The sequence below is a fragment of the Pontixanthobacter rizhaonensis genome, assembly GCF_012972675.1.
In the GTDB taxonomy this organism is placed as follows: Bacteria; Pseudomonadota; Alphaproteobacteria; order Sphingomonadales; family Sphingomonadaceae; genus Pontixanthobacter; species Pontixanthobacter rizhaonensis.
Window position 1 is genome coordinate 1,553,496 of sequence record NZ_JABCRE010000002.1, and the last position, 55,832, is coordinate 1,609,327.

Annotated in this window: 60 protein-coding genes, 1 other RNA gene and 1 pseudogene (2 of these 62 cut by a window edge); 33 read left to right on the forward strand and 29 right to left on the reverse strand. The window is 55.6% G+C overall.

What is annotated here, in order from left to right; genetic code table 11:
• On the forward strand, positions 1-608 hold the 3' portion of the coding sequence (locus HKD42_RS07375) for a glutathione S-transferase family protein (RefSeq protein WP_170011785.1). Its footprint begins 25 nt before the window's first position; the window shows 608 of its 633 coding nt (coding positions 26-633); its start codon lies beyond the left edge, outside the window; its stop codon occupies positions 606-608.
• Between the two features lie 49 nt (positions 609-657).
• Positions 658-2,223, forward strand: coding sequence for a cryptochrome/photolyase family protein (locus HKD42_RS07380; RefSeq protein WP_170011787.1), 1,566 nt, complete (start codon positions 658-660; stop codon positions 2,221-2,223).
• A 4-nt stretch (positions 2,224-2,227) separates the two neighbouring features.
• Here HKD42_RS07380 and HKD42_RS07385 read toward each other — a convergent pair whose 3' ends face one another.
• The 3 genes from HKD42_RS07385 to ada form a co-directional block, all read right to left on the reverse strand.
• Entirely contained in the window at positions 2,228-3,109 is an 882-nt protein-coding gene (locus HKD42_RS07385) for a CPBP family intramembrane glutamic endopeptidase (RefSeq protein WP_170011789.1), read from the reverse strand.
• 69 nt (positions 3,110-3,178) lie between these two features.
• Entirely contained in the window at positions 3,179-3,937 is a 759-nt protein-coding gene (locus HKD42_RS07390; protein WP_170011791.1) for an isocitrate lyase/PEP mutase family protein, read from the reverse strand.
• On the reverse strand, positions 3,930-4,967 hold the full coding sequence (ada, locus tag HKD42_RS07395) for a bifunctional DNA-binding transcriptional regulator/O6-methylguanine-DNA methyltransferase Ada (RefSeq protein ID WP_170011793.1): 1,038 nt from the start codon (positions 4,965-4,967) through the stop codon (positions 3,930-3,932). Before ada ends, HKD42_RS07390 begins: the two co-directional genes overlap by 8 nt.
• Before the next feature lie 109 nt (positions 4,968-5,076).
• Here ada and HKD42_RS07400 point away from each other — a divergent pair, with 109 nt between their 5' ends.
• Positions 5,077-6,660: a trypsin-like peptidase domain-containing protein gene (locus HKD42_RS07400; RefSeq protein ID WP_170011795.1), complete on the forward strand. Its 1,584-nt coding sequence runs from the start codon at positions 5,077-5,079 to the stop codon at positions 6,658-6,660.
• A gap of 39 nt (positions 6,661-6,699) precedes the next feature.
• Positions 6,700-6,822, forward strand: coding sequence for a DUF1304 family protein (locus HKD42_RS13475; protein WP_170011797.1), 123 nt, complete (start codon positions 6,700-6,702; stop codon positions 6,820-6,822).
• A 20-nt stretch (positions 6,823-6,842) separates the two neighbouring features.
• On the opposite strand, the gene HKD42_RS07410 is transcribed toward HKD42_RS13475, so the two are convergent.
• On the reverse strand, positions 6,843-7,670 hold the full coding sequence (locus HKD42_RS07410) for a TauD/TfdA dioxygenase family protein (protein ID WP_170011799.1): 828 nt from the start codon (positions 7,668-7,670) through the stop codon (positions 6,843-6,845).
• Positions 7,671-7,743: 73 nt separating this feature from the next.
• Positions 7,744-8,295, reverse strand: coding sequence for a GNAT family N-acetyltransferase (locus tag HKD42_RS07415; protein ID WP_170011801.1), 552 nt, complete (start codon positions 8,293-8,295; stop codon positions 7,744-7,746).
• Positions 8,296-8,608: 313 nt separating this feature from the next.
• Between HKD42_RS07415 and HKD42_RS07420 the strand changes: the two genes are divergently transcribed.
• The 5 genes from HKD42_RS07420 to HKD42_RS07440 are packed head-to-tail and all read left to right on the forward strand — an operon-like array spanning position 8,609 to position 13,383.
• Positions 8,609-9,175: a F0F1 ATP synthase subunit delta gene (locus tag HKD42_RS07420; RefSeq protein WP_170011803.1), complete on the forward strand. Its 567-nt coding sequence runs from the start codon at positions 8,609-8,611 to the stop codon at positions 9,173-9,175.
• Positions 9,176-9,179: 4 nt separating this feature from the next.
• On the forward strand, positions 9,180-10,706 hold the full coding sequence (atpA, locus tag HKD42_RS07425) for a F0F1 ATP synthase subunit alpha (protein ID WP_170011805.1): 1,527 nt from the start codon (positions 9,180-9,182) through the stop codon (positions 10,704-10,706).
• Between the two features lie 28 nt (positions 10,707-10,734).
• A complete protein-coding gene (locus HKD42_RS07430) occupies positions 10,735-11,604 on the forward strand; it encodes a F0F1 ATP synthase subunit gamma (protein ID WP_170011807.1) in 870 nt (289 codons plus the stop codon).
• A 58-nt stretch (positions 11,605-11,662) separates the two neighbouring features.
• Complete coding sequence (gene atpD, locus HKD42_RS07435) at positions 11,663-13,120, forward strand: F0F1 ATP synthase subunit beta (protein ID WP_170011809.1); 1,458 nt, start codon at positions 11,663-11,665, stop codon at positions 13,118-13,120.
• Between the two features lie 5 nt (positions 13,121-13,125).
• Positions 13,126-13,383: an ATP synthase F1 subunit epsilon gene (locus tag HKD42_RS07440; protein WP_170011812.1), complete on the forward strand. Its 258-nt coding sequence runs from the start codon at positions 13,126-13,128 to the stop codon at positions 13,381-13,383.
• A 59-nt stretch (positions 13,384-13,442) separates the two neighbouring features.
• Here the strand turns inward: HKD42_RS07440 and HKD42_RS07445 are convergent, their stop codons facing one another.
• The 3 genes from HKD42_RS07445 to HKD42_RS07455 all read right to left on the reverse strand — a co-directional run bounded on the left by HKD42_RS07445 (position 13,443) and on the right by HKD42_RS07455 (position 15,361).
• Positions 13,443-14,411, reverse strand: coding sequence for an esterase-like activity of phytase family protein (locus HKD42_RS07445; protein WP_170011814.1), 969 nt, complete (start codon positions 14,409-14,411; stop codon positions 13,443-13,445).
• Between the two features lie 140 nt (positions 14,412-14,551).
• The gene (locus HKD42_RS07450; protein ID WP_170011816.1) at positions 14,552-14,836 is read right to left on the reverse strand and encodes an HNH endonuclease; all 285 of its coding nucleotides are present in this window, start codon (positions 14,834-14,836) and stop codon (positions 14,552-14,554) included.
• A gap of 33 nt (positions 14,837-14,869) precedes the next feature.
• Complete coding sequence (locus HKD42_RS07455; RefSeq protein WP_211483505.1) at positions 14,870-15,361, reverse strand: RrF2 family transcriptional regulator; 492 nt, start codon at positions 15,359-15,361, stop codon at positions 14,870-14,872.
• A 60-nt stretch (positions 15,362-15,421) separates the two neighbouring features.
• Here HKD42_RS07455 and HKD42_RS07460 point away from each other — a divergent pair, with 60 nt between their 5' ends.
• Positions 15,422-16,033, forward strand: coding sequence for a hypothetical protein (locus HKD42_RS07460; RefSeq protein WP_170011818.1), 612 nt, complete (start codon positions 15,422-15,424; stop codon positions 16,031-16,033).
• A gap of 24 nt (positions 16,034-16,057) precedes the next feature.
• Here the strand turns inward: HKD42_RS07460 and HKD42_RS07465 are convergent, their stop codons facing one another.
• Positions 16,058-16,729, reverse strand: coding sequence for a hypothetical protein (locus HKD42_RS07465; RefSeq protein WP_170011820.1), 672 nt, complete (start codon positions 16,727-16,729; stop codon positions 16,058-16,060).
• On the reverse strand, positions 16,729-18,084 hold the full coding sequence (gene glmU / locus HKD42_RS07470) for a bifunctional UDP-N-acetylglucosamine diphosphorylase/glucosamine-1-phosphate N-acetyltransferase GlmU (protein ID WP_170011822.1): 1,356 nt from the start codon (positions 18,082-18,084) through the stop codon (positions 16,729-16,731). The genes HKD42_RS07465 and glmU overlap by 1 nt, the downstream gene beginning before the upstream one ends.
• Before the next feature lie 61 nt (positions 18,085-18,145).
• On the opposite strand from glmU, the gene HKD42_RS07475 reads away from it, so the two are divergent.
• The 3 genes and pseudogenes from HKD42_RS07475 to HKD42_RS07485 all read left to right on the forward strand — a co-directional run bounded on the left by HKD42_RS07475 (position 18,146) and on the right by HKD42_RS07485 (position 21,130).
• Positions 18,146-18,823, forward strand: coding sequence for an HAD-IA family hydrolase (locus tag HKD42_RS07475; protein WP_170011824.1), 678 nt, complete (start codon positions 18,146-18,148; stop codon positions 18,821-18,823).
• 139 nt (positions 18,824-18,962) lie between these two features.
• Positions 18,963-19,898, forward strand: a complete 936-nt coding sequence (locus tag HKD42_RS07480) for an SDR family NAD(P)-dependent oxidoreductase (protein WP_170011826.1) — start codon at positions 18,963-18,965, stop codon at positions 19,896-19,898.
• An 85-nt stretch (positions 19,899-19,983) separates the two neighbouring features.
• Positions 19,984-21,130 (forward strand): annotated as a pseudogene (locus HKD42_RS07485) (hypothetical protein).
• On the opposite strand, the gene HKD42_RS07490 reads toward HKD42_RS07485, so the two are convergent.
• From HKD42_RS07490 to HKD42_RS07505, 4 genes are all read right to left on the reverse strand, one after another.
• Positions 21,131-21,505, reverse strand: coding sequence for a DUF2794 domain-containing protein (locus HKD42_RS07490; protein WP_170011828.1), 375 nt, complete (start codon positions 21,503-21,505; stop codon positions 21,131-21,133).
• Positions 21,505-22,209 carry a serine O-acetyltransferase EpsC gene (gene epsC / locus HKD42_RS07495; protein WP_170011830.1) on the reverse strand — a complete coding sequence of 235 codons (705 nt, stop codon included), beginning with the start codon at positions 22,207-22,209 and terminating at the stop codon, positions 21,505-21,507. Before epsC ends, HKD42_RS07490 begins: the two co-directional genes overlap by 1 nt.
• An 86-nt stretch (positions 22,210-22,295) precedes the next feature.
• Positions 22,296-22,907, reverse strand: coding sequence for a P-loop NTPase family protein (locus tag HKD42_RS07500; protein ID WP_170011832.1), 612 nt, complete (start codon positions 22,905-22,907; stop codon positions 22,296-22,298).
• 18 nt (positions 22,908-22,925) lie between these two features.
• A complete protein-coding gene (locus HKD42_RS07505) occupies positions 22,926-24,215 on the reverse strand; it encodes a heavy-metal-associated domain-containing protein (protein ID WP_170011834.1) in 1,290 nt (429 codons plus the stop codon).
• Between the two features lie 71 nt (positions 24,216-24,286).
• On the opposite strand from HKD42_RS07505, the gene purM reads away from it, so the two are divergent.
• Genes purM through HKD42_RS07520 form a run of 3 tightly spaced genes read left to right on the forward strand, consistent with a single transcriptional unit; the run spans position 24,287 to position 27,607 of the window.
• Positions 24,287-25,429 (forward strand): phosphoribosylformylglycinamidine cyclo-ligase, encoded by a 1,143-nt coding sequence (purM, locus tag HKD42_RS07510; RefSeq protein ID WP_170011836.1) that lies wholly within the window; start codon positions 24,287-24,289, stop codon positions 25,427-25,429.
• Entirely contained in the window at positions 25,419-26,396 is a 978-nt protein-coding gene (gene purN / locus HKD42_RS07515) for a phosphoribosylglycinamide formyltransferase (RefSeq protein WP_425500378.1), read from the forward strand. Before purM ends, purN begins: the two co-directional genes overlap by 11 nt.
• Before the next feature lie 8 nt (positions 26,397-26,404).
• Positions 26,405-27,607 (forward strand): sulfotransferase family protein, encoded by a 1,203-nt coding sequence (locus tag HKD42_RS07520; RefSeq protein WP_170011838.1) that lies wholly within the window; start codon positions 26,405-26,407, stop codon positions 27,605-27,607.
• 82 nt (positions 27,608-27,689) lie between these two features.
• Here HKD42_RS07520 and ndk read toward each other — a convergent pair whose 3' ends face one another.
• The 4 genes from ndk to HKD42_RS07540 all read right to left on the reverse strand — a co-directional run bounded on the left by ndk (position 27,690) and on the right by HKD42_RS07540 (position 30,286).
• Positions 27,690-28,112: a nucleoside-diphosphate kinase gene (gene ndk, locus HKD42_RS07525; protein WP_170011840.1), complete on the reverse strand. Its 423-nt coding sequence runs from the start codon at positions 28,110-28,112 to the stop codon at positions 27,690-27,692.
• Between the two features lie 102 nt (positions 28,113-28,214).
• Positions 28,215-28,652 (reverse strand): DNA polymerase III subunit chi, encoded by a 438-nt coding sequence (locus HKD42_RS07530; protein ID WP_170011842.1) that lies wholly within the window; start codon positions 28,650-28,652, stop codon positions 28,215-28,217.
• Positions 28,649-28,810 carry a DUF2256 domain-containing protein gene (locus HKD42_RS07535; RefSeq protein WP_170011844.1) on the reverse strand — a complete coding sequence of 54 codons (162 nt, stop codon included), beginning with the start codon at positions 28,808-28,810 and terminating at the stop codon, positions 28,649-28,651. The genes HKD42_RS07530 and HKD42_RS07535 overlap by 4 nt, the downstream gene beginning before the upstream one ends.
• A 15-nt stretch (positions 28,811-28,825) precedes the next feature.
• A complete protein-coding gene (locus HKD42_RS07540; protein WP_170011846.1) occupies positions 28,826-30,286 on the reverse strand; it encodes a leucyl aminopeptidase in 1,461 nt (486 codons plus the stop codon).
• Positions 30,287-30,399: 113 nt separating this feature from the next.
• On the opposite strand from HKD42_RS07540, the gene HKD42_RS07545 reads away from it, so the two are divergent.
• From HKD42_RS07545 to HKD42_RS07565, 5 genes are all read left to right on the forward strand, one after another.
• A complete protein-coding gene (locus tag HKD42_RS07545) occupies positions 30,400-32,715 on the forward strand; it encodes an LPS-assembly protein LptD (RefSeq protein WP_246236788.1) in 2,316 nt (771 codons plus the stop codon).
• 227 nt (positions 32,716-32,942) lie between these two features.
• Entirely contained in the window at positions 32,943-34,265 is a 1,323-nt protein-coding gene (locus HKD42_RS07550) for a peptidylprolyl isomerase (RefSeq protein ID WP_246236790.1), read from the forward strand.
• Positions 34,265-35,272, forward strand: coding sequence for a 4-hydroxythreonine-4-phosphate dehydrogenase PdxA (gene pdxA / locus HKD42_RS07555; protein ID WP_170012201.1), 1,008 nt, complete (start codon positions 34,265-34,267; stop codon positions 35,270-35,272). Before HKD42_RS07550 ends, pdxA begins: the two co-directional genes overlap by 1 nt.
• Positions 35,265-36,083 carry a 16S rRNA (adenine(1518)-N(6)/adenine(1519)-N(6))-dimethyltransferase RsmA gene (rsmA, locus tag HKD42_RS07560; RefSeq protein WP_170011850.1) on the forward strand — a complete coding sequence of 273 codons (819 nt, stop codon included), beginning with the start codon at positions 35,265-35,267 and terminating at the stop codon, positions 36,081-36,083. Before pdxA ends, rsmA begins: the two co-directional genes overlap by 8 nt.
• Positions 36,084-36,210: 127 nt before the next feature.
• Positions 36,211-36,579, forward strand: coding sequence for a DUF6481 family protein (locus tag HKD42_RS07565; RefSeq protein WP_170011852.1), 369 nt, complete (start codon positions 36,211-36,213; stop codon positions 36,577-36,579).
• Between the two features lie 58 nt (positions 36,580-36,637).
• On the opposite strand, the gene HKD42_RS07570 is transcribed toward HKD42_RS07565, so the two are convergent.
• A complete protein-coding gene (locus HKD42_RS07570) occupies positions 36,638-38,752 on the reverse strand; it encodes a malate synthase G (RefSeq protein WP_170011854.1) in 2,115 nt (704 codons plus the stop codon).
• Positions 38,753-38,940: 188 nt separating this feature from the next.
• Here HKD42_RS07570 and HKD42_RS07575 point away from each other — a divergent pair, with 188 nt between their 5' ends.
• The 4 genes from HKD42_RS07575 to HKD42_RS07590 all read left to right on the forward strand — a co-directional run bounded on the left by HKD42_RS07575 (position 38,941) and on the right by HKD42_RS07590 (position 42,769).
• Positions 38,941-40,152, forward strand: a complete 1,212-nt coding sequence (locus HKD42_RS07575; RefSeq protein ID WP_170012203.1) for a hydrolase — start codon at positions 38,941-38,943, stop codon at positions 40,150-40,152.
• Entirely contained in the window at positions 40,149-41,165 is a 1,017-nt protein-coding gene (locus HKD42_RS07580; RefSeq protein WP_170011856.1) for an arginine N-succinyltransferase, read from the forward strand. Before HKD42_RS07575 ends, HKD42_RS07580 begins: the two co-directional genes overlap by 4 nt.
• Positions 41,162-42,409 carry an N-succinylarginine dihydrolase gene (locus HKD42_RS07585; protein WP_170011858.1) on the forward strand — a complete coding sequence of 416 codons (1,248 nt, stop codon included), beginning with the start codon at positions 41,162-41,164 and terminating at the stop codon, positions 42,407-42,409. The genes HKD42_RS07580 and HKD42_RS07585 overlap by 4 nt, the downstream gene beginning before the upstream one ends.
• A 117-nt stretch (positions 42,410-42,526) precedes the next feature.
• Positions 42,527-42,769, forward strand: a complete 243-nt coding sequence (locus HKD42_RS07590; protein ID WP_170011860.1) for a hypothetical protein — start codon at positions 42,527-42,529, stop codon at positions 42,767-42,769.
• 253 nt (positions 42,770-43,022) lie between these two features.
• Here the strand turns inward: HKD42_RS07590 and ssrA are convergent.
• Both ssrA and mscL read right to left on the reverse strand, forming a co-directional pair.
• Positions 43,023-43,386, reverse strand: a transfer-messenger RNA (tmRNA) gene (gene ssrA / locus HKD42_RS07595).
• Between the two features lie 53 nt (positions 43,387-43,439).
• Positions 43,440-43,862 (reverse strand): large conductance mechanosensitive channel protein MscL, encoded by a 423-nt coding sequence (gene mscL, locus HKD42_RS07600; protein ID WP_170011862.1) that lies wholly within the window; start codon positions 43,860-43,862, stop codon positions 43,440-43,442.
• A gap of 169 nt (positions 43,863-44,031) precedes the next feature.
• On the opposite strand from mscL, the gene HKD42_RS07605 reads away from it, so the two are divergent.
• The 5 genes from HKD42_RS07605 to HKD42_RS07625 are packed head-to-tail and all read left to right on the forward strand — an operon-like array spanning position 44,032 to position 47,538.
• Entirely contained in the window at positions 44,032-44,637 is a 606-nt protein-coding gene (locus tag HKD42_RS07605; RefSeq protein WP_170011864.1) for a LemA family protein, read from the forward strand.
• 8 nt (positions 44,638-44,645) lie between these two features.
• Positions 44,646-45,500: a TPM domain-containing protein gene (locus tag HKD42_RS07610; protein WP_170011866.1), complete on the forward strand. Its 855-nt coding sequence runs from the start codon at positions 44,646-44,648 to the stop codon at positions 45,498-45,500.
• A 10-nt stretch (positions 45,501-45,510) separates the two neighbouring features.
• Positions 45,511-46,194 (forward strand): TPM domain-containing protein, encoded by a 684-nt coding sequence (locus tag HKD42_RS07615; RefSeq protein WP_170011868.1) that lies wholly within the window; start codon positions 45,511-45,513, stop codon positions 46,192-46,194.
• Between the two features lie 11 nt (positions 46,195-46,205).
• Complete coding sequence (locus tag HKD42_RS07620) at positions 46,206-46,763, forward strand: NUDIX hydrolase (RefSeq protein ID WP_170011870.1); 558 nt, start codon at positions 46,206-46,208, stop codon at positions 46,761-46,763.
• Entirely contained in the window at positions 46,756-47,538 is a 783-nt protein-coding gene (locus tag HKD42_RS07625; RefSeq protein WP_170011872.1) for an SDR family oxidoreductase, read from the forward strand. Before HKD42_RS07620 ends, HKD42_RS07625 begins: the two co-directional genes overlap by 8 nt.
• Positions 47,539-47,666: 128 nt before the next feature.
• On the opposite strand, the gene HKD42_RS07630 is transcribed toward HKD42_RS07625, so the two are convergent.
• From HKD42_RS07630 to HKD42_RS13405, 4 genes are read right to left on the reverse strand one after another with little or no spacing between them, the layout of a single operon-like run.
• On the reverse strand, positions 47,667-47,882 hold the full coding sequence (locus HKD42_RS07630; RefSeq protein WP_170011874.1) for a PspC domain-containing protein: 216 nt from the start codon (positions 47,880-47,882) through the stop codon (positions 47,667-47,669).
• The gene (locus HKD42_RS13395; protein WP_281356492.1) at positions 47,879-48,004 is read right to left on the reverse strand and encodes a hypothetical protein; all 126 of its coding nucleotides are present in this window, start codon (positions 48,002-48,004) and stop codon (positions 47,879-47,881) included. Before HKD42_RS13395 ends, HKD42_RS07630 begins: the two co-directional genes overlap by 4 nt.
• Positions 48,005-48,042: 38 nt before the next feature.
• Positions 48,043-48,171 carry a hypothetical protein gene (locus HKD42_RS13400; RefSeq protein ID WP_281356493.1) on the reverse strand — a complete coding sequence of 43 codons (129 nt, stop codon included), beginning with the start codon at positions 48,169-48,171 and terminating at the stop codon, positions 48,043-48,045.
• Between the two features lie 46 nt (positions 48,172-48,217).
• Positions 48,218-48,346: a hypothetical protein gene (locus HKD42_RS13405; protein ID WP_281356494.1), complete on the reverse strand. Its 129-nt coding sequence runs from the start codon at positions 48,344-48,346 to the stop codon at positions 48,218-48,220.
• A gap of 227 nt (positions 48,347-48,573) precedes the next feature.
• Between HKD42_RS13405 and recF the strand changes: the two genes are divergently transcribed.
• On the forward strand, positions 48,574-49,659 hold the full coding sequence (recF, locus tag HKD42_RS07635) for a DNA replication/repair protein RecF (protein WP_170011876.1): 1,086 nt from the start codon (positions 48,574-48,576) through the stop codon (positions 49,657-49,659).
• Here recF and HKD42_RS07640 read toward each other — a convergent pair.
• Positions 49,656-50,360, reverse strand: coding sequence for an arylesterase (locus HKD42_RS07640; RefSeq protein ID WP_170011878.1), 705 nt, complete (start codon positions 50,358-50,360; stop codon positions 49,656-49,658). The two genes, recF and HKD42_RS07640, sit on opposite strands and share 4 nt — an antisense overlap.
• 47 nt (positions 50,361-50,407) lie before the next feature.
• Here HKD42_RS07640 and HKD42_RS07645 point away from each other — a divergent pair, with 47 nt between their 5' ends.
• Together HKD42_RS07645 and HKD42_RS07650 are read left to right on the forward strand one after the other, a co-directional pair.
• On the forward strand, positions 50,408-51,097 hold the full coding sequence (locus tag HKD42_RS07645) for an ABC transporter ATP-binding protein (protein ID WP_425500372.1): 690 nt from the start codon (positions 50,408-50,410) through the stop codon (positions 51,095-51,097).
• Positions 51,094-53,616 carry an FtsX-like permease family protein gene (locus HKD42_RS07650; protein WP_170011882.1) on the forward strand — a complete coding sequence of 841 codons (2,523 nt, stop codon included), beginning with the start codon at positions 51,094-51,096 and terminating at the stop codon, positions 53,614-53,616. The genes HKD42_RS07645 and HKD42_RS07650 overlap by 4 nt, the downstream gene beginning before the upstream one ends.
• Here HKD42_RS07650 and HKD42_RS07655 read toward each other — a convergent pair.
• The 3 genes from HKD42_RS07655 to HKD42_RS07665 all read right to left on the reverse strand — a co-directional run.
• Complete coding sequence (locus HKD42_RS07655; RefSeq protein ID WP_170011884.1) at positions 53,613-54,092, reverse strand: DUF805 domain-containing protein; 480 nt, start codon at positions 54,090-54,092, stop codon at positions 53,613-53,615. The genes HKD42_RS07650 and HKD42_RS07655 overlap by 4 nt on opposite strands.
• A 48-nt stretch (positions 54,093-54,140) precedes the next feature.
• Positions 54,141-54,530, reverse strand: coding sequence for a DUF805 domain-containing protein (locus HKD42_RS07660; protein ID WP_170011886.1), 390 nt, complete (start codon positions 54,528-54,530; stop codon positions 54,141-54,143).
• A 111-nt stretch (positions 54,531-54,641) separates the two neighbouring features.
• Positions 54,642-55,832: the end of a TonB-dependent receptor gene (locus HKD42_RS07665; protein WP_170011888.1), read on the reverse strand. Its footprint extends 1,407 nt past the window's final position; only the last 1,191 of its 2,598 coding nucleotides appear in the window; the start codon falls outside the window, past its right edge — the gene reads right to left on this strand; the stop codon is at positions 54,642-54,644.

Consider the following 55,832-nt stretch of genomic DNA (forward strand, 5'->3'; position numbering starts at 1 on the left):
TTTCGCAATCTGAGCGTATTGTTTGGCTGTGTGAGGAATTGGGGCTCGATTATGATTTGAAGCTCTATAATCGCGATGCAGAGACCCGGTTGGCACCGCCAGAGCTGAAGGCTCTTCACCCGATGGAAGTGGCGCCGCTGATCCAAGATGGCGAAGTTTTGCTGGGCGAAAGCGGCGCGATTGTTGAATATATCATCGGTAAATATGCGCCTGATACAGATTTGGTGCCCGGCGCAGATCACCCTGATTTTGCCGATCACCTCTATTGGTTCCATTTTGCCAATGCGACTTTCATGACCAATGGAATGATGCAAATTGCAGTGGGCGCGGTGGGTGCAGAAATGCCCGCCTCTCTCGGCAAACGGGTCACCAACGCATGGGCGCAAGTGGAAGCCCGCTTGGGCGAAGCAGACTATTTCGGCGGGTCGCAGCTGACCACGGCAGACATCATGATGATCTTCCAATTGACGACCAGCCGCGCGTTCAGCGACATGGCGATTGACCATCTGCCCAATTTAAAAGCCTATTTGCAGCGCATCGGGTCGCGCGACGCCTATCAGCGGGCAATGGCCAAGGCAGAGCCGGGTTTTCCGCCTAAACTGGACTAAGCCGGATCGATTGGCTGGCACGTTTTCCCGCTTGAGGCATTGAGCGGGCATGGCCGATAAAAACCGTGTTCTTGTTCCGATACTTGGCGATCAATTGACGCCGGGTTTGGCGTCGCTGTGTGATTGTTCGCCCGACGATACGATCATCCTGATGATGGAAGTTTGGGACGAGGCGACCTACGTCAAACACCACAAACAGAAGATCGCGTTGATCTTTTCCGCAATGCGCCATTTTGCCGCCGAGCTCCGTGCCGCCGGGTGGTCAGTCGATTATACCAAGCTGACCGACACCGAAAACGCGGGTAGCTTCACCGGCGAAGTCGCCCGCGCGGTCGAGCGGCATAATCCCCGCGCCATCCATGTTACGCAGGCCAGCGAATGGCGGGTCCAGCAAAGCATTGATGAATGGGCAGATAAATTTCCGTGTGACGTCACTATTCTGCCCGATGACCGGTTCATTGCATCAATCCCCGAATTTCACGATTGGGCAGAGGGCCGCAAGACCTTGCGGATGGAAAATTTCTATCAGGAAATGCGCAAGAAAACTGGCTTGCTGATGGACGATGGCAAGCCCGCTGGCGGCAAATGGAATTATGATGCGGAAAACCGCGCACCACCTAAAAAGGGACTGACTGCACCTGAACGGTTCAAGCCGCAACCGGATGATATCACACGCGAAGTTCTGGATCTGGTGGCTGATAAGTTCGCTGACCATTTTGGCGATTTGGAACCGTTTGAATGGCCGGTAACCCGCGAAGAAGCGGAAAAAGCGGCAGACTGGTTCTTCGCGGAACGGCTAGCCGATTTCGGCACCTACCAGGATGCCATGATCCATGGCGAGGATGACCTGTTCCATTCCATGCTGAGCACGTCGATCAATATCGGACTGCTCGATCCGATGGAGTTATGCCACCGGGCAGAAGCCGCCTATCATGACGGCAATGCACCGCTCAACGCGGTCGAAGGGTTCATCCGGCAAATCATCGGTTGGCGCGAATATGTGCGCGGGTTTTACTGGTACCATATGCCCGAACTTCAAACCGTGAATGAAATGGACGCGCACCGCCCGCTGCCTGAATTCTACTGGACTGGTGAGACAGACATGCGCTGCATGGCGGACAGCGTCCGATCAACGAAGGAAAACGCCCACGCGCACCATATCCAGCGGTTAATGGTGCTGGGCAACTTTGCCTTGCTGGCAGGGATTACACCCGGCGAAGTGGAGGCTTGGTTCCTCGCGGTTTATGCTGATGCGTTTGAGTGGGTTGAGCTGCCCAATGTGGCAGCGATGGCCCTGTATGCAGATGGCGGGAAACTCGCCTCCAAACCCTATGCCGCCAGCGGCAATTACATCAATAAGATGTCTGATTATTGCAAGAAATGCCGTTACTCCCCGACTGTGAAATCAGGGGAGGACGCCTGCCCGTTTGGGCCGCTCTACTGGCATTTCATGGATCGTCACCGCGACCGGCTGCGCGCCAACCACCGGATTGGCCGGATCTATGCCAATTGGGACCGGATGGATGCCGAAAAACGGCAGGACTATCTCGATAGCGCCGAGAATTTTCTTGGCAGCCTCATTCCCGCAAAAGCAGGTTGGGCACGAGCAGACTAGGCGACTAGCGCTCCCAAGACGGTGGAACGACGTGCCCTTCCTTCTTCGCTTGCCAGATCAACCAAAGACCCGCCGAGGATGCGATCACAAGCGCGAGAACCGATGCTTCCAATCCGAAGGCGCCGCCAGTCAATATTTCCGGTCCGGTCAATGTGGAATCCAGGAACCCCTGGTAATCATTGCCTGATACCGGAATGCCCCAAATCAGCCCTTGGGTCAGGTTCCACCCGGCATGAAGACCGATAGCCAGCCACAAATTGCGTGTGAGCATATAGGCCCCGCCGAGCAATAAGCCCGCTTCGACCGTGATAAACAGGGACGACATAATGGTGGCATTGTCATTGCTGGCATGACCAAAGCCAAACAGCAGTGAACTGATAATCAGCGCTGCCCAGCTACCTGCAAATTCTTCGACGAAGCGGAACAGGATACCGCGGAAGATAATCTCTTCCAATACCGATGCGACCAGACCCGCTTGTACCAAAAGTGGCACGATATCTTCGCTCATACCGTAGGCTGCCGCGCGGTAAATACCCAGCGCCGCCGCAACGCCAACGATGGCGGAGAAAATTGCGAACCCAACGAACAAGCCCAATGCGGTGTCGCCAACGGCACCCTTCATCGGCAGGTCGTCACGGCGTTCACGCCCCAAGCGCGGGATAATCAACTTATATACGGCAATGATCACAATCGTTGCACCAATACCCGTGATCAACGTGGCTACATCGGGGCTCAAGCTATCAGGCAGAAAGCTCATAACCCCGCCGACGGCTGAGACTGCCGCAACCATAGCTGCAAGCCCTATCACCATCGCGACCAGCGGGAATTCCCACACTTTGCGCCATAGAGGCATATCGGCAGATGACTGGATATCGGAATTCGGCATTACTTCCCCCTCAATTACGGCTTCCCGAGCCGAATTGTCAGATCAAGTCAATCCTTTGCCATTGATGGGCTAATTTGCGGTAAAAATCTCGCGCGCATCTTGCTCCAATTGCGCCATCATCATCCGCCACGGACCGGGGCCCCAACTGACCCGCCCCACGCCCAGCTCACCAAGCTTCGCCGGTTGCGGCATTCCGGGCAACATCATGACGTTCACTGGCAAGTTTACAGCGTTACAAAGGGTGGCGATCAATTCTGGATCGCTCAATCCGGGGACAAACAGGCTGCCAGCACCGGCATCGGCAAATACCGTAGCCCGCTCTATAGCTTGATCCACCAAAGCAGATTGATTGGGGTCCTCACTCCGTTTCATCGCGCCCAAAAACAGGTCGGTGCGCGCATTGACGAATAATCCGCTGGAGGCGACGGCGGCAATCCGGTCTGCCTGAACGGCTGGTGCAAAAACACCGTCACCGCCGATGATCTGATCTTCAAAATTGCATCCGACCGCGCCGGTTTCTGCCAATAATGCAGCATTCTTGGTCAACGTACCGGGATCAGCGGCGTATCCACCCTCAAAATCAATCGAAACGGGCACTTCAACTGCGTTCACAATAGATCGTGCAGTACCCAGCAGATCTGCCAGCGGGATCACTTGACCATCATCATGCCCTTGAGCGCCCGCGACACCCAAGCTGCCCGTCGCCACCGCCTTTGCGCCAGCAGCGGCAATCGCGACCGCGCTGCCCGCATCCCATGCGTTGTAAATCAACAACGGTGCAGTATCGCTGTGCAAACTCGCAAATCTAACCCGCTTGGCGTTATCCATCAGGTTGTTCCCGTTTCAGCAGTTCTTGTTTGATTTCAGTTCCATATGCATATCCGCCGAGCGACCCGTCCGAACGTACCACCCTGTGGCACGGAATCAGAACTGCAACGCTGTTGGCACCATTGGCGCTGCCAGCCGCACGCACAGCTTTGGGATTGCCCGCCGCTGCGGCAATTTCTGCGTAGGATCGCGTTTCGCCGGGCGGTATCTGGCGCAATTGCTCCCACACCGCCTCCTGAAAAGCAGTGCCTTTCACATCGAGAGGAATATGCGGCGCATGGCCCGGTTGCTCCACCGCCGCGACAACATCGGCCAGCATTTTGGAGAACTCTGCCCCGCCCTCAATCAGTTCCGCATTGGGAAACCGTTTTTCCAACTCATTGCGATCTTCGGCAAATGACAACCGGCACACGCCCTTGTCAGTCGCCGCAACCAACATTGGCCCCAGGCTCGTATCAGCTACCTTATAGCGGATCACCGCACCGCGGCCTCCATTACTCCATGCAGAGGCAGTCATTCCCAATCGGTCCTTATTCTCATCGTAAAAACGGGACGGGCCGGAATAGCCCGCGGAATATAGAGCATCCGTCACGTTCAAACCGCTAGACAAGGCCTCGCTTGCGCGTTCGCGCCGCAAAGCCCGGTGATATGCTGCGGGCGACAAGCCGACCGCACGCTTGAACACGCGCTGCAAGTGTGTGGGTGAATACCCTGTGATAACACCCAGCTTGCCAAGAGATACCAGGGTTTCGCTCCGCCGCAGCACATCCAGACAGCGCAAAACCGCTTGTTCATCCGGTGCAATCGTCTCTGGTGTGCAGCGCTTGCATGGACGCAGGCCAGCGGCTTCGGCAGCCGCGCATGTCAGGTAGAAAACAACATTTTTGCGAAGCGGTTTGCGCGCCGGACAACTTGGCCGACAATAAATACCGGTCGAATGGACACCGGTCACGAACACGCCATCGAAATTACGATCTTTGGCGAGTGCAATTTGCCAGCGCTGATTATCAGAGAGGTGCTGCGGTTCCATCAATTACCTCCTATGCCAGTTACTGCTTACGCGAACCAGCTAAGGAGAAAATTTGCGCACCGCATCCCGAAGCTTGCGGTCAATCGAAACTGGCGTCACAACGGCAAGCATGAACCGTCTTTGCACTGCCATAGCCGCCCTTGCCGCCTGTGTTGCCATCATGATTGCACCGCAATCTGCCAGTGCCGACCCAGCCGATATCGATGCAGCGGCACGCGGCGTAGTGCGGGTAGTAATTATCGATACTGACGGGACCGATGATCTGCTGCTGAGCCATGGCAGCGGCTTTGCCGTTTCTTCTACCCGCATTGTCACCAATGCCCATGTCGTACGCGCGGTGCTGCGCGACCGGACATTGCGCATCGGCGTGGTTCCATCCGAAGGCGATGATGCCTCTTTCGCAAAGCTGATCGACTACAGCCCCAAAAACGATCTCGCCTTGATCGAAATTACAGAGGGTCTTCGCCTGCCACCGCTGGTTGTCGCCGGTACAATTGACGAAGAGAACAGCGCTGTTGTGGCCGTAGGTTACCCCGGCAATGTCGATATGGCGCAGGGGCTGAGAATGCGGGATTATTTCGACTCGCAGCCGCCGGTAAAAAGCCGTGGTTTCTTATCCGGTATCCGCCCTTCGCGGCAGTTTGACACAGTGCTGCACACCGCACCAATTGCGGGGGGCAATTCAGGCGGGCCGCTGCTCGATGCGTGCGGGAAAGTGATTGGCGTGAATTCCTTTGGCGCGATGACTGGCGCATCCGATGCAGAATTCTTCTTCGCGATTTCAACCAAAGAATTGCTACCTTTTCTGCGTCAAAACGATGTGACACCGCGTGTAAATGCGCTGCCTTGCCGGTCGCTCGCGGATATTGAGGAAGAGGAAGAGCGCCGCACGCAGCTCGCCCAGGAACAAAGCCGTAATGAACTGGCTGCCAAGGCAGAAGCCGAACGGGAGAAACGTGCCCGCGTCCGTCAAGAAGCGTCGCTCGCCGTCCAAACCGAGCGGGAAAACGCGATGGCAATCGCGGCGATTTTGCTGCTGGTCGGGGCCGCCGCGGCCTTTATCGCTTTCCAAGCCAAACAGGCAGAGGATGGCGAAAAGAAGATGATGATTGCCGGGACCGTCGCGGCTGTGGCAGTTGTTGCCGCGCTGGCCCTATGGTTCACGCGGCCGGGCCTCGATGCCATTGACCGGCGCGTAAACGCAGCGATGGCCGATGATGCCGGTGATGCCGGTGATGATGGCAATGGTTCGGGTGGAAGCACGATCTCCGTCGCATCAGGCCCTCTCATTTGCACATTGGAAGTAGATCGCAGCAGGATCACCGGCACACCAGAGCGCGAATTGGAATTTGGCTGGGACGAGCAAGGCTGCGTGAATGATCGCACACAATACGGCTTCGCCAGCGGGTCATGGTCACGGGTGTTCGTGCCGAACGAAGAAGATGCCGTTTCGGTAAACAGCTTCGATCCCGGCTCGCAGACCTTTACCGTCGACAGGTACCTATTGCGGCGCAGCGCGATGGAGAAAGCCCGCGCTGAACGCGGTACCTATTCCCCGCCAAGCTGCAATGCTGATGATGCCGCCAATAAGTTGGGTGATATGCAGGGTGCCGTTCTGGATCTATTGCCGGACCGTCCGAACGAACGGTTGGTATATAGTTGCCGGGCCAAGACAACCGGCGGGGAACCCTAATTGCGCTCACGCTAATGCGTCCGAAAGGTCGGCGGAGATGTGGAGATTGCAGGTATTTTTGGTGCCGCAACCGCCTCACCAACCATTCTATATGTTCAGACGGTACCGGCCGTCATCGCCATGATCTTTACATTCATGGCGAGACTACACGGTCAATATTGATAGGGCGGAAACAGAGTGCTCTAAGCCGCCAGTGCCTCACCGCTAAGCGTAATCCGGTGCATTTCGCGGGCGTGGCCCTGATAATCATTGATCGCATTGTGCCACGATGTCCGGTTGTCCCAGATGGCGACCGTACCTGGCTTCCATTGCAGGCGGCACTGGTTGTCATCTGTAAGAGCGCGATCGAGCAGATCTTGCAACAATGGCAGGCTTTCTTCGCGGGTCTGGCCTACGAAATTTATCGTGAAGCCTGAATTCACATACAGCAGTTTGCGGCCAGTATGCGGGTGACGGATCACCACTGGATGGACAGCACCTGTTTTCAAATCCTGCCCGCGCAATTTATCGCCCATATCGGTTTGCGCATAAAGACCGCCTTCTTCATATACGTGATCCGCTGTGTGATAGGCCTCCAGCCCCTCGATCCGTTGTTTCAGATCATCCGGAAGCGCATCATAGGCTGCGCCCATATGGGCCCACATCGTATCCCCGCCTGATGGTGGCAATTGGCGTGCAACCAAAACCGATCCCATTGCCGGGATTTGATCGTAGGAGTGGTCGGTGTGCCAAGCCCCGCCAATATTGGTTTGCTGGTCCGCTTCCTTCTTCACTACGGCGATTTCATTGAAATCTTCCTGCAGCGGAAAATAATTGTTCACGTCAATACCGCCCCAGCGACGGCCAAATTTGATATGGTCTTCAGGAGAGAATTCCTGATCGCGGAATACAGCAACGCCGTGTTCGTAAATTGTGCTCCGGATGGCGTCCATCACCTCGCCTTCGGCCTCAGCAAGCTGGATACCGGAAACTTCTACGCCGCATTTAGGCGCCATCGGGGTCAATTGCATTTGTCTCTCCTCGTGCGGATCGTTCAGTGTCCACTTGCAACCTATCATGCAGAATTTCGCGATTCGGCTCAAGTCACCTCGGATCACGCCACATTGGCTCCAATGGTGGACCGCCCTCGCCGCAGGCAAAGCTTCCTCGCGTCTCAAAACCATGCATGGCGTAATAGGAATGATTGACGGGGTTGGAGTTTTCTAAATAGCAGGCCGTTCCATCACGGTCACAGGCTTCCAAAACTGGGGCCAGCAGGGCTTTACCCAAACCGCTGCCTCTGGCTGATGGCCTTGTGCCGATCGTAAACAGATAAAGATGTGGTTCGGCGGGATGATGCTGCGCCATAAGCTCGCCCGCCCGTATCGCCCGCCCCAATGATCCCGCAGTCCCGTGGCGAAATTGGCCGATTGCCAGATGCAGTTGCGCCAACGCGGTTAAGTCATCATTTGCCCCGGCGACACGATGATCGAACCACATCGTCGCCCCTTCAGTCCCGGCCATGTGGCAAAAACCGCGCTTGCTGTAGATATCGCGGGCCAGCACGCGAAAGGCTGAGGCAATCGACCGGGAATTGCCAAACAGCCAGCGATTCACCGGATCATCGCGAAACGCATCAGCTGTGATATCTGCCAATTCACGCCAGTCGGCCGGTCCGCAGCGGCGGATCCCATTTGGTAGAACAATCTTTATCGCCTCGCCCCTTTTCACTGGCACGCACCCTAAGCCTGTGCGGTGTTTCTAAGCAATCCCCACGCAATCCCATCATACAAATCCCGTGATTCCCGGCCTTGTCCTCCGCTTTGAATAAAGAATCCTCATTCCTTATCTTGCATCGCAGCATAACGGGTGATATGGGCGCGCCAACCTTGCAGGAGACGTCTTTTAGGCCCCCCGTAAGACAGGGTTGATGCATCGTAATTTTTCGAACCCAAGAGGACGAAAGCGCGTGGAGAATTCCGCCGGTATACAGGCTAGTCTAGCAGGCCGTTATGCGTCTGCCCTGTTCGATCTCGCTGCAGAAGCGGGCGCGAAAAAAGATGGCGTGAGCAAAGTCGAAACCGATCTTGATAAGCTGCAAGCCGCACTTACCGATTCGGCAGACCTGACAAACCTTATTTCCAACCCGCAAGTCAGCCGCGATCAGGCAGCGCTGGCGATTGCAGCGGTTGGCAAGAAGTTGAAAGTGTCCAGCCTCACTCAAAATTTCCTCGGCGTTCTTGCCGCAAACCGCCGTCTTGGTGATTTGCCCGGCATGATCCGCGCCTTTGGCACTATCGCAGCGGCACAACGCGGCGAAGTAACAGCCACTGTCACCAGCGCACACGCTTTGTCGGAAAGCCAACTTTCAACCTTGAAAGACAAGCTGACCGCCCGCGAAGGCCGCACTGTCAAACTTTCAGCCGATGTTGACCCGGACCTTCTGGGCGGCCTCGTCGTTACAATTGGATCGAAGCGCATAGATGGCTCGATCCGCACCCGTTTGAATTCCCTCGCGCAAGCGATGAAAGGCTAATTTGATGGAAATCCGCGCCGCAGAAATCTCCAAGGTCATCAAGGACCAAATCGCCAATTTTGGTACCGAAGCTGAAGTCAGCGAAGTCGGTTCTGTTTTGTCGGTTGGTGATGGTATCGCCCGTATTCACGGTCTCGACAATGTTCAGGCTGGTGAGATGGTTGAATTCTCCAACGGTGTTCAGGGCATGGCCTTGAACCTGGAAGCCGACAATGTCGGTGTCGTGATCTTCGGGTCTGATGCCGAGATTAAAGAAGGCGACGTTGTTAAGCGGACCGGAACCATTGTGGACGTTCCAGTTGGCAAAGGCTTGCTGGGCCGCGTTGTTGACGCGCTGGGTAATCCGATTGACGGCAAAGGCCCGATCAAGGCCGATAAGCGTAGCCGCGTCGAAGTTAAGGCGCCGGGCATTATCCCGCGGAAATCGGTTGATGAGCCAGTGCAGTCAGGCCTTAAGGCGATTGACGCTCTCGTTCCCGTTGGCCGTGGTCAGCGCGAATTGATCATTGGTGACCGTCAAACCGGTAAATCAGCCGTTGCGATTGACACCTTCATCAATCAAAAAGACGGTCACGCCGGCGACGACGAAAGCAAGAAACTTTACTGCATCTATGTCGCCGTTGGGCAAAAGCGCTCAACAGTGGCCCAGATCGTGAAGAGCCTCGAAGAAAACGGCGCGATGGAATATTCCATCGTTGTTGCCGCTACTGCTTCCGAGCCTGCGCCGCTACAATTCCTCGCACCATACACTGGTTGCGCGATGGGCGAATTCTTCCGCGATAACGGCATGCACGCTGTGATCGTGTATGACGATCTTTCCAAGCAAGCTGTGGCTTACCGTCAAATGTCGCTTCTGCTTCGTCGTCCTCCGGGTCGTGAAGCGTACCCAGGTGACGTATTCTATCTTCACAGCCGCCTTCTTGAGCGCGCCGCGAAAATGAATGACGACAATGGCGGCGGTTCTTTGACTGCTTTGCCGATCATTGAAACACAGGCTGGTGACGTTTCAGCGTATATTCCAACCAACGTGATTTCGATTACTGACGGTCAGATCTTCCTTGAAACAGACTTGTTCTACCAAGGTATTCGCCCTGCGATTAACGTGGGTCTCTCGGTTAGCCGGGTTGGTGGTGCCGCGCAGACAAAAGCGATGAAGAAGGTTTCGGGTTCTATTAAGCTGGAGCTCGCTCAGTACCGTGAAATGGCTGCGTTTGCGCAGTTCGGTTCTGACCTTGATGCGTCGACGCAAAAACTGCTTAATCGCGGTGCACGCCTGACTGAACTGCTTAAGCAAGCCCAGTTCAGCCCGATGCCGTTTGAAGAGCAAACAGTGTCCATCTTTGCGGGTACCAATGGCTACCTCGATGATATCGCGGTTGACCGTGTGAATGAATATGAAGCGGCCATGCTCAGCTTCATGCGCAGCGAACACGCAGATGTGTTGGCGACTATCCGCACCAGCGGTAAGTTCGACGATGCGAAAGACGCAACAGTCAAAGCGCTCGACACTTTCGCTAAGCAATTCGCTTAAGAGCCTGAGGAACGAATAGGGAGCCGACATGGCAAGCCTAAAAGAACTCAAGGATCGGATCGGGTCGGTTAAATCCACCCAGAAGATCACCAAGGCCAAGCAAATGGTCGCCGCTGCCAAGCTCCGCAAGGCGCAAGCAGCAGCAGAAGAAGCACGCCCTTATGCAGAGCGTCTTTCTGCCGTCATGGCTGCTCTCGCCTCCAAGGTTTCAGGGGACGATGCACCCAAGCTGCTGGCAGGTACCGGTTCAGACAAACGCCATCTTTTGGTTGTTGTGAACACTGACAAAGGCCTGTGCGGTGGTTTGAACTCGAACCTCGTTCGTGCAGCCGGTGCTAAGGCGCGCGAATTGACCGCTGCGGGCAAGGACGTTGAGTTCTACCTCGTCGGTAAGAAAGGCCGTGCGCCATTGAAGCGTGCGTTCCCGAACCAGATCGGGCATCACTTCGACACCAGCGAAGTCCGCACTCCGGGCTTTGAAGAAGCTGCCAGCATCGCTGACGAATTGGTCGAACTGTATGACGCGGGCAAATTTGATATTGCTCACCTCGTCTATCCGACATTCAAATCCGCGCTCGCGCAGGATCCGACAATCGACCAGATCATTCCGGTCCCCTCGCCAACAACCGCCGAAGATAGCGACGCGGTTGTTGAATATGAGCCGGGCGAAGAAGAAATCCTCGAAGAACTGCTGCCGCGCTATGTGAAGACGCAGATCTTTGGTGCGCTGCTGGAAATCATGGCATCCGAACAAGGTGCCTCGATGACTGCGATGGACAACGCAACGCGTAATGCGGGCGATCTGATCAACAAGCTCACCGTACAATATAACCGCAGCCGTCAGGCCGCGATTACCACTGAACTGATTGAAATTATTGCTGGTGCGGAAGCACTGTAGCAACCACTTAAACGCTGGCGCGGAAGCGCTGTAAGTATCGAAGGCTAAGGAAAACACGATGGCTACCGCCCCAGTCCTAAACCAATCAACCAACGGCAGCATTGCCCAGATCATCGGCGCTGTTGTCGACGTGGCGTTCCCTGGCGAACTGCCAGCGATTCTCTCGGCTCTGGAAACCAAGAATGGCGACAGCACGCTCGTTCTGGAAGTTGCCCAGCATCTGGGTGAGAACACTGTTCGTACCATCGCGATGGATGCAACAGAGGGTCTCACACGCGGTCAGGAAGTCATCAGCACTGGCCGTCAAATCTCTGTTCCGGTTGGTCCGAAAACACTCGGCCGCATCATGAACGTGGTTGGCGAAGCCATTGACGAGCTAGGCCCTGTTGGCGCGGAGCAAACCATGCCAATCCACGCAGAGGCACCTGCGTTCGTGGACCAGTCCACTGAGAGCGCCATTCTGGTCACCGGTATTAAAGTTATCGACCTTCTCGCCCCTTATGCAAAAGGTGGTAAGATTGGTCTGTTCGGCGGTGCCGGTGTTGGTAAGACAGTTCTTATTCAAGAGCTGATCAACAACATCGCGAAGGGTCACGGCGGCGTGTCCGTATTCGCCGGTGTCGGTGAGCGTACCCGCGAAGGTAACGATCTTTATCACGAATTTCTCGACGCAGGCGTTATCGCCAAGGATGCCAATGGTGTTGCAACATCAGAAGGTTCCAAGGTTGCGCTCGTCTTCGGTCAGATGAACGAGCCGCCAGGTGCGCGTGCCCGTGTTGCTCTGTCCGGTCTGACAATGGCGGAATATTTCCGTGACCAGGAAGGTCAGGACGTTCTGTTCTTCGTCGATAACATTTTCCGCTTCACGCAAGCTGGTTCCGAAGTGTCCGCGCTGCTTGGCCGTATTCCTTCTGCGGTGGGCTATCAGCCAACTCTGTCGACCGACATGGGTAACCTGCAAGAGCGTATTACATCGACAACCAAAGGGTCTATTACGTCGGTTCAGGCCATTTACGTTCCTGCCGATGACCTTACCGACCCTGCGCCAGCAACATCGTTCGCTCACTTGGACGCGACGACTACGCTGAACCGTGCAATTTCGGAGCTGGGCATTTACCCGGCGGTTGACCCGCTCGATTCCACATCACGGGTTCTCGAACCGCGCGTTGTTGGTAACGAGCACTATGAAACAGCGCGTAAAGTCCAAGAGACTTTGCAGAAATACAAATCGCTGCAAGACATCATCGCCATTCTGGGCATGGACGAGCTTTCTGAAGAAGATAAGCTGACTGTTGCCCGTGCGCGTAAAATCCAGAAGTTCCTGTCGCAGCCATTCCACGTTGCGGAAGTCTTCACCGGCATCAGCGGTGTGTTCGTCCAATTGGAAGACACAGTCGCATCCTTCAAAGCGGTTGTGGACGGTGAGTATGATCACCTGCCAGAGCAAGCCTTCTACATGGTTGGCGGCATCGACGGCGTGCTTGAGAAAGCCAAGCAAATGGCTGAGGACGCCTAAGCACTATGGCACTTCACTTTGAACTCGTAACGCCGGCCAAGCTGGTCCGCTCCGAAGACGTCCACATGGTCGTAGTTCCCGGTGCGGAAGGCGAGTTCGGTGTGCTGGAAGGCCATGCGCCTTTCATGAGCACGATCCGCGACGGTGCGGTTCAAGTCTTCAAGACAGAGGGCGCTGCGCCTGAAACAATCGAAGTGCGCGGCGGCTTTGCTGAAGTGGGCGATAACGGCCTGACAGTTCTGGCAGAACACGTCGAAGCCTAAGCGTTCAAACCGATACACTATTCAAAAGGGCGGCCTGATGGTCGCCCTTTTCTATTCGGTCATCCAGTGATTTCAAATTTCAGCAACAGCGTATCCTGCGGCCCCCAATAGTCGAAATTATCGTCTGAAATCACATAGAGGAAAGTACGGCCCTCCTCTTCCCTGATCGCCAAACCTTCAAAATTATCACTGGGAAGCGCAGCGGTATCGCCCCACATAGCGATTGTCTCAGCTGTGTTGGCAAAATCATCAGCGCGCATGTTCAACCGAACAATAGCAGACCCGTTTTTGGGCGAGCTGTCATTACTGAACCCGCGAAACAAAACATACAGATGACCGGCGCTGTCCGTATCCGCATCGGTCGGCACACCGTCTGACGCAATATGCATATTGGCTGGAGGAGCCACGCTGAAACCCTGTGAGCCGCCAGAACTTTCCACTTCGCAATTGGGCAAACCGGCCTGCGGCTGTCTTTCGCCGCACATGATCAGCATTGCCGGGCTGTCTTGATCCGCGGGCAAGGACGCAAGCGTTTCAAGCCCCCGGTTATTGGTAAACTTACGTCCGGCCAATCCTTCATAAGGACGCATTTGATCCGTTTTCAGATCGCCTGAACCAGCCTTTATCGACGGGTATCGGTGAATTTGGCTGCAATCATATGCCCCGCATCCGTCTTCAAAACCCACGATCCAGCCGCTGCCGAACGGGTTGCGAGTAAGCGCCTCAGGCTCCAAGCCGCCTTCAAACGCGCCCTCTTCGGTGACTGAAATACCGCTGAGGATTCCCGCATCATTCTCGCTCAGCGCCATCCGGTAGAAACGTCCACGATCGGTTAGTGCGATCAGTTCTTTGGCTGCTGCATCCAATCTCAACGCAGACACTCCGCCGAATAACGGTTTTCCGCCTTCGATTTTGGTCCCGCCAACATAGGTCAGCTCACCAACCTGCGTGCCCACATCCCAAACAGCGTCGCTAGGGATGGGTTGAGAGTGAATGGCCTGTCCATAGTTGATGGCAGGGGCAGCCAACACTAAACCGGCAGCTAAGAACAGACTTGCCCGCAAGATCATAAGTAAGCGTCCTACCCGTTAAGAGAAAACCATACCGCAGGCGTACTATGGCCGCCATTGCGGAGCAATCACCGCGCCCATCGCCAAGATACGCAGCTTCACTTCCTACGTTTAACGCGGACATGGAAATCCGGCGGTTTATTCTTCACCCATTGGACAAATTTTCCGATATCTGGCTGAGCCAGCACCATCTCTCGATCATCGCCAAACCGCGCAAGCTCAGCGTTGGAAAAATGCAGATGAATGGTCTTATGGCAAATCGGATGAACCGGAACGGTCGCCCTGCCCTTCTTGGATTTCGGCACAGTATGATGCCACTGAATTTTCGTTCCAAACGGGCGGCAGCACAGCCAGCATTTCAAACCGCCTTCGTCATCTGTCATAGGCCCGATTTCCCGATCATCTGACGACACGTATCACCCTGACTTTTCCCTTATCCATCCAGCCATATCCATCAAATGTGCCGGGCTCGCGTTGCCGACAAATTCCGATATCAGACTATCCAGCGTTTGCGCGGCCAGCGCGTTCCGGAAAACCTGTTCCGCTTTGCCAAATGCCGCGGCAATTTCGCATGGGCGCTTGCAGTCCGCCTTCTTCAAAGCACAAGGGCCGTTCTGGCGGATTTCGGAGCATCGGAACGCAGGCTCGGGCCCCTCTATCGCGCGGACAATGTCAAGCAAGCTGATCATATTAGCCGGTCGTCCCAAACGATAACCACCACCTTTGCCCCGACTGGATTGGACTATACCTGCCCGCCGCAGTGCCTGCAGCTGCTTGGCCAGATAGGCGGAAGGCAGCTCATAAAATTCAGCCAGCGCCTCTGCGCTCAGTTCGCGTTCCTCCGGCAGTGCCGCAAGGACGGTGCAGGAATGCGTAGCCCATTCGACACCTCGAGACAGTTTCACCATTGACTCCTTAATTGGACATATTTTATCCGGATATAAATTATCCGATTAAGGAGCCTTGCCATGTCCCGCACAGCCAAACAAGCACATCGCACTCTCGCTATGTTCCTCGGCATCTTTGTGGCCATTCATTTCACGGCCCATTTGGCAGCGCTGGATAGTATTGCGGCCCACAAAAGCGTGTTGGACTTTGGAAGAGCGATCTACCGCATCCTCCCGATAGAGATCGCATTGCTCGCGGCGTTTGCGGTACAGATTGTCCTTGGGATACAATTACTGCGCATTATCACAAAAAGAGTGCGCAAGGGGTTTTGGCACTACGCCCAATTCACCAGCGGCGTGATCCTTGCCGTTTTTATCACCGTCCATAGCAGCGCAGCCATCATAGCCCGTTGGCAATTCGATCTTGATACCAATTTCTACTGGGCAGCCGGGTCGCTGACGGTATCGCCCCTGAAATACGGATTTTTTCCATATTATTTTCTGGCAGTGACCGCGTTCTTTACCCACCTTCTTGCCGCCCTGCATTTTCGCAAAGCACGGCCATGGCAACCCTATGCCTTGGCGCTGGGCCCGGCGGCTGCCATCCTTATGATGCTTGGGTATAGCGGCTTTCTACACACGGTTGTGTTACCTGAACCGCATCAGGATTATTTCGCATATTATTTGCCGTAGAGATCGGCTGTGCGAAACCAATGTTTATTCAGCGTAAATCATTTCCGGGGCAGGATCTGAATATTGCTCTGCCAAAGCATATTGGATCGGCATTTCAACATCGCCTCCGCATCCCAATTCGCCCAGTACTGTGCCGCCCCGGCGAATTAGAATGCCGTCCTCGATGGCTGGGTAGTTGGGTTCGCCCGGCTCAAAGTTGGTCCGGACCATCCGGCTAAACACGACATATTCGGTGTCGCCATTAACGAAGCTGATCTGCGCTTCTCCGCCGCCCGAATAGGGCACCGATTTGAAGGCCAATTTGCCATCGCTTGGTGCCATCGGCCACACAAGTTCAGCGGGCGCGTCTGCAGGGCCGAAGCGATATTGCGCAAATTTCTTGTCGTTTTGCCCAGTATTTCCTGAACCAGTGACGCAGATCGAGGCTTTCTTGCCGCTTTTCATCGTACAAGCGAAGATTATATCTTCACCTTCTTGGCAGGTTGATGGCGGTTGATCTGGCCGGGCACTTGCCATCCGAGAGGCAACGCCGCCCGATCCAAGCAATGCGTTCTCCAGTTCCTCAGGGCTCGCGTCAGCAGTATCGGGTTCGGCAGTATCTGGCTGAACCTCGGCCGCATTATCGGCGACCGGGTCAGTTGCAGGACCATTGCAGGCGGCCAACAACAAGACGCCGAATGTTCCGAGCAACCGCATCACTTTTTGCCTTTCAAAGCAGCCTTTTTCTTTTTCATAGTATCATGGAAACGGTCCGCCCATCCCGGCTTCACCATTTGCTCTGCTCGGACCATGCGCAGCTCGCCATCGGCAACGTCGCGGCTGACCGCACTACCTGCTGCAACAATAGCATCCGCCCCGATATTCACCGGCGCAATCAGAGCCGAATTGCTGCCGATAAAGGCGCGTTCGCCAATCTTGGTCTGATGCTTGAAGTAACCGTCATAATTACAGGTAATCGTACCCGCCCCGATATTGGCATTTGCCCCGACAGTCGCATCGCCGAGATAGGTCAGGTGGCTGGCTTTTGCCCCCTTGCCCAAAGTCGCCTTTTTCATCTCGACAAAATTACCGACAAAGGCGCCTTCCTTCAGAACAGCGCCCGGGCGCAGCCGTGCATAGGGGCCGACTTTGGCATGTTCACCCAGTGTCGCGCCTTCAAGGTGGCTAAATGCGCGAACCAGTGCGTGATCAGCCACAGTTACACCGGGTCCGAAGACAACGTTCGGTTCTACCACAACATCCCGGCCAAGCTTAGTATCCCAGCTGAAGAACACAGTTTCCGGAGCTTTGAGCGAAACGCCAGCGGCCATCGCCTCCTCGCGTTTAAATTGCTGCCACTGCGCTTCGGCCTCTGCCAGTTCGGCTCGCGAATTAATCCCGGCAACTTCGGCTGGTGCGGTTTCCACCGCGACAACGCGGCTACCCTCGGCAATCGCGTTGGTCGCGACGTCTGGCAGATAATACTCACCCTGCGCATTATCGTTGCCGACGCTTTCGAGCAGCCGCCAGATATCGCGGCTATGCGCGATTAGCACACCGGAATTGCACAGGGTGCAGGCGCGTTCCTCTTCGCTGGCGTCTTTATGTTCGACCATCTTACTAACGGTGCCATCAGCCTCCGCAATAATCCGGCCATAGGCGAGCGTATCATCCGGGCGAAACCCGAGCACGGCCACTTTGGTTGTATCATCCAGTGCATCGCACAGCTTCTGCACAGTGTCAGATTTCACCATCGGGCAATCACCAAAGGCGACCATTACCAAGCCTTCAAATCCCGACAACGCTTCTTTGGCCATCAGGGCCGCATGGGCTGTGCCTTCCTGCGGTTCCTGCAATGCAACCGTGACATTGCGATCGGCAACCGCATCACGCAATTGCTCGTGCCGGTCGCCAGCAACCACCACAGTATGTGCCGGCGTCAGCTCTTCAAAGCTATCCAGCAGATGGAACAACATCGGCTTGCCGCCAATCGGGTGCAACACCTTATGCAGATCGGATTTCATGCGGGTGCCTTTGCCCGCGGCGAGGATTACAGCTGCGAATTTCGTCATGCGATAGCCCATGCCACCAAAAGCTTGCGGTTTGAAGAACGTTCCGCCACGCAGATCGCATATGACGACATTTCCTTTCTCCGCCATCGGCTTTGACCTAGATGGAACATTACTCGACACGCACCAGGATTTGGGTGCAGCGGTCAATCATGCATTAAAACTGGGCGGGCTTAAGCCGGTGCCGGTGGATAGCTCCAAAGACCTGATTGGCGGCGGCGCGAAGATGATGTTGTCGCGTGCAGTGGACGATCAGGGCGGCATGGAGCGCGATGATTTCCACGCTCTCTACAAGAAGATGCTCAGCTACTATTCTGAACACAATGCGGTCCACTCCCACCCTTATCCCGGCATGATTGATACGCTTGATGAATTGGCGGATCGCGGGGTAAAAATTGCAGTGGTGACAAACAAGTTTGAAAGCTTCGCGACCAGCATCCTGAACCAACTCGGCCTGGCAGATCGCTTCGTGACGATCATTGGCGGCGACACGATGGGTAAGGGAAACGCCAAGCCAGCGCCCGATCCGATTTACGAAGCACGTAAACGCTGCGGCGGCGGTAGTTTCGCCTTTGTCGGGGACAGTTCGTATGACGTAAACGCCGCCAAAGCAGCGGGTGTACCAGTAATTGCATGCGCTTATGGCTATTGCGATAAACCGCCGCATGAGCTGGGCGCAGATGCTGTCATTCAAACGGCTAGCGAACTGATTCCCGCATTGGAAGCGCTTCCTAAGCCTTGATTCGCAGGACTGTCTGCCTACAAACGCTACGGCATCGCAACGTTGAGCCTTCGCAGTTGCAACATTGGTCGGAACCTGCCAATCCGGGTTCACGTTTACGGCAACGTAAAGCTGATGTTTTTAGTTTGGAGAGAATTTCATGACCATTTCATTCAAAGACCGCGTCGCAATTGTCACTGGCGCTGGTGGCGGCTTGGGCCGTGAATACGCGCTTGAACTGGCCCGCCGCGGTGCAAAGGTCGTGGTCAACGACCTCGGCGGCGCACGCGATGGTACCGGTACTTCCGACGCAGCGGCGCAAGTCGTGGAAGAAATCGAAAAAGCCGGCGGTGAAGCCATAGCGAATGGCGCTTCGGTTACCGAATACGACCAGATGGAAAAAATGGTCGCAGACGCCAAGCAAAAATGGGGCGGCGTCCACGTACTGATCAACAATGCTGGTATTTTGCGCGACAAAAGTTTCGCCAAAATGACACCGGAAGATTTTGACCTGGTGGTCAAGGTTCACCTGCTCGGTTCTGCCTACGCCACCAAGGCTTGCTGGGAAACATTCCGCGAGCAAGCTTACGGCCGTATTTTGATGACATCGAGCTCTACTGGCCTGTTCGGCAATTTTGGCCAAGCCAACTATGGCGCGGCGAAACTGGGTCTTGCCGGTCTGACCAAGACGCTTCACCTCGAAGGCGCGAAATACAACATCCGTTGTAACTCGCTGTCACCAGTGGCTGGCACCCGGATGACCGAAGACCTGTTCCCTGAAGAAGCTTTCAAGCTGTTTTCGCCAGAAAACGTTGCTCCTGCGGCTCTGTTCTTGGTCAGCGAAGATGCGCCGACCAACCAGATCGTTGGTGCGGGTGCTGGCGGCTTCCATAGCGCGTGGGTGACCATGAATAACGCTGTGTGGCTGAAAGACGGTGAGCGCACAGTCGAAGGCTTCGCTGCACGCTGGGATGACATTAACAGCATGACCAATCTGATCGCCCCGCAATCGGGTAGCGAGCAAAGCGGTGCTATCTTGAAAGCCATGCAAGAAGTGCTCGGCGCAGACGCGGCACCTTCCAGCGCACGCGGCTGATTTTTCCCGGTCCATTTCGGACTGTGTTGACTGAATAATACACTGGGCCTACACCTTCGCCGGAAGCGTCGAGGGAGTAGGCCCAATGTATACCGAAGATGATCTACGTTTGGCTGTAGAGTCCGGAGCGATCAGCCCGGATGCCGCTGACGCATTGCGTAATTCCGTCCGCCAGTCACGCGCGGCACCCACAGCTGATGAAGAAAACTTCCGGCTGATCAACAGTTTCAACGATATTTTCGTAGCGATAGGCGCAGTCATCATGCTGTTTGCCGTGGGCGCTATCGGCCAAGCGATTGGCGGCAGCTTCGGCCCCAGCGCACAATATTGGGAGGTCAGCGATCCTGGCAGCGCTGCATTCGCCGAATGGGAAATGCGAACGCAGATCGCGCAGGCTCTTGAAATAACGTTCGCTGGTTTCCTGGTCGCCGCAACATCATGGCCTTTGGCAGAATTCTTCACTCGCAAACGGCGCATGGCATTGCCCAGTATCATTCTGCTGCTGGCGTTCGTTGGCGGGGTATTCATGACCGCTGCCGGACTGGCTATGACTATGTCCGTGTCAGGGTTGGATGACCGTATTGTCGCGGTGTTTATCGGCGGCGCCGGCCTTATCGCTGCGGGCGCGGCATGGATCCACTGGAAGCGTTTTCAGGTCCCGATCACCGTGGCCACGGGCGCTGGTGCTGCCACCATCACGATTATTTCGCTGTTGGCTGCGGTTTTCGGCCCAGATGTATTCGGTGACGATGATGGATACCTTGTGCTCGGCCTTGTCTTCTTTGCGGGCTTGGCGATTTTCGCTTTCGCAATGCGTTGGGATATGAGCGACCGCGAGCGTCAAACACGCCGCAGCGATGTGGCATTCTGGCTGCACTTGCTCGCCGCGCCCATGATTGCACACCCGCTGTTTTACGCAATCGGGGTTACACAGGGGCAGGAAATTGGCGCAGCAGCCGCTGTCGGAGTTTTTGGCCGTGTATATTACGATGGGGTTGATCGCTCTGACGATTGATCGCCGGGCGCTACTCGTGTCTGCCCTCGCCTATGTCTTGGTGACGCTGACATGGCTGTTTGACCGGTTCGGCGCGGTGGAGCTCAACGTGGCATTGACGGCGCTTGTGATCGGTTCTGCCTTGCTAACACTATCGGCTTTCTGGAGCCCGATCCGCACTGTGATTGTCGGTAAACTTCCGGCTGAATTGCAAGCACGTTTGCCAGTGGCGGGATAGTCAGTCTTCCACCGTTTTCAGCAAACGGCGCTCCACCGGGGCGAGGACACCGGCCAGTTCATGACCACGTTTTAAGATCTGGCCATGTTCACCAAACAGCGTCCACATGCCTTGCTTGTTACGCAGTGACGGCCGCTTCTCGACGCGGGCTTGTGGCCGCTCTGCAGCGCGGCGGAAGGCTGAAAACACTGCCGCATCTTTCGCAAAATCCATCGCATAATCGCGCCATTCACCGGCGGAAACCATCCGGCCATATAGGTTCAAGATACGCTGCAATTCGTCACGCTCAAACGCAACTTGCGCCGGTGGTCTGCCGGGGAATGCAATAACCCGGTCAAAACTACCACCAGTATTACCGCCTGAGCTCGCTGCCATTAATCGTCAGTTCCGTTGCGCTTGATCGGCTGAGCACGCTCCGCCTTGATAGCAGCCAATTCCGCCTTCATTTCTGCAAGCTGACTTTCCAGTTCGGCCAAACGGCCAGCACCGGTTTCCATCAATTCTTCACACGGCTCGTCGCACGGCGTGCCATAGGGAATGAAGTCTTTGATCCATTCTTCTGCGGGCACCAGCGTCGAACGCGCTTTGAGACCAACCATCGTTGCACCTTCTGGCACATCATCAGTAACCACAGCATTGGCGCCGACCCGTCCGCGTTGGCCGATAGTAATCGGGCCGATAATTTGCGCGCCGGAACCGATAATCACATTGTCTTCCAAGGTCGGATGCCGTTTGCCGCCAACCCCATTGGTCGGATTCGTCCCGCCCAAAGTCACACATTGATAGATGGTCACATTATCGCCGATTTCCGCTGTTTCCCCGATCACGGTAAACCCATGATCGATGAAAAAATTTCTCCCAATCGTGGCGCCGGGGTGAATGTCTATAGCCGTAAGGAAGCGTGAGAAATGGTTGACGAACCGCGCTAGAAAATACAGCCGCGCCTGAAACAGCCAATGCGCCACGCGGTGCAAACCGACCGCCCACACCCCAGGATAAAACAGCACTTCCCAGCGTGAACGCGGCGCGGGGTCGCGTGCGCGGATGGAATCAAGATATGTGATGAGGCCAGAAAACATGGGCTCTCAATCCTTTCTACCCGCCCCCACGGGAACCACAATTCTTCCATCAAACCCGCAATAGCGCAAGCTTGATACGAAACGGATCACAACAGCTTAGGCTGCTCTGACCCCAACACCGCCTCAAGCGCATCACGCCAAATGCCGAGCGTGGCAGGCGCTTTCCGCTCCAAGGTCAGCCGGTCGATCACTTCAACCAGTCGTTCAATCGCCGCAAAGCTCCTCTCGGCGCGCGGTACAAGGTAAGTAAGTGCCCCATCACCAAGCGCAAGACCACGCCTGCCAGCAAAATTTTGCATAAGTTCCGCGGCCATCGCATCATCCGGCGTGCCAATTTCCAGGTGCATGGCCGCGCCTAGCCGTGATTTCAGGTCTGGCAAGGTGATATCCCAAACCGCTCCATCGCAGATCAGCAACAGCGGTCTTTGGGCTTCCTGCGCGCGGTTCCAACGGTGGAAAAGATCGGTCTCCTCCATCGCGTCCGCACTATCGATGACATCGCCATCCCCTTGCGCAGCGAACCATCGCCCCAGCATACTTTTCCCGGATCGCGGTTCACCGGTCAGAATCGCAGTTTTGAAAGGCCAGTTATCCGGCTGCCTTAAAGCATCAATCACGTGTTCATTGGCGTTACCGACCACAATCCGTCCGGGGTCACCTGTTCCGCTGTTCAGCAAAGGCAGGGCAATTTGCGACATGGAATATTTCCCGGCCGCTTAGCGGCTGATGGCGAGAGCGCCCGCACCCTGACTGACCGCGAACCCTCTTGAACGCAGCGCCACCGCCAGTTCGGACAGGCTACCGCTATAGGTCACGCTCATCACAGATGTTCCGCCAATGGCAAGACTGCTGGTTGCAGCGCCGCGGACACCCGGTGTCGCTCGAACAGCGGCAATGGTTGCGTCGATAGATCCAGCATCCGGACTGGAGAATTGAACAACAAAGCTCGACACAACGGCTGGGGCAGCAACCGTTGGCGTGGGTGTTGGCGCCGCTTCGGTGACGGTTTCACTATCTTCAGCCGCCTCTGCCGCAGCGCGTGCTGCGGCTTCGCGCGCTTCAACCGCACGTCCTGCTTCAATCAGCCGCTGCAAAGCGGGATCAGTTCCCGACAGGCCAACATTCAGCGTCGGATTTGGCATCAACTTGCCATCGGCCAGCCCCTTCACGAACATCTCGTCGAATCGCCGAACGGCCTCTTCATAGACACGCGGCAGATCGGCCTGCCCTTTCGCGGTCATCGTGAAACTGTCCAAATAGTTGTTGTCTGGCCCGTAACGAGCAGAAAACGTGACATTTATCGGGCCACCTGGCCATTCATATTCCAAATCGGCAATCGGCACCAAAATATCGGCTGCTTCAAACTGATCGAGGATATTACGCCACCAGATGCGGCTGCGCCGGCCGGTTTGGCCAAAATTAAGGAGTAGCGAATCACCGCCAGCGCCAGACGGCCGAACATAATCAATCCTGCTCGACCCGGCCTGATACTCTGCCCAAGCACGTTGCCATGCATTGCGGCGTTCATAGACCAGCTGGGTACCGCCGCTGATCGTTACCGGCACCAGCAACATCGGCGCGGATCGCGCACGCTCGCCGCCCCGGCCCAGATACCGGCCTGCCCTTGCCCGATCAAAAATGATTCCCAATGTCGCAATATACCGACGCGGGCTGATCTGTTCTTTTTCAATCACAACCGCGGAAACCATTGATTGTAATTGCGAATCTGACATTCGCGGGCCGCCAAGCTTGGCCCAGCCTTCGCGTTGGGCCAGTCGCCAACCCTTTTCGCGGGCGTCCTGTGCATTGTCCCCGCGGACATCAACGGTGATCCCGCCAACATCGATATCACTGCTCGACACGACGGCAGCGATGCCGCGATCGCCATCCACTTGAGCTGTCAGATATTGCGCTGCGAACACGCCGCACACGGCCACAACACCCGCCAGAATGGCAAGTAGGGTCGGCTTAAGCGACAGGGGTCTAAGGGCGGATAGATTAGCCATCGGGGAAAACTCTGGGCCTTTTGCCGAAAGGTGCGTGGAATTCCAAGCGCGAATGGCTAAAGCCTGTGGTCATGTCGACAAATAATGATGCAACGCCCGCAAAAACAAGCGGTCAGACGGGTGATCAGCCTGAAAGTTACACCTATGCCAAGGCTGGGGTCTCGATTGATGCCGGCAATGCGCTCGTTCGGGCGATTGGCCCGCTGGTAAAAGCCACCGCTCGCCCCGGAGCAACATCAGAAATCGGCGGATTTGGAGGGTTTTTTGACCCGAAAGCCGCTGGATATTCCGATCCTTTGTTGGTGGCGGCGAATGATGGCGTCGGGACAAAACTCAAATTGGCAATTGATTTTGATCGGCACGATACGGTCGGGATCGATCTGGTTGCGATGTGTGTGAATGATCTGATTGTTCAGGGCGCTGAACCGCTGTTCTTCCTCGATTATTTTGCGACCGGAGCCTTGGAAACCGGCGTTGCCCAACGAGTCGTCGCCGGTATTGCCGATGGATGCAAAGAATCAGGCTGCGCTTTGATCGGCGGCGAAACCGCCGAAATGCCGGGTATGTACGCTGCCGGCGACTACGATTTGGCCGGATTCTGTGTCGGGGCGGTTGAACGCGGCGAACAATTGACGGGTGACAAGGTTGCACCAGGACAGGTTTTGCTCGGCCTCGCCAGTTCTGGCGTACATTCTAATGGCTATTCATTGGTCCGGCGTTTGGCGGCGGATAAAGGCTGGAAACTGGATCGCCCGGCAGTATTTGACGCGGATCGATTGTTGATCGACGCCTTGATCGAGCCCACCCGAATTTACGTAAAAAGCCTTATGCCCGCTGTTCGGGCAGGCAAAATTGCCGCGCTCGCGCATATTACCGGTGGCGGATTGTTGGAGAATATTCCCCGTGTTCTGCCAGAAGGGGCCCACGCCATCGTGGATGCCGACGCTTGGCAGCAACCGCGCCTGATGGCATTTCTGCAAGCCCAAGGAAATATTGAGCCGGAAGAAATGGCGCGCACATTCAATTGCGGCGTCGGCATGGTGCTGGCGGTGGAACCAGACAATGTGGCTGCACTCACAGCAGAATTGGAAGCTGCCGGAGAGACTGTCTTTACCATCGGCACCATCGAGCCTGGCGAGAAAGGCTGCACTGTGAAAGGCACAGCCGGAACATGGGCTGCAAAAGCTGATTGGAAGGCCGAACATCTTGGCTAATATTGGTCAGAAGAAGGCGAAGATCGCCATCTTCATTTCGGGCACCGGAACCAATATGGCTGCCCTGCTTTACGCGAGCAGACTGCCAAGTTCATCCTATGAAATAGTGTTGGTGGCCAGCAATCAGCCCAGCGCAGAGGGGCTTGTTCTGGCGGCTGGAGAAGGAATTGGAACCTTCGCCCATTCGCATAAAGGGATGGCCCGCGCTGACCATGATGCCATTATGGAAAAAGCCGCCCTTGCAGCCGATGCGGACTACATAATCCTCGCCGGATATATGCGAATTTTATCCGAAGAGTTCGTCGAGCGCTGGCAAGGCAAGATGTTGAACATCCATCCCTCGCTGCTGCCCAAATATCGCGGACTGGACACCCATCAACGGGCCATTGCCGCCGGTGACAACGTTGCCGGCGCAACTGTGCATCTGGTGTCGAGCGAATTGGATGCGGGGGAGATTCTCGGTCAGATCGAAGTCAACATCCAGCCGGACGACACCGCCGCTTCCTTAGCCGAACGTGTCCGTATCGCGGAACACCAGCTCTATCCGCACATAGTGAACGAATTTGCCGGGCGTCCTTATGATCCTGCATGGTTGCTTGAAACCATCCGCACATTAGCGCTTGAACTGCCAGAGACGGAGGAACGCGAAAGCCATGGCTCTGCCGGTTGGCGCACATCTGGCAAAAGCGGCAAATATTTCGCCTATTTCAGCGATCGCCACCATGGCCAGCCGCACATAGCCTTGCTCGCAAAGACGGGTGGCCAAGACGAACTTTCGGCGCTGATTGAACGCGACCCGGAAGTATTTTTCAGGCCAGCCTTCTACGGGGCAAGTGGGTGGGTCGGGCTGATCCTCAATAGGCCCGGTGTCGATTGGGAACAGGTCGTCTATTGGCTGCAGCGCAGTTGGCAATCGGTCGCCCCCAAAAAATTGACCAAGCTGCTTGACGCAGCCGACGAGTTTTGAAGTGAACAATGCCCGCCCGGACTGTTAGCAGGCCCCATCCTCTGGCCCGGGCTGCGCTGGTGGACCGGCTCGATCACGGATTACATACGGCTTGGGATCGCGGCTGGATGCCGCCCGTACCCCTCGATGCCGATGCGCTAACCGAACGCGCCTTGAAACGGTTTTCACGCCAACACTTTGCCGCTGGCCGGGCCCCGGATGATGCGGCCGACTTCGATCTGCGACTGGAAAAAATCTGCGCTGCGGTTCAGACAGAGGCGCGGCTGAATTCTGTTGGTCGGGCGTTTGCTTATGGTTTATTGATGCGGGCGATAAAACAACGCCTTGCACTGGGCGCATTGTGGCAAAAACGCCCGGAATTGGCCGAAACTGAGATAGCTCCGCCAATCATCATCGTAGGGCAAATGCGGTCTGGAACTACTCGCATTCACCGTTTGCTGGCCGCAGATCCGGCCCATTCGGCGACCCGGTTTTGCGACAGTTGGAACCCCGTTCCCAAACGGCCTGACATTCGCCCGGTCAATGGCGGTCTGATGCTGTTTGCCGCCCGTAAGCTGGACCCGTGGATTGATGCGCTACACCCCTTTGGCGCGGCGCGTGCGGATGAAGAACTTGGCTGGCTGGCCAGCGCGCTCAACCACTGTCCTTACGAAGCGCAGTGGCATATCCCTTCTTATGTGGCGTTCAGCGAAGGGCGGGATCCAGCACCAGTTTACCGCGAGTTTGCGCGCATATTGCGAACCGATGCAGCCCATCATGGTAACGCCATGAGGCCAAGAGTTCTAAAGGTACCCCAATTTTCGGAAGATCTGGCAGCGCTGCTTGACCAGTTCCCGGCAGCCAAAGTGATCGTATCGCGGCGATCTGACGATGAAACACTGCGCAGTTCAGTGTCCTTGGTCGCCAACCAAATGACAATCCAATCCGATCATGCAAATCTGGCAGAGATAGAAAGCGAATGGGCCCGCAAGCTCGCCCTACGATCCGAGCGGATGGAGGCGGCGCTCAGAAATTTTCACGGCCACGTCGCCGAAGCTGACTTTGAAGCGCTGGGTGATGATTGGGAGAGTGAGATCAAGCGGATCTACGCCGCGCTAGAAATAGGCCTGTCCCATGCGGCGCTCAGCGCAATGGGCAAAGAAATGCGCAGTAGCGAGGCCAGTCCGCACCACCGCCATAAGGGTGATTTGGACAGGTTCGGCGGCGACTGATCACCTAGGCATCCGGCATGAAAAAGGGGCCCGCGAGATAACCGGCAGAGCCCCTTTGGTGTGTCGTTTCGTGGGCCTTAGCTTAGCCTACAATCTCATCTTCATTGAAGAAGTATGCGATTTCAATCGCAGCATTCTCGTCACTGTCGCTGCCGTGAACCGAATTGGCTTCGATTGATTCTGCAAACGCCTTGCGGATTGTGCCTTCTGCAGCATCTGCGGGGTTGGTCGCGCCCATAACGTCGCGGTTGCGTTGCATCGCGTTCTCGCCTTCGAGGACCTGAACAACAACCGGGCCGCTGATCATGAATTCTACCAATTCGCCGAAGAAAGGACGTTCTTTGTGAACGGCGTAGAAGCCTTCTGCTTGATCGCGGGTCATGTGGATACGCTTTGACGCGACAACGCGCAGGCCTGCTTCTTCCAACATTTTGGTGACAGCGCCGGTAAGGTTACGCTTAGTGGCATCAGGTTTGATGATCGAGAAAGTGCGGGTACCCGCCATGAGAAATTCCTTCGTTTGAAGCTATTTTTTGTGGTGTAATTATGTTGCGCGCGCCCCTAGCGCTGCAACGCACAATTCGCAAGTGTTATGCGGCAGGGGCTATTACGCCACCTTCACCCACTTGCCGCCATCTTGGCGGAAGAAACTGCGTTCCAGACCCTCACCGCCATCCAGCGATCGCCAACACGCACGGGCCCCTTCCAATGTCGCTTGCCCAAACAGTAGAAAGCTGCGGTCAAAACGTTCCGCTTCCGCCCGCCACTCTCCATCGGCAAAGATAATATGGCTCGCTTTGTTCAGCGCGTCACACGTCCGCGATAGCAAGATCGGCTGGCGCTCCGCACCGGGCGTATCAGCGGTCCCGTTGGCCAAAAAAGCCTCAGGCGCAGTTTCCCAAAGAGCAGTGCTGATAGCCTGCAATTGCTGAGGGTCGGAAGATACCACCAGCAACCTCTCCCCAGCACCGCACACTTTTTGCGCGATCAGAGCGACCACGCGTTCGACCGGGTCACGGCCAATTTGCCAAAAATCAACTTTCATGCCGCCCCGCCCGAGGCCGGTTTATTCCGGCGGCATCTTTCCGAACAATATTGGACATTTTCCCAATCACGCGCCCATTTCTTCCGCCAATTGAACGGCAGCCCGCACGCCTTGCAAATTTTGCTCGGCAGATCTGCTTTTTTGCGCATGCGGGCCATACCGAACCAATTCGGTCAGGATTCAACGCTTTCGCGCACGAAATTGTCGATCAGGCGTGCGCCGTAACCGGTTGCGCCTTTATCCCAAGTCGCGCCCGCTTTATCTGCCCAAACCATACCGGCAATGTCGCAATGCGCCCATGGGGTATCATCCATGATGAACCGCTTAAGGAATTGCGCCGCAGTGATGGATCCCGCACCGCGTGGCCCGATATTTTGCATGTCTGCAATCGGGCTGTTGATCAGCTTGTCATAAGCGGGGGACAGCGGGAAACGCCATAATTTATCGCCGCTTGATGTACCGGCCGCCAACAGGTTGTTGGCCAGCGCATCATCATTGGCGAAGACACCGCCATATTCTGTACCAAGCGAGATAATCATCGCGCCGGTTAGTGTGGCGAAATCAACGATCTGTTTCGGCGCAAATTCGGTCTGCGTCCAGTGAAGCGCATCGGCCAGAACCAGCCTGCCTTCTGCATCGGTATTCAGCACTTCGATAGTCTGCCCTGACATTGAAGTGACCACATCACCCGGACGAGTCGCTTTACCGTCAGGCATATTCTCAACCAGACCGACAACACCCACGATATTCGCCTTGGCTTTGCGTTTTACCAGCGTCAGCATGGCGCCAACCACAGCGCCGGAACCGCCCATATCCCATTTCATGTCGCCCATACCTGGGCCTGGCTTCAAAGAAATACCGCCCGTATCGAAAGTAACGCCTTTACCCACAAAGGCGGTGGGCTTTTCACCATCAGCGCCGCCATTCCAACGGATGGCGAGCATCCGCGATGGTTGCTCCGACCCAAGACCAACGCAAAGCAGTGATCCCATGCCGAGCGCTTCCATCTGTGCATCATCCAGCACAATCAGCTCGGCACCGGTCCCGGCAAATTTTTCCTGGCAGCGTTCAACAAAGCTGACAGGGAACACCTTATTGGCCGGCTCAGCCACCAGATCGCGCGTGAATTCAACACCCTCTGCCACCGCAGCAGCATCGGCCCAAGCCGCTTCGACACCATCAGCGGCGCCCACCACTGTGACGCTGGTAAGGGAAATCTTCTGCTCTTCTTTCAGCTTGGTCCGGTAGGCATCGTGCCGCCAGCTGCGCAAACGCAAGCCAAGTAGAACAGAAGCCGCCGCGCCCGCATCAAGGCCGCTATTTGTCAAATCGAGGACAAGGCTGGTTTCGCCAGACGTCAGATATTTGGCAGCCAGAGCAGCACCGGCCTTCTCAAGATTGATAGCCCGTCCGTCGGCCCCTGCCTCACCCGCGCCGGAAATAGCGACGCGAACCACCACGCCGCTGCGCTCAACAAAACCTTCAAACACTTGGCCCGGATTACCTTTGAATCGCGCCGCCGCAGCGCCTTCACCGATAGATTTCTCCAATCCCTCCGGCAGCTTGCCCTTATCGGCAATATGCGCCACGAGGCGCGCATCAGAAGGGTGTGTGGCGGAAAAATTGACCTGCATGGGAACTCCAGAACATAAAATTGCGGCGCTGTGTGCGCGTGATCAGTCGGAATGCATAGCGAGCACTCCGGAATGGAATTGCGATTACGCGCGGGCGGTGCGATAGGCAAGCCATGCGCGCTCCGCTAGATTCCTTATTGCACTTACCCAGCACACGCTGTTTTGTTCCGGCTCTGACATTGGTCAGTACAGCCGCAGCAATGGCGTTCGGCAATCCCCAAAGCGCGATGGCCCAAGACACCGCACCGGCGGTGATTGCGCAGAATGATGAACCTGCCCAAGAGCTGAACGGAGCAGCAAACAGCGCGGCCACTGCCTCCGGCCGGCAAATCGATTTTGAGGCAAATACCCTCGATTACGATTCCGAAAACGATGTTATTACCGCGGGCGGGACCGTGGTTTTACGAAGTGAGGATCGTTCTCTACGCGCCTCCCAAGTGGTTTGGAACCGCAAGACCGGCTCCATCATAGCAACCGGCGATGTGCGGTTTGTTGATCAGGATGGCAGCCAGATATTCACTGACCAGATTGAACTGACTGACGAGTTTGAAGCTGGTGCTATGCAAGAACTACTGATCGCGCTTCGCGAGGGCGGACGGCTAGCTGCCCGTGGCGGCGCGCGGCAGGAAGATGGTTCGGTGCTGCTCACCACCGCAGCCTATAGCGCTTGCGCCGTGGTCGATCCCGATGGATGCAGCAAAAATCCCAGCTGGCGTATCACCGCCGACAGGGTCACATACGATCCCCGCGACGGCCAAATTCGATTTAGCGGCGCATTTCTGGAATTGTTCGGCGCCCGGCTATTGCCGCTGCCCGGCTTGACGGTCCGAACAGACGGCAGCGCTGTCTCAGGCGTTCTGATCCCTGATTTACGCGTATCTCAATCCAATGGCGTGGAAATTGAAGGCGGATATTATTGGCGCGTTGGCGAAAATCGCGATCTGACTGCCCGGGCCTATGTGTTTAGCGAGGCCCCGCCGATGGTTTCCGGCCAGTGGCGTCACTTGACCGAAAATGGTGCCTATCAAGTCACCGGCTATGCAACCGCAAGCAGCAGGATTAGCGGGTTCGGTGTAACACCAACCACTGAAAGAGACCCACGCGGATATTTGTTCGCCAATGGGAAATTCCAGTTTGACCCGAAATGGAGTGTCACAGGCTCCATCCGGTTAGCCAGCGACCGCACATTCTTAAGGCGTTACGACATTAGCCGTGACGACCGCCTGCGGTCGACAATCAATGTCGAGCGGATATCCAGCACATCCTATCTATCGATAGCTGGGTGGGCCACGCAAACCATGCGCATTGGCACACCGCAAGGCGAAGTGCCCTTAGCCCTACCTGTGGTTGATTACCGCAAACGGTTTGACAATCCGACCGGAATTGGCGGCACATTAAACCTGCAGGCCAACACGCTCGCGATTATTCGCAACGATGGTCAGGACACTCAACGGGCTTTCGGGTCGGCGCAGTGGAATATCAGCAAGCTGACCAATCTGGGGCAGATTGTGACGCTGACCGGATTGGTTCGCGGCGATGTGTATCATTCAGGCGACAATGGCTTAACGGCCACAGCGATCTATCGCGGAAACCCCGGTTGGGAAGCACGTGCCATCGCAGTGGGTGCAGTCGACATGCAATGGCCATTCGTGGGTAACGCTTTTGGCGGCACTCAGGTCTTTACACCGCGGGTTCAGCTGGTTGCTACGCCCCCCATCCGTAACTTGGCGGTTCCAAACGAAGATTCCCGTGCAATTGATTTGGAGGATTCCAACCTTTTTGCGCTTAACCGCTTCCCCGGGTATGATCGTTTTGAAGATGGCATCCGGGTCACATACGGATTTGATTGGGAATTGCAGCGCCCCAGTTGGCGCCTAAAGACGTCGCTAGGCCAGTCCTACAGGCTGGAAAAAGACCAGACTGTTTTGATCGATGGCACAGGCATTAGCGAGCGTGTTTCGGATTTCGTTGGCCGAACCGAACTGCGCTTCAAGGACATGGTGAGCCTCACCCATCGCTACCGGTTGGACAAAGACAATTTCGCCATTCGGCGCAATGAATTTGACGCGACGATAGGGGACAAGCGAACCTATGCAGAAATCGGATATCTGCGCCTGAACCGGGATATCGCAGCGGGCATTGAAGATTTGCAGGATCGCGAAGAATTGCGGGTTGCCGGACGGGTAGCATTCGCCAAATATTGGTCTGTATTCGGATCCGGGGTTTTCAACCTTACCGATTTTAATGAAGATCCCAGCTTCACATCGGATGGTTTCGAACCGATCAGAACGCGGCTTGGTTTTGCCTACCGCGATGATTGTCTGGAACTGGGCCTGACTTGGCGCAGGGACTACAGCGACACTGGCGACGCACAGCGCGGCAATACATTCCAGCTGTTCTTTTCGTTACGCAACTTGGGTTTTAGGTAGTCCATACGCGATATCGATGGCGCACGTGGACAGCATAGCGCAAATGATTGGCAGAGGCAGGCAAACCGGCTATCGCGCTATCGAAAATCATCGACACTCAGCTTCGGTTAAGCCGGAATTGGCGAAGGTTGGCTAACTAAGGGTCCTTTTATGTGCCCGCTTATTAGATAGATGTGAGTTTTATGAATCTTTCAAACCTTCGCGGTTCACCAAAATATAGGTCAGTTATGGCATTGGCGTTGGCTGTGTCTGCAACCGGCCTTTCTGCTGGCGCATCGGAATTGCACGCGCAAACCGCGCCGCAAAATTCAAACGCTTTCAACATTCCCAGTGACATAGAATTGCTGGGGCAGAACAACCCCAATGTTCGGACCCCGACTGCGGTAGTGAACGGCTCTGTCATCACCGGTACCGATGTCGATCACCGTGTTGCGCTGCTTGTCGCCGCGTCTGAGGGCGAGTTGCCCGAGGCCGAGCTACAGCGCGTGAAAATGCAGGTTCTTCGCAACTTGATTGATGAGACGTTGCAGATCCAGGAAGCTGCTGCACAGGAAATACCTGTCGAAGGCGCGCAGGTTCAGCAACGCTACAATCAAGTAGCCGCACAGAATTTTGGCAGCGATCCGGGACAAATGGACCAATATCTGATTGGTATCGGATCGTCCCCTGCTTCGCTCAAGCGCCAGATTGAGGGTGAAATCGCATGGAACAATCTCATCCGCCGCAATATCTCCCCCTTCATAAACGTCTCGGATGAAGAGGCGCGTGAGGTCTTACAACGAATGGAAGATTCCCGCGGTACGGATGAATACCGCATTGGCGAGATTTTTCTTAGAGCCACCACTGAAACCTATCCCGCTGTCTTGGAGAACGCGCAACAAATTGTTCAGCAGCTGCGCCAAGGCGGTAGCTTCATCGCTTATGCTCGGCAGTTTTCGGAATCTTCGACCGCGTCGGTCGGCGGTGATCTGGGCTTTGTCCGCCTAGAAACATTGCCAACAGCGATGCAGGCACAGGCGCGCGAAATGCAGCCAGGTGAACTGCGCGGGCCGTTTGATATTCCGGGCGGAATAATCATTATGGTCTTGCTCGACAAGCGGCAGATTTTGATGGCCGACCCTCGTGACGCTACTCTCAGCCTGAAACAGATTTCCGTGACTTTCCCCGCTGGCGTTACTGAACAAGCCTTCACCGAAGGGGTCAATAATTTCACCACTGCGGTTGCCTCTATGCGGGGCTGCGGGGATGCTGAAACTGTTGGGGCATCTATTGGCGCTGATGTTGTCGCCAACCAGGTCACAGCGAGATCTCTACCAGAGCAATTGCAAGCCTCTTTGCTCAATTTGCAAATCGGACAAGCCACACAGCCATTTGGCTCACCGGAAGACGGTGTTCGTGTACTGATGCTGTGCGGCCGCGATGACCCGGAAGTTGGCGGCGGCCCGACATTAGAAGATATTAGAGGTCGACTGGAAGATGAGCGCATCCAGAAGCGCGCGCAGCGTTTCCTGCGTGATTTGCGTAACGACGCATATATTGAATCCAGTTAATCACGTTGCTGCAATGTCTCGCACTATCGCTGGGTGATCCTGCCGGTATTGGTCCGGAAATCATCGTAGAAGCATGGGCACAGCGCAGGAACAAAAGACTGCCGCCATTTTGTGTGGTGGGCGGCGCAGACACGCTTGCCGCCGCAGGAAAAGTGCGCGGCTTGGATATCCCGGTATGCGCTGTTTCGTCGCTGACAGAAGCCGCTGCCAAATGTGATGAAGCTCTGCCGGTTTTTGGCGGTATGGATGTACCGTACACGCCTGGGAAGCCAACAAGCGCAGGGGCCAAATTGGCCTTAGCCTCGCTCGAATTGGCGACCCAGCTGGCGATTGGCGGTGACGTGCCTGCCATGGTCACTGCACCGGTAAGCAAATCTCTCTTATCGGAAATCGGCTTTGAGCATCCGGGCCAAACAGAATATCTTGCCTATAGCTGCGAGCTTTCATCAAGCGACGCGGTAATGATGCTGGCTGGCCCGCAGCTACGCGCTATCCCGTTGACGGTGCATTGTGCGTTGGCAGAGGTTCCTTCTCTGATTTCAGCCGACTTGATTGTACACCGCGCGAGCATCGCCCATGCTGCAATCCGCCGGGATTTCGGGATTGCCGACCCGCAGATAGCAGTGGCGGGCCTGAACCCCCATGCGGGTGAAGACGGGGCCTTTGGCAGAGAGGAAATCGAACATATTATCCCTGCTCTCGCAGCGCTGAACCGGGCCGGTATTAATGCCACGGGGCCACATCCAGCAGATGCATTATTTGCGCCCCATGCTCGATCAGGATACGATGTGGCTCTGTGCATGTATCATGATCAAGCCTTGATCCCGGTCAAAGCACTCGATTTTGACACCGGGGTAAATGTCACTTTAGGCTTGCCGATAATCCGCACCTCTCCGGACCACGGGACCGCGTTCGACATCGCCGGAAAAGGGATCGCCAATGCTGGCGCCATGATTGCGGCAATCCAGATGGCTGGTGAATGCGCCGCCCAGCGCCGCAATGCCTGATTTACCCCCTCTGCGCGAAATTATCGCAAGACACGGGCTCAGTGCTTCCAAAGCGCTTGGCCAAAACTTCTTATTTGACGAGCAATTACTGGGCCGTATCGCCTCCATACCCGGTGACCTTGCCGACGTTGCGGTTCTGGAAATCGGCCCCGGACCCGGCGGCCTGACACGCGCTTTATTGCGGGCCGGAGCGCGCGTTACAGCTGTAGAAATGGATGAACGTTGCCTGCCAGCATTGGCCGAACTGAGCGAAGCGTTTCCGGGCAAGCTCAGCGTGATCCACGGCGATGCAATGAAGCTTGATCATGATGCTCTTATGGGTGAACCCTATGCAATCGCATCTAATCTGCCATATAATGTGGGCACCGCATTATTTGTAAAATGGCTAGGCGGACAATCATGGCCGCCGCTGTGGACCTCTCTCACCTTGATGTTCCAACAAGAGGTTGCACAGCGGATCGTATCGGCTCCTGGCAACAGTAAATTCGGCCGCCTTGCCGTGCTCGCGCAATGGCGTGCCAACGCGGCTCTGTCTATGAAAGTGCACCGGAGCGCATTCACACCTCCCCCGAAAGTCATGAGCGCTATCGTCCATGTGACGCCCAATGATATGCCAGCAGGCGTTACCTTCAAGATGCTAGAGCAATTGACCGCCGCCGCATTCGGCCAGCGGCGCAAAATGCTAAGGCAAAGCGTAAAGTCTGTGAGCGGTGCATTGGAAGCATTGGATCGGCTGGGTGTCGATCCCACTCGGCGCGCGGAAACACTGTCAGTTGAAGAGATTGTTGAAATAGCCCGAGAATTGAGCTGATTAGCGGCATATCAGGCGCGCTTATCCCAGTATCTTGCCAACTATCATACACACATAGTTTGCGATTAAGGGGATTTCCTCTAACAGTCGACGAAACCCTATTCTAACCAAGGACCCTTGACCAAAAATGCCGTCATTTTCACAACCTAGTTTTCAAGAACGCACTCAAATGGCAGCAAAGGCCAAGCAGGCCGCACTTAAGAAACTCAAAGCCAAGCCCGAGCTGACGGAAGCAGAGCGCGAAGAGCGGAAAGCCGCAGCCGCAGCACGCGAAGAAGCCGCTGCAAAAAAGCGCGAAGAGAAACGCCTTGCCTTTGAAAAAGAGAAGGCTGAGCGCCAAGCCAGAAAAGAAGAAAAGGCCGCAGCAGAAGCTGAAGCAAAAGCTGCGGCGGAGGCTGCATCCGCCAAGCCCAAGCTGTCAGAAGAAGAGAAAAAAGCCGCTCGTGATGCGCGCTACGCAGCGCGGAAAGAACGGAAAAAGAAGAAAAAGCGGTAATCGGATATATTCCGATCACCGTTTTTCCATACGCGGCACTTCCCTAAGGCCAAGGAAGCTACCCGGCCTTCTTCACCAATCGCCATTGATGCAATAGCGGTTCGGTGTAGCCGCTGGGTTGATCGGTGCCCTTGAACACCAGATCGCAGGCCGCCTTAAACGCCACACCATCCCAATTGCCTTTCATTGGTTCATAGGTAGGATCGCCCGCATTTTGCTGATCAACCTTGGCAGCCATCCGCTTGAGCGACTCCATTACTTGGTCCGCTGTACACACTCCATGCAGCAACCAGTTGGCCATATGCTGCGACGAGATACGCAGCGTGGCCCTATCTTCCATTAAGCCGACATCATTGATGTCAGGTACTTTGGAGCAGCCAACACCTGCATCAATCCAGCGCACAACATAACCCAGCAAACCCTGTGCGTTATTGTCCAGCTCCTCCCGAATTTCCTCTTCAGACCAGTTCACACCCTGGGCCAGGGGAATGGCCAGTAGCGGCTCGAGGCCGGGGACATCGCCCAGTCCGCGCTGCACTTCAAAAACGTTTTTCTGATGGTAATGCAGGGCATGAAGGGTCGCTGCTGTTGGCGACGGCACCCATGCTGTGTTGGCACCAGCGTTCAAATGCCCGATCTTCTCGCGCATCATCTGGCCCATCAAATCGGGCGCAGCCCACATACCCTTGCCGATCTGCGCTTTACCCGAAAGGCCGTGGCGCAAACCAATGCCAACATTGCGCGCTTCATAGGCGGTGAGCCATGCAGAGGACTTCATTTCGGCTTTACGGACCATCGGGCCAGCTTGCATCGATGTATGTATCTCGTCACCCGTCCGATCGAGAAAGCCGGTGTTGATGAACACGATGCGGTCTTTCACCGCATGGATACAGGCAGCAAGATTGGCGCTGGTACGGCGTTCTTCATCCATCACGCCGACTTTGATCGTGTGACGGGCCAAGCCGAGCAAATCTTCTACGGCATCGAACAAATCATTCGTAAAGCCGCATTCTTCCGGCCCGTGCATTTTTGGTTTTACGATATAGATTGAACCATGCCGTGAATTGCCGAATTTGGCATGATCTTCAACGTCTATCGTACTGATAGCGCTAGTGAATACAGCATCCATGATCCCTTCGGGGATCTCGCTGCCATCGGGCAAATGGATCGCTGGATTGGTCATCAAATGACCAACATTGCGCACAAACATCAAACTGCGGCCTGCTAGAGAGCTCTGCGCACCATCAGGCGCGGTGAAGTCTTTATCGCCAGCCAGCTTACGCGTCTGTGTCTTGCCGCCTTTTTGGAAACTTTCTTCCAGATCGCCGCGGATCACCCCTAGCCAATTGGTATAGGCCAGCAGCTTGTCTTCCGCGTCAACGGCAGCCACCGAATCTTCACAGTCAGCAATGGTGGTCAGCGCGCTTTCCAAAACGATGTCTGCGATGTTCAAAGGATCGTCACGGCCAATCGGGTGATTGGCATCGAATACAACTTCGATATGCAAACCGTTTGACTTGAACAGCCGTCCATTGGCGGTTGCACCGACATATTGACCATTATCGGCAATCGGTACGAAACACCCCTGCCCATCGGCAAATTCGGTTAAATCCGCCCAACTGCCGGACGCCAGCGGCACTGCCTCATCCAGAAATTTGCGGCCGGCAGCGATTACGGCTGCCCCGCGAACGGGACAATATCCGGCCTGCTCCGCAGCGGGGGCATCCTCTAGCGCATCAGTACCATAGAACGCATCATACAAGCTGCCCCAACGCGCATTGGCGGCATTGAGCAGAAAACGAGCGTTCAGGATTGGCACCACCAATTGCGGCCCCGCCATAGTCGCAATTTCTGCGTCGACATTTTGCGTGTCGACCACAAAAGCACCCGGTTCCGGGACCAGATAACCAACTTCTTCCAGAAAAGTCTTATAAGCCTTCGCGTCGTGCGGCTGACCTTTATGCTGCCTGTGCCAGCTATCGATCTGCCGTTGCAGCATCTCGCGCTTGTTTAACAATTGCGCGTTGCGCGGGGCAAACCGGTCAAGAAGTGCCGCAAAGCCAGTCCAGAACGTGTCAACATCCCGGCCCAGCGGCGCGAGAACTTCGCGTTCCAGAAATTCCGCCAGCTTTTTGTCGATCTTCAGGCCGGCACGGGTTGCGATATCACTCATTGAAGTCCTCACAGGTCAAAATGCCCCGGCTGAAAGCACGGCGCAGAATTGGGTTGGTTCTGTCTGGGGAGGACATCTGCGATATGGCTGCACTCGCTACGAATTGCAATGATTTTGCCCACATGGTTTTCACTTGGCTGGTTCTTCAGGGTTGGACTGCCCAGCACACCAAGCTAGAACAGTTTCATATGAAACAACTCACACCCACGCAAAGCGCCTTGATCGACCCGATTGATGGGGCCGATATGCTGGAGAATGCGCAGGAATGGAGCGCCATTAACACCGGTACAGCAAACCTCGATGGCTTAAAACAACAAGCAAGCGCCCTCGCCTCCGCTTTCGCAGCATTGCCCGGTGACGTGGCTTTGGTTGATCCTGCACCAGTTACCGCCATGGGCTCCGACGGAGTAGAGTTTGAGAAAGCCCACGGGCAGCATCTGACCGTTAGCGTACGCCCTGATGCGGAACGGCGCCTATTGCTTACCGGTCATATGGATACGGTATTCCCTCAGGATCACTCTTTCCAAAGCCAAACGTGGTTGGACGATGATACTCTCAACGGCCCCGGCCTGGCTGATATGAAAGGCGGGATTGCTGTATTCCTCCATGCTCTTTTGGCCTTTGAACACAGCGATGTGGCACATAAGATTGGCTATGATATTTTGGTCAATTCGGACGAGGAAACAGGATCGCTTGCATCCGCCCCTCTGATTGAGAAAATGGCAGCCGGTAAATATGCTGCCCTGACCTTTGAACCGGCAGCGCTGCCGGATGGTACCTTGGCCCATGCCCGGGGCGGTAGCGGTAATTACTCGCTGATTGTTTCCGGGCTTTCCGCCCACGCTGGCCGCAACCCGCAAGATGGCCGCAATGCAATTGTGGCGGCCGCCGCGCTGGTGCTGGGATTGAAACAGATCCAGACAGATGAATGCCCGATCAACCCCGCGAAGATTGAAGGCGGTGCAGCCAATAATGTGGTCCCGGACCATGCCGTTTTGCGGTTCAACATTCGCCCCAAAAGCCCAGATGCTGCGGCGGCGTTTGAAAGCGCGCTCGCCAGCCTGATTGGCGATGTTCAACAAACCCATGAGGTTTCAATCCACAAACATGGCGGCATTTCCCGCCCCCCAAAGCCGGTTGACCGCAAAGCGCAGGCCTTGTTCGATTTGGTTCGTGAATGCGGGGCATCGCTGGGTCAGGACATACAATGGCAATCAACCGGCGGAGTGTGCGATGGTAATAATATCGCATCCTGCGGTGTACCTGTCGTCGATACGATGGGTGTTCGCGGCGGATCAATCCATTCGCCAGATGAATTTATGATTGTGTCTTCATTGCCGGAACGGGCCGCCTTGTCTGCCCTTGTTATCCACCGGCTTGCTTCGGGAGAAAGCCTGTGAGTTTCCGCCTTCGTGCCGCGCGAGCATCCGATCTGGAACCGCTTTATGAAATGGCCAAACTGACCGGAGGCGGTTTCACCAATTTGCCGCCAGACCGCACAGCCTTGGGCGCAAAACTGGAACGCGCTGCCGAAGCATTCGGGCGCGATGACAACAAACTGGGCGACGACCAGTTTGTATTGGTGCTGGAAAACCGTGAAACCGGCGATGTACGCGGCACTTGCCAGCTGTTTACAACAGTCGGACAGCAATGGCCGTTTTACTCCTACAGAATGACAACGCTGACCCAGCATTCGCAAGAGCTGGACCGCACGGTCCGCGCAGAAATGCTTAGCCTGGTGACCGATCTGGAAGGAGCGAGCGAAGTCGGCGGATTGTTCCTGCACCCGAATGAACGGGCTGGCGGGCTTGGCCTATTACTTGCGCGTAGCCGCTATGTGTTCATCGCCATGCACCGCGCCCGTTTCGCAGATCGCATTCTGGCCGAACTGCGCGGTATTATCGACGATCGCGGCGGGTCACCATTTTGGGACGGCGTCGCTGGCCGGTTTTTCGGTATGAGCTTTCAGGAAGCCGACTATTTCAACGCCATCAACGGCAATCAATTCATCGCGGATTTGATGCCCAAGCACCCCGTCTACATCGCGATGTTGTCAGACGATGCACGCAGCGTAATCGGCTTGCCCCATCCCACTGGCCGTGCCGCCATGCGGATGCTGGAGAATGAAGGTTTCGCCGCCGAAGGATATGTCGATATTTTCGATGGCGGCCCAACCATGACCGCGCGCACCGATGCCGTGAAAAGCATATCCGATTCCGCTTCAGCCACAGTCTCATCGATTGATCTAGAAGAGGGTGAGAAAGCGCTGGTCGCCACTGGTAGACTCACCGATTTTCGTTGCTGCTACGGGATAAGAGAATTGCTGGAGGATGGCAGCATTGCGCTAGATTCTCAGGCAGCAGACACGCTCGACGTGGCTGTTGGTGATACTGTTTGGAGCGTGGCCCGGTGAGCGTAGTCGAAATCAATTTTGATGGCTTGGTCGGCCCCAGTCACAATTATGCCGGGCTTAGCCTGGGCAATTTGGCCGCAACCAAGAATGCGGGCGAAACCTCCTACCCGCGGGCAGCCGCGTTGCAGGGGTTGGCTAAAATGACAGCCAATAGGGGGCTCGGTCTGGCGCAGGGCTTTCTGCTCCCGTTGCCGCGCCCGAATAATGCGTTGACGGCCGCTTTAGCAGTGGACCAAACCGCTGATCCTGCTCTTTTGCGCGCCGCATGGTCTGCCAGCTCTATGTGGACAGCCAATGCAGCCACGGTCAGCCCGGCCAGCGATACGACTGACGGCAAGTGCCACCTTACTGCCGCCAATTTGACGACGATGCTGCACCGCGGACAAGAATGGCCCGATACAGTCAAACAACTGCGGATCGCGTTCGGCAACCAGAACCATTTCGCAGTTCATGACGCTGTTCCGATGAGCTTTGGTGATGAAGGGGCCGCCAACCATATGCGGTTCTGCACAGGCCATAGCTCAGCCGGGGTGGAAGTGTTTGTATATGGCAAGACTGGCGGCAAATTTCCTGCCCGGCAGCATGAGCAAGCCAGCCGTGCCGTGGCAAGGCTCAATCAACTGGATCCGGAACGTGCGGTCTTCATCGAACAAAACCCTGATGCGATTGCCGCAGGTGCGTTCCATAATGATGTCGTCGCAGTTGCCAATGAGCGAGTGCTATTCACTCACGGACAAGCCTTTGCCGACCAGCAAAGCGCATATGAGGCTATTCGAGCCAAATTCCCTGAACTCGAAATTGTCGAAGTGCCCGCAGAAGCGGTTAGCTTGGCAGAGGCTATCAGCACCTATTTGTTCAACTCACAGCTAGTCACTCTGCCCGATGGCGGGATGGAATTGATCGCGCCAGAAGAGGCAAAGACAGAGGCGGTTCTTCGTTGGGCCGAGAATGCTACAGGCGGCAATAAAGCCATCCGCGCCATTCGCTTCGTGGATGTCCGCCAGAGCATGGCCAATGGCGGCGGCCCGGCTTGCCTACGGCTTCGCGTGGTCGCTGATCCGGCCCATGTCGATCCCCGATTTCTTCTTGATGATGCCAAGGAAGAGCTGCTCGGCAATGTCATCAGTGACCATTGGCCGGAAGAAATCGCCCCCGATCAGGTAGGTGACACTGCGCTTGCAAACCGTATCATTGCGGCACGCCATGCCGCGTTAACCGCGTTAGGGCTGCCAGAACTAAGTTAACGCGCTGGACGCGTGAACTTCCATCGCTAAAATCAACTTCGGATTAACCACTAAGACTCGCTGTGCCGCCCTATCGCCGGGGTCCAGCCGCGAGCAAAGGTTAAGGAAGAGGGCGTAATGTTGAAGAAGATCGGTAGGCTATTTGTCATTAAGACGAAGGTAGAGGCCTATCTGATTATCTATGCTCTGGCGCTGGGTTCCACGGCGCGCGGCGCGCAATACCTGACCGAATATCCCGGTTGGGGCGGTAAACTGCTGTTTCTCGCGACGACCGGCGCAGTATTTTTGGCAGGCGCCAAAATTCTCGATTGCCTGCGAATGGAAGGAGAGGCGTCCGGCGCTGAAAAGGCTGAAGCCTAAACCATCTATCCACTCGCAACTACGAGAAGGCGGTTCTGTTGCTAGGCCCCCGGGTCTCTTTGAGTCTGGGGGGATGAACGTCGTACTCAACGGCACGCACCGCTCTTTCCATCAGGGTAAGGTGGGGGGTTCTGTTGCTAGGCCCCCGGGTTTTTTTGAGTCGGGGGGGATGAACGTCGTACTCAACGGCACGCACTGCTCTTTCTATCAGGGTAAGGTGGGGGGTTCTGTTGCTAGGCCCCCCCAGGCCCCCGGAATCCGCTTCTGTTGCCCGGTGGGTCCAACCGCGCTTAAGCTTTGTAAAGTCCGGCCGTTAGGCCATCAAATTACGCTGCGAGAGCGAGTGCGTCGTTATCGTTTGCACTTATAAAAATGAGCTTTTTACGGGAATTCTCAACCCGGGCAAAAACAATGCTTTTCGGCACACGTCGATCCTAGTTCGGCCCCGTCAGGAACGGCCTCCACTCTTATCAATCAAGAGTGTCTGCCGCTTTTGGTGGAGCCGCCGGGTACTGCCCCCGGGTCCGTTATGCTTATTGCACACTGCAATTTATCGCCATATCCAGCAAAAAGCCGGCACCGACTCATATAGTCGATCCCGGCTTAATGTGAAGTGTATCCCGCACCCGAAGATATCAGGAGGGCGTTCAGGCCCTTATTTTAAAGTCTGTTACTTCTTCAAAGCATCGCGGATTTCGGTCAGCAATTCGATCTCTGTCGGACCAGCTGGCGCTTCTTCTTCCGCAGGCTTTTCATATTTCGCTTGGATCTTGTTCACGTAACGCACGAGCATAAAGATCACGAAGGCGAGGATCACGAAATTGATGATCGATGTGATGAATGCACCATAAGCCAATACATTGGCACCAGCTTCGCGCGCTGCTTCCAATGACATGCCCGCTTCAACTTCACCGCTCAGCACGATGTATTTGCTGCTGAAATCAACATCGCCAAAGATCAGACCGACCAGCGGCATGATGACATCGGCTGTCAATGACGCGACAATAACGCCAAAAGCGCTAGCGATGATGACCGCAACGGCCAATTCCATGACATTGCCCTTGGCAATGAAGTCTTTAAATTCTGCGAGCATAACACCCCCCGTTTGGTTAATATTGGGCGCCCCATGCCATCAAAACTGCACGCTGCCAAGCGCCCTGCGCACCTTGAAACAATAGTTTACCGTGCTATCTTAGTAATACAGATATGACAGGCCTTGTCTGCGCCTGCATCTCATCGATTTTCTTGGGGAGCCATTAGACATGAAATTGACCTTTATCCCGCGCGCCGCGCTTGCCGCTGCTGCTGCTATGACCTTGTCCGCTTGCGGCATTAACTCTGTTCCTACTGCGGAAGAAAACGCCAAAGCAAAATGGGCTGATGTGGAGGCACAATTCCAGCGCCGCGCCAATCTGATCCCCAATCTGGCAGAGATCGTCAAAGGCGCATCAGAGAATGAGCGCTCTATTCTGACCGAAGTCACTGAAGCACGCGCAAAAGCGACCAGCGTCAACGTCTCCGCCGATGATCTGGGCGATCCCGACAAAATGGCTGAACTTGCTGCCGCACAAGGGCAGATGAGCCAAGGCATTGGCCGATTGCTAGCCAGCTTTGAAGCCTATCCAAACATTCAGTCAAACCAGAACTATCTGTCATTTCAAAGCCAGTTCGAAGGTACAGAAAACCGCATCGCAGTTGCCTTGCGCGATTATAACGAGGCAGTGCGCCAGTATAACACCACCATCCGCACCTTCCCCGACACTATCGGCGCGAATTTGATCCACGGGGCAGAACCGCTGGTACCCTATTCTGCCGTCACCGAAGGCGCTGAAGCGGCACCAACAATCGATATGACTTCGGGTAGCTGATCTTAGCAATGACCATATTGCATCGCTTTACCGCCATTTTTGTAATCAGTGCCGGGTTGCTGCTTGGGCAACCCGCATTTGCGCAGGAATTCCCTGCTCTGTCCGGCCGCGTAGTCGATGCGGCGGATATCATTCCTGATGATCAGGAGGCGGCACTTGCGGCCAAGTTGCAAGCACTGGAAACACAATCGCAACGGCAATTGGTGATCGCAACTATCCCGGATTTGCAGGGCTATGATATTGCCGATTACGGATATCAGCTGGGCCGCGAATGGGGCATTGGTGACGCCGAACGCAATGATGGCGCCCTGATTATCGTTGCGCCCAATGATCGCAAAACACGGATTGAGGTGGGGTATGGACTGGAAGGCATCATCACCGACGGCCTGTCATCGGTCATTATCAATCAGCAGATGCTGCCATTTTTCCGCGAGGGCGACTATCCGGGCGGTATCAATGCGGCAACCGACAGCATCATCCAACAACTGACGTTACCACCTGAGGAAGCCCGCGCGATAGCTGCTGAGGCAGTTCAGGAACCGCAACGTGGCGGCGGCGGCGGGATTGATTTTCCGACAATTATCTTCCTCGCATTTTTCTTCTTTTTCATCATCCTGCCCATGTTGCGCGGTGCGAGAGGCAAGAAATATCGCGGCAAAGGCGGCAGGCGCGGTAATGGCACTCTGACCGGCAGCGGCGTTGGCGATGTTATCCTATGGGAAGTCGGCAGCGCCGTTCTGCGCGGCGCAGCAGGCGGCGGCAGTTCCGGCGGCGGCTGGGGCGGCGGAGGCGGCTTTGGCGGTGGTGGTTTTTCTGGTGGGGGCGGCAGCTTCGGCGGCGGCGGTGCCTCCGGTGGTTGGTAAGGGACGGCGTATGGCACGTAAATCATACCTTGATGCACGATCGCATGAAATCGTCACCAATGCTGTGGCTCAGGCGGAATTGCAGACGTCTGGCGAAATCGTCACTGTCCTGGCGGACCGGTCGGATGGCTACACCGATATTGCCTTGGCATGGAGCGCCCTCGCCGCATTTCTGGCCCTGACATTCTGCGTCACATTCCCTGATCTGCTGCTGGATACTTATGCGGGTTTCCACGGCGGGTGGAACACAGATTGGACCCCGCGAGAGATTTTCTCGATGGCGGCAGGTGCAGCGATTTTCTGGTTTTTGGTCCTGTGGCTGTTGCAACTGTCCGACACGATCCGGTTTGCGCTGGTCCCCGGCAAAGTGAAAACTCTGCGTGTCCACGCTAGGGCTGTCGCCCATTTTAAAGTCGGTGCTGAAAAGCGCACTCATGGCCGCACTGGCATTATGATCTACCTGTCTATGCAGGAACACCGCGCTGAAATCGTCGCGGACGAACCGATTGCCGCCAAAGTCGACGCGGAAGTTTGGGGTGACGCAATGGCCGATATGCTGGCCGAAATTAAGCAAGGCAAGATTGCCGAGGGCATGGCCGCAGGTGTCCGTGATGTCGGTGAGGTATTATCGCAGCACTTCCCGCGTGCGGAAGATGATGAAAACGAATTGCCGGACCGGCTGATAGAGGTCTAAGCATCGCTCCTATGAGTGAAACAGATCCAGATGCCGCCCTGCCCGAACAGATCGTTTGGGAGGGCAAATTCATTACCGCCAAAGTGCGGGGGCGATGGGAATATGTCGGCCGCGCCCGCAATATCCGCGCTGCAGCGATTATTGCGATTGAGGATGGGCACGTTCTGCTGGTCGAACAATATCGCATCCCGCTGGGTAAACGCAGCCTAGAAATACCCGCCGGTCTAATCGGGGATGATGACGGCGGGGAAAATGACACGCCGGAAGCTGCAGCGATGCGCGAGCTGGAGGAAGAAACCGGCTATATCGCAGAGCGGATGGAGAATCTGGGCGAGTATTATTCCAGCCCCGGCATGGTCAGCGAGAGCTTTACTCTGCTGCGCGCGCATGGCCTGACCAAAGTTAGCGAAGGCGGCGGCTTGCCGGGTGAAAACATCACCGTCCACCGCGTCAGACTTACAGAATTACGACAATTTGTTGCCGACTGGCGTGCAAGCGGCCATGCGGTGGATGTACGGCTCGCCATTTTAATGGCGGAGCATCTCATGGGAGAGAATATCAATGGTTGATCGCGTCAAGGGCAAGCTCGCCCTCATTACTGGTGCAGCGCAAGGGTTGGGCGCCGCTCACTCCATGGTACTGGCGCAGGAAGGCGCGCGCGTTCTCTGTACCGATATCAACGGTGATGGCGCGGCGGAAACAGCCAAAGGTATCAATGATGCGCTGGGCGCCGGAACCGCATTTTCAATCCAACATGATGTGACGGATCCGCAATCATGGGAAGCTGCGATTGATAGCGCGCGGGACAATCTTGGCGGGCTCAACGTATTGGTGAATAATGCGGGCATCGGTGTCGCCGGTAATATTGAAACATGCGATTTTGCCGACTGGCAGCGCTGTTTCTCCGTCAATGTCGATTCCATCTTTCACGGCTGTCAGAAAGCTTTGCCGCTGATGCGTGAACATGCGCCAGGCTCCATCATCAATATCAGCTCTATTGCGGGCCTGATCGCGAGTGACACAATGCCGGCATATAATGCATCGAAAGCGGCAGTATGGATGCTGAGCAAATCGATTGCGCTTCACTGTGCGAAAAAGAATATGAATATCCGCAGCAATTCGGTGCATCCGACTTTCGTCGATACACCGATTTTGGATGGCACCGCCCAGCATTCTGGCCTCGATAAACAGGTTCTGCTGGACAAGCTGGCGCGTCAAATTCCGCTCAAATTTGTGGGTGAGCCGAATGATATCGCCAATGCTGTGTTGTATTTGGCGAGCGATGAAAGCCGGTTCATGACCGGGGCCGAGCTCAAACTGGATGGCGGCATTTCCGCCATGTAGTCAGGTGAGATATCCGGCAGGCCATCAATTGGGTCGGTGCTCTGGATATTTCTGAAGCCAGGCTGGCCCCTGCTTCATTCGGGTAGTCAAATTTTGATATCGGAGAGTGAGACCCTCGGGCCTCACTCTCAGTCTGCGATTAATCCAATTGCGGCGTAGATCAGTGCTGCTGTGCCAACGCTAACCAAAGCGCCTACTACAAAACCAACACGAATGATCATTGGATCGATTCCGGTTGAATTCGCAATTCCCGCGCATACACCCCAGATTTTGGCGTTGGTGCGGTCTAAACGGAAGCCTTTGGAAGGTGGGCCACCGGAAGGCGTGCGGTCAAGCTGGCTCATGCGAAAACTCCAGGTACGTTTTGTGTTGCAGGTGCGATCGCAGCGGCAAGAAATACAGCAGAGATCGCGAGTGAGCAGGCGGCAGCGACTGCGCGATTGCTGAGGTCAGTGAGTGTATTCATGATATTGGTCTTTCGCGATGTTTTGGCAGGGAAAGCGATTATGCAACGATTGGCAGCAGAACGCCTTGGTTGGCCGGGGTGATTGCAGCAGCAAAGATGATGAGTGAGAATGCTACAGAGCTGATTGCGGCCACGGCTTGGCTGCTGATGTTTTCGAATGCTTGCATGATACTTTCCTTTGATTGATGTGATTGATTGGAAGTTGTGTTGGAATTAGGCGACCATCGGCAACAGAACGCCTTGGTTGGCTGGCATGATTGCTGTGGCGAAAATCACGACCGAAAAGGCCAGTGAGCTAACGGCTGCAACAACGCGGCTGGAGATATTTTCAAAGTTCATCATTGGTAGTTCCCTCTTCTTAGTGTTTCGTCCGGTGGTCGTTTCCACCATGCCAAGTACCTTGCAGAGAGCGTGCCAGTTTTGAAAAATGGCAGAATTCTGCCGTTTTTTGCGATTTACGCGATGTTACGCACATTAACAGATACTGAATGTTGGTAATTTTTACCAACTGTTGGTAATGATAATTCCGGTGGCGTGGCTGTTGAGGTCTGGCTAGAGCCAATTTGCCCATGACACTGGACCGCATCACCCTTTCATCCTTCCGAAATCACGCGGAAACTCGGCTCGATGAGACGCGCCAATTTAACTTGCTGGTGGGCGAAAACGGCGCTGGGAAGACCAACATACTGGAAGCGCTGTCATTATTCGCACCCGGCAGGGGTATCAGGCGGTCGCCGCTGGGCGATATGGTCGGACAGCAAGGCGCAGGCGGCTTCACTATCGGCGCCTCTTTGTTTGCCGAACCCGATCAAGAGCCAGTCAGGCTTGGTACCTATATTGATGCCGCGCGTCCGGGTAGGCGATTGGTGAGAGTAAACAGCAGCGAAGCGAGCGCTGTCAGTCTGGGTGAATGGCTCGCCATTGGCTGGCTCACTCCGGCGATGGATCGACTTTTTACCGATAGCGCAGGCGCGCGCAGGCGATTTGTTGACCGGATGGTATTGGCGGTAGACCCGACCCATGCCCGCACCGCGTCTCGCTATGAGGCAGCCTTGCGAGAACGGAACCGCTTGCTGAGCGACGATGTTGAGCCCGACCCCACATGGCTGGACGGGGTTGAGGCGCAATTATCCGAATATGGGGCAGCATTGGCCGCAGGACGTGCGCGGCTTATTTCCGCATTGATACAAGAACTGGCCGGTCTTCCGGAAGAACCTTTCGCCCGCCCTGCTCTGGGATACGCCGCTGGGGGCCCGCTCCATCAGTCGGAGCTAGCAAGCGCATTGCGTGAAAACCGCCGAAAAGATCGCGCAGCCTCGCGCACTTTGATCGGTCCGCACAAAGACGAGCTAGACGTTCGGATGGCGGGTAAAAACGTCCCCGCAGCGTCGTGCTCCACCGGCGAACAAAAAGCGATGTTGATCGCGATCATTCTGGCACATTCGGAATTGGCGACGCGCGGCCGCCCGAACTTGCTGTTGCTGGACGAGGTCGCTGCTCATTTGGACCCGATCCGGCGTGAGGCCTTGTTTGACCGCCTCCGTGGCAGCGGCGCTCAAGTGTGGCTTACAGGGACCGAGCTCCCCCCGTTTGATAATATTCGCCAAGAAGCCGCCATCTGGCGCGTTGAGCATGGCCGTACCGTCCGCCTCTAACTATCCGGCAACGTCTCTTCCACGGCAGAGAGTGTCGCACCGACCAGAGCCTCAATCCCTGCCTCTGTCGGGTGGATACGATCAGACTGGATCATTTCCGGCTTGTCATAAATAGATTCGAGGAAAAACGGGACCAAGGCGGTTCCATATTCCTCTGCAAGTTCCGGATACAACGCATCAAACTGTTTTTGATATTCTGGGCCGTAATTGGGTGGCGCACGCATCCCCATTAGCAAAACGGGTATCTCTCGTTTTTTGAGCTCATCCAGCATTGCGGCGATGTTTGCACGGGTCTGCTCCGGCTGGATTCCGCGGAGCAAATCATTGCCGCCAAGTTCCAGAATAAACAGTTCCGGTTTTTCTTCCTGTGCATCAAGCGTGAAGGTGAGCCGCTGCAACCCGGCCGCTGTCGTATCGCCCGACACACCCGCCTTAACAACACGGGCATTAATCCCCTGCGCCCGCAGAGCGACTTCTAATTTAGCCGGGTAACTGTCTTCCGGGGCGACATTGTAGCCAGCAAACAGACTATTCCCGAAAGCCAGCACTCGCCGTTCCGGCCCCATGACGGGCTGTTCGATCGCGGCATCGCTGGCTTGCCCGGCCTCACCAGCGGGTGCAGTGGCAGGCTCGTCACTACAGGCTGCAAGCAGCGCTAATGCGAAAACACTGGGAACTATCGACAAACGGCTGTGTTTCATCTGCGAGCCTCCTTGCTCGGCCCCTGTACCTATGCGATTGGTTTTTGGTGACAAGCACAAATTCTATCTCTGCCCGCAATCTGACGCTCACCTATGATCCGGAGAATACTCCGGTTGATGTGCTGCGCGGAATTGACCTCGACATCGCCACGGGTGAGGTGATCGCTTTGCTAGGCCCATCGGGCTCCGGCAAAAGCTCGCTTATGGCCGTCCTTAGCGGTCTGGAACGCGCCACTGGCGGTTCGCTTATAGTGGCTGATCAAGATTTTATGGCAATGGACGAGGATGGCTTAGCCCAAGCCCGGCGCGGCAAAATCGGGATTGTCTTGCAGGCATTTCACTTGCTGCCGACCATGACAGCACTGGAAAACGTGGCGACACCGATGGAATTGGCTGGCGCAGATGACGCGACAGAGCGGGCCAAGGCTGAATTGGAAGCCGTTGGGCTGGGCCACAGGCTCGATCATTACCCGACCCAGCTTTCGGGCGGAGAGCAGCAGCGTGTTGCCATTGCCCGCGCGATTGCCCCCGGCCCTGATTTGATTTTCGCCGATGAACCCACCGGCAATCTTGATGTGGCGACCGGGCATGACATTATTGAACTGCTATTTGCGCGCCGTGCAGAAACGGGCGCCACGCTGCTGGTGATCACGCATGATGTCGAACTGGCCGAACGCTGCGACCGCATCGTGACCATTGGCGATGGTCTGATTGCTAAGGATACCAAAGCAGCGTGAACGCACCCATTTCCTGGTCGACCGCGCGGCGCATAGCGCGGCGCGATCTGAATGGCCGGTTTCGCGGCTTGAGATTGCTGCTGGTCTGCCTGTTTCTGGGCACCGGCGCATTGGCCGCGATCGGTACACTGACCGGCGCGATTGAGCAGGAACTGGAAGGTCGCGGGCAAGAACTGCTCGGCGGCGATCTGGAAGTCGAGATTTGGCAGCGTGACCTTTCAGAGGAAGAAAAGGCTGCTCTGTCCGAATATGGCGAGATATCTGGCGGCAAGCGGTTACAAGCGATGGCCAGCACTGCCGATAATGCCGCGCCTGTCGAGCTAAAGGCGATTGACAATAAATGGCCGCTCTACGGCAAGTTTACTTTAGAAGATGGCACCGAAGCGGGCGCCCCAACCGGCAATGATGCATGGCTCGCGCAGGGGGCTATGGACCGGTTGGATATAAAAGTCGGTGACAGCTTCACCATCGGAACCGCGACACTGCGGGCTGCTGGTATCATAGGCACTGAGCCGGACCGGTTGAGCGAGGGTTTCCAACTTGGGCCAACCATCTTGGTTGCAGTCGATATCCCGCAAAAGGCCGGGTTGGTGGAACCCGGCGCTTTGTATGAAAGCAAATACCGCATCGCGTTTGACAATAGCGCCCGCGACCCCGGCGATGTGGAAGAAGAGATAGAAGAGCGCTTCCCCAATTCAGGTTTTGACTACCGCTCTCGCGACCGGGCAAGCCCGGGTGCTGACCGTTTTGTGTCACGCATGGGCGAGTTTTTGACACTGGTTGGTCTGGCTGCTCTGGTGATTGCGGGGATCGGCATCGGTGGCGGTGTATCCTCATATCTTGAGGCGCGCCGGTCCAGTATCGCCACGCTGAAAGTCCTTGGCGCATCAAGCCGCGACATCGCCCGCATATATGCACTTCAAATCGGTTCTGCAGCACTGGTGGGTAGCTTGATGGGGCTGGCAGCAGGTGTACTGGTTACACCAGCACTCGCCGCAGCGTTAGACGGCTTGCTGCCGGTCGAAACCGGCTTCGTTTTTGAACCGGTCGCGCTGATGGTAGCGGGCGCTTATGGCCTGCTGGTTGCAACAGTTTTCGCTGCAACGCCTATCCTGCGAGCCCGGCGGTTCCCGCCAATGGCGCTGATGCGGGCGCGCATTGTCCCGCTATCCCGCGACGGGAGAGCTTTGGGCTGGGTCTTAGGTGGCCTGCTCGGAATTGTATTATTGGCGCTGCTGACTGCCAACCAACCGCTTCTATCAGGTGGTTTTCTATTGGGCGCGGCCGTCGTTCTGGGTTTACTGGCCCTTCTTGGGGTCGGAATTCGGAAACTTGCCGGCGCGGTAAAGCGTCCGAAAAACCCGCTTATCCGCAATGCCTTGGCCAACCTTCATCGGCCCGGAGCATCCACTGGCGCGCTGGTGACTGCCCTCGGATTTGGCCTCAGTGCGTTTGTTTTACTGGCCGCCATTCAAAGCAGCATTAACGGAAACATCGACAGCCGCGTGCCGAATGAAGCACCCGATTATTTCGTACTGGATATACCGCGCGATAAATCAGCCGAATTCGATGCACTGATCGCTGCCGACCAGCCAGAGGCCGTTATCCGCAAGGTTCCAGCTTTGCGGGGGGCAATTTTGGCATATGGCCCGGCCGATGCGCCCATTCGCGTTGCCGAGTTAGAAGAAATACCCGATGGCGCATGGCCGCTGCGGGGCGAACGCGGCCTTACCTACTCAAGTACCTTGCCGATCGGCAATTCGTTGACTGAAGGGGAATGGTGGGCAGAAAATCACACTGACGATCCGCTGGTATCGGTGGATGAGGAATTTGCCGCAGCGATTGATCTGAAAATTGGCGACACGATCACCATTGGTATCCTGGGAGTCGAGAAGACGGCGACAGTCGCCAATTTCCGGCGGATTGACTGGGAGAATATGGGCTTCAACTTTGTGCTCGTATTTTCTGAGAATGCGATTGCTGATGCACCGCACAATCTGACGGCAACAATCGATTTACCACTAGGGGCACCTACCGGGCCATTGCTGCGACAAATGGTCCAGAAATTCCCCTCCAGTTCCGTCATCGAAATCGGGCAGGTGCTGGCCGAGGCACGGACCATTCTAAGCCAGGTTGGTCTCGCCACTTTCGCAGCGGCCTCTGTAGCCGTTCTGGCCGGGCTGGCCGTGTTGATCGGAGCTATCGCCGCGGCGCGGGCGTCCCGAACCTATGACACGGTGGTCATGCGCGTGCTGGGCGCAAGCCGGCGCCAAGTGCTCATCATGCAATTGGCCGAATATGGAATACTGGCCCTAACCCTCGCCATTGTGGCGCTGGGTCTAGGCAGCGGGTTGGCCTGGCTGGTCATTACGCAGTTGTTCGAATTTGACTGGTTGCCCAATTGGGGCGAGATATTAGCCGTGCTCGGCGGCGGATTGGCGTTTGTGCTGATCTTCGCTTTGGCAGGGTCAATACCCCTCCTCAGAGCCAAGCCCGCGCAGGCGCTGAGGGCGCTTTAGGAAAATACGTCGGCGATCTCATCGCCATAGACGGGCGGTCCATATTGGTTCTCGCCCTTCTGCGGTGGCAGTGACATCACGATCATATAACCGATCCAGCCAATGATGCTGAGCATGAACACAGCGAGTAAGGTCACGACAACCAACCATCCCGGCAATCCAAGATCATGGAAACGCCGCGATGTTAGTGCAAGTCCGGGCAAGAAGTTGCCAAAGAAAACCGCACTCCACAGTACAAGAAAGACAATCAGCCCAATACTGTCGCTGTCATCCAGTCCGGTTTCGCTAAAGCTGGCCTCACTGAACGCCAAAAACGCGATCCAAACTGCAACAATGATTGTATAGCTGAGTGTCAAATACGCGCTGAACCACCAGAACTCGCGTCTACCAGAACGCCCATCAAATTGGGCATAACGCTTGAGCGGCAAGATCATCCAGCCAAGGATGTTGCCCTTGGTTGGCAGCGCAGTGCTCATCGCTCTAAATCGCTTGGATCAGAGCGACAAAACACTGTGCTTCGCCGATCAATTGAAGACGTTGGTATCAACACCGCCCTTTGGGTCGGCACCATACTGGTTTTCGCCCTGAGTACCCTCAAGACACATGAACACCAACACAGCAATTCCGCCAACTAGGGGTACGAAACCCAACAAAACCCACCAACCGGATTTGTCTTGATCGTGGAAACGCCGCACTTGGACCGCGATACTCGGAATAATAATACCGAGCAGAAATATAGTAGTAAGCGGCCCGTAAACACCGCCAACCATACCGGCGAGGCCAAGCACACCTTCAACGATCGCGAGCACAACTGCGACGATGATAATCAGCAGAAAGAACATCCAATATTCTTTGCGCCGCGAACGGCCGCTAAAATCTGCATATCGTTTAAGCGGTAGTGTCATCCATTCCATATTAGTCCCTCCCTATCGAACCGGCATCAACGCACCATAAATCCGTTACGCTTGCAACAAAAAAGGGGCCACCGAACGGCAGCCCCTTTTCCTATTTGGTATGGTGTTCGCTTAGAATTTGAAGCGGACCAAGCCGCCATAAGTGCGTGGCGCACTCGGGTAACCAGAAACGGTACCTGCCTGAGCCACACCATCGAAGACTGTTGTGATGAACTGATTGTCGAGCAGGTTACGAGCGAACGCACCGACTTCAATACCATTTTCCATCTTGAACGTCATCGATGCGTTGACGAGGTTCACTTCACGACTAAAGATCTGAGTGTTCCCCAAGGCTGCGTTGAACGTCGGCAAGCCGTTATTAATCGGCGTATTCGCTTCATGGCTATAATCAATCCGAGTAATCAGCTGATTACCACTTGCGCCAAATTCATGCGCGTATGTAGCTGATGTAGAAATGGCAATTTCCGGGATACCAGCAGGTGTTACGCCAGTCAGATCGCCCAGAACACTTCCAGGGAAATCATCGAATAGCGGATCGAGATAGGTCATCGCAAATGTTAGCGTTAGGCCGTCAGTTGGCTGAATTGTTGAGTCAAACTCAAAACCAGTGACCGACTGCTGTCCGGCATTTTGCAACGCAAAACCAGTGCCGGTAAAGGCCAAGCTTTGGAAGCCAGTGATAGTTTGGTCGAACAATGCCAAGTTAAAGCCGAAGCCTTCCCACTGGCCTTTCACACCAATTTCATAAACCTTGGCATTTTCAGGACCGGCGAAACGCGAGCCGCTCCGCAGGTTCGGAATAGCAAGGCCTGCATCCAAGATCGGGGATGATGGCGCTGCGAAAGTAGAGCCGCCTGGTCCAGCAACAAAGTCCGTGCTTGATGGACGGCTATCGCGTGACAAGTTTACCGAACTGGCTTTGAAGCCCGTCGCATAGCTTGCGTAAGCGTTGATTTCTTCTGTTAGCCGGAATGACGCGCGCAGCAAATAGGTGAACTTGTCATCATTTGTCTTACCGTCTTCAACCGCATTCGGGATGGTCAAGAACGGGGGCTGGAATTGGAAGCCCTGCAAACCGATCAATGGGTTAACATTGGGATCTAATGCAGCAGCAAGCAGCGCATCTTGGTTGGCCTGTGGCAAGGCTTGGAATTGGTCACGGGTTGTGACCGTGCCCATTGTCGCACCAACGATAAACGCGTCGACCAAGTTGACCTGACCCAGTGGATCGGGGCTCAACTGAGAAAGCGCAAAATCTTTGCTATCATCGGTGTAGTTAAATCCAGCAGTGAAAACGATGCC

Excerpts from the sequence above, each read along its gene's own strand:
- HKD42_RS07380 (WP_170011787.1), top strand. The coding sequence starts at position 658 with ATGGCCGATAAAAACCGTGTTCTTGTTCCGATACTTGGCGATCAATTG.
- HKD42_RS07385 (WP_170011789.1), bottom strand. The coding sequence starts at position 3,109 with ATGCCGAATTCCGATATCCAGTCATCTGCCGATATGCCTCTATGGCGC.
- HKD42_RS07390 (WP_170011791.1), bottom strand. The coding sequence starts at position 3,937 with ATGGATAACGCCAAGCGGGTTAGATTTGCGAGTTTGCACAGCGATACT.
- ada (WP_170011793.1), bottom strand. The coding sequence starts at position 4,967 with ATGGAACCGCAGCACCTCTCTGATAATCAGCGCTGGCAAATTGCACTC.
- HKD42_RS07400 (WP_170011795.1), top strand. The coding sequence starts at position 5,077 with ATGAACCGTCTTTGCACTGCCATAGCCGCCCTTGCCGCCTGTGTTGCC.
- HKD42_RS07410 (WP_170011799.1), bottom strand. The coding sequence starts at position 7,670 with ATGCAATTGACCCCGATGGCGCCTAAATGCGGCGTAGAAGTTTCCGGT.
- atpA (WP_170011805.1), top strand. The coding sequence starts at position 9,180 with ATGGAAATCCGCGCCGCAGAAATCTCCAAGGTCATCAAGGACCAAATC.
- HKD42_RS07430 (WP_170011807.1), top strand. The coding sequence starts at position 10,735 with ATGGCAAGCCTAAAAGAACTCAAGGATCGGATCGGGTCGGTTAAATCC.
- atpD (WP_170011809.1), top strand. The coding sequence starts at position 11,663 with ATGGCTACCGCCCCAGTCCTAAACCAATCAACCAACGGCAGCATTGCC.
- HKD42_RS07440 (WP_170011812.1), top strand. The coding sequence starts at position 13,126 with ATGGCACTTCACTTTGAACTCGTAACGCCGGCCAAGCTGGTCCGCTCC.
- HKD42_RS07450 (WP_170011816.1), bottom strand. The coding sequence starts at position 14,836 with ATGACAGATGACGAAGGCGGTTTGAAATGCTGGCTGTGCTGCCGCCCG.
- HKD42_RS07455 (WP_211483505.1), bottom strand. The coding sequence starts at position 15,361 with ATGGTGAAACTGTCTCGAGGTGTCGAATGGGCTACGCATTCCTGCACC.
- HKD42_RS07460 (WP_170011818.1), top strand. The coding sequence starts at position 15,422 with ATGTCCCGCACAGCCAAACAAGCACATCGCACTCTCGCTATGTTCCTC.
- HKD42_RS07465 (WP_170011820.1), bottom strand. The coding sequence starts at position 16,729 with ATGCGGTTGCTCGGAACATTCGGCGTCTTGTTGTTGGCCGCCTGCAAT.
- glmU (WP_170011822.1), bottom strand. The coding sequence starts at position 18,084 with ATGACGAAATTCGCAGCTGTAATCCTCGCCGCGGGCAAAGGCACCCGC.
- HKD42_RS07475 (WP_170011824.1), top strand. The coding sequence starts at position 18,146 with ATGACGACATTTCCTTTCTCCGCCATCGGCTTTGACCTAGATGGAACA.
- HKD42_RS07480 (WP_170011826.1), top strand. The coding sequence starts at position 18,963 with ATGACCATTTCATTCAAAGACCGCGTCGCAATTGTCACTGGCGCTGGT.
- HKD42_RS07490 (WP_170011828.1), bottom strand. The coding sequence starts at position 21,505 with ATGGCAGCGAGCTCAGGCGGTAATACTGGTGGTAGTTTTGACCGGGTT.
- epsC (WP_170011830.1), bottom strand. The coding sequence starts at position 22,209 with ATGTTTTCTGGCCTCATCACATATCTTGATTCCATCCGCGCACGCGAC.
- HKD42_RS07500 (WP_170011832.1), bottom strand. The coding sequence starts at position 22,907 with ATGTCGCAAATTGCCCTGCCTTTGCTGAACAGCGGAACAGGTGACCCC.
- HKD42_RS07505 (WP_170011834.1), bottom strand. The coding sequence starts at position 24,215 with ATGGCTAATCTATCCGCCCTTAGACCCCTGTCGCTTAAGCCGACCCTA.
- purM (WP_170011836.1), top strand. The coding sequence starts at position 24,287 with ATGTCGACAAATAATGATGCAACGCCCGCAAAAACAAGCGGTCAGACG.
- HKD42_RS07520 (WP_170011838.1), top strand. The coding sequence starts at position 26,405 with ATGCCCGCCCGGACTGTTAGCAGGCCCCATCCTCTGGCCCGGGCTGCG.
- ndk (WP_170011840.1), bottom strand. The coding sequence starts at position 28,112 with ATGGCGGGTACCCGCACTTTCTCGATCATCAAACCTGATGCCACTAAG.
- HKD42_RS07530 (WP_170011842.1), bottom strand. The coding sequence starts at position 28,652 with ATGAAAGTTGATTTTTGGCAAATTGGCCGTGACCCGGTCGAACGCGTG.
- HKD42_RS07535 (WP_170011844.1), bottom strand. The coding sequence starts at position 28,810 with ATGGCCCGCATGCGCAAAAAAGCAGATCTGCCGAGCAAAATTTGCAAG.
- HKD42_RS07540 (WP_170011846.1), bottom strand. The coding sequence starts at position 30,286 with ATGCAGGTCAATTTTTCCGCCACACACCCTTCTGATGCGCGCCTCGTG.
- HKD42_RS07545 (WP_246236788.1), top strand. The coding sequence starts at position 30,400 with ATGCGCGCTCCGCTAGATTCCTTATTGCACTTACCCAGCACACGCTGT.
- HKD42_RS07550 (WP_246236790.1), top strand. The coding sequence starts at position 32,943 with ATGGCATTGGCGTTGGCTGTGTCTGCAACCGGCCTTTCTGCTGGCGCA.
- rsmA (WP_170011850.1), top strand. The coding sequence starts at position 35,265 with ATGCCTGATTTACCCCCTCTGCGCGAAATTATCGCAAGACACGGGCTC.
- HKD42_RS07565 (WP_170011852.1), top strand. The coding sequence starts at position 36,211 with ATGCCGTCATTTTCACAACCTAGTTTTCAAGAACGCACTCAAATGGCA.
- HKD42_RS07570 (WP_170011854.1), bottom strand. The coding sequence starts at position 38,752 with ATGAGTGATATCGCAACCCGTGCCGGCCTGAAGATCGACAAAAAGCTG.
- HKD42_RS07575 (WP_170012203.1), top strand. The coding sequence starts at position 38,941 with ATGAAACAACTCACACCCACGCAAAGCGCCTTGATCGACCCGATTGAT.
- HKD42_RS07590 (WP_170011860.1), top strand. The coding sequence starts at position 42,527 with ATGTTGAAGAAGATCGGTAGGCTATTTGTCATTAAGACGAAGGTAGAG.
- mscL (WP_170011862.1), bottom strand. The coding sequence starts at position 43,862 with ATGCTCGCAGAATTTAAAGACTTCATTGCCAAGGGCAATGTCATGGAA.
- HKD42_RS07605 (WP_170011864.1), top strand. The coding sequence starts at position 44,032 with ATGAAATTGACCTTTATCCCGCGCGCCGCGCTTGCCGCTGCTGCTGCT.
- HKD42_RS07610 (WP_170011866.1), top strand. The coding sequence starts at position 44,646 with ATGACCATATTGCATCGCTTTACCGCCATTTTTGTAATCAGTGCCGGG.
- HKD42_RS07615 (WP_170011868.1), top strand. The coding sequence starts at position 45,511 with ATGGCACGTAAATCATACCTTGATGCACGATCGCATGAAATCGTCACC.
- HKD42_RS07620 (WP_170011870.1), top strand. The coding sequence starts at position 46,206 with ATGAGTGAAACAGATCCAGATGCCGCCCTGCCCGAACAGATCGTTTGG.
- HKD42_RS07625 (WP_170011872.1), top strand. The coding sequence starts at position 46,756 with ATGGTTGATCGCGTCAAGGGCAAGCTCGCCCTCATTACTGGTGCAGCG.
- HKD42_RS07630 (WP_170011874.1), bottom strand. The coding sequence starts at position 47,882 with ATGAGCCAGCTTGACCGCACGCCTTCCGGTGGCCCACCTTCCAAAGGC.
- HKD42_RS13395 (WP_281356492.1), bottom strand. The coding sequence starts at position 48,004 with ATGAATACACTCACTGACCTCAGCAATCGCGCAGTCGCTGCCGCCTGC.
- HKD42_RS13400 (WP_281356493.1), bottom strand. The coding sequence starts at position 48,171 with ATGCAAGCATTCGAAAACATCAGCAGCCAAGCCGTGGCCGCAATCAGC.
- HKD42_RS13405 (WP_281356494.1), bottom strand. The coding sequence starts at position 48,346 with ATGATGAACTTTGAAAATATCTCCAGCCGCGTTGTTGCAGCCGTTAGC.
- recF (WP_170011876.1), top strand. The coding sequence starts at position 48,574 with ATGACACTGGACCGCATCACCCTTTCATCCTTCCGAAATCACGCGGAA.
- HKD42_RS07640 (WP_170011878.1), bottom strand. The coding sequence starts at position 50,360 with ATGAAACACAGCCGTTTGTCGATAGTTCCCAGTGTTTTCGCATTAGCG.
- HKD42_RS07655 (WP_170011884.1), bottom strand. The coding sequence starts at position 54,092 with ATGAGCACTGCGCTGCCAACCAAGGGCAACATCCTTGGCTGGATGATC.
- HKD42_RS07660 (WP_170011886.1), bottom strand. The coding sequence starts at position 54,530 with ATGGAATGGATGACACTACCGCTTAAACGATATGCAGATTTTAGCGGC.